The 44,468-nt window shown below is 39.1% G+C and carries 35 protein-coding genes; 23 read left to right on the top strand and 12 right to left on the bottom strand.

The window, feature by feature from the left end:
- On the bottom strand, nucleotides 1–600 hold a 600-nt coding region (locus tag V7D82_RS07910; RefSeq protein WP_333600437.1), incomplete at its 3' end, for an MATE family efflux transporter.
- Between the two features lie 105 nt (nucleotides 601–705).
- Here V7D82_RS07910 and V7D82_RS07905 point away from each other — a divergent pair.
- The 3 genes from V7D82_RS07905 to V7D82_RS07895 all read left to right on the top strand — a co-directional run bounded on the left by V7D82_RS07905 (nucleotide 706) and on the right by V7D82_RS07895 (nucleotide 3,062).
- On the top strand, nucleotides 706–1,527 hold the full coding sequence (locus V7D82_RS07905) for a DUF6929 family protein (protein WP_333600436.1): 822 nt from the start codon (nucleotides 706–708) through the stop codon (nucleotides 1,525–1,527).
- Between the two features lie 132 nt (nucleotides 1,528–1,659).
- Entirely contained in the window at nucleotides 1,660–2,160 is a 501-nt protein-coding gene (locus V7D82_RS07900) for an RNA polymerase sigma factor (RefSeq protein WP_333600438.1), read from the top strand.
- A 2-nt stretch (nucleotides 2,161–2,162) separates the two neighbouring features.
- A complete protein-coding gene (locus tag V7D82_RS07895; protein WP_333600435.1) occupies nucleotides 2,163–3,062 on the top strand; it encodes a hypothetical protein in 900 nt (299 codons plus the stop codon).
- A gap of 118 nt (nucleotides 3,063–3,180) precedes the next feature.
- Here the strand turns inward: V7D82_RS07895 and V7D82_RS07890 are convergent, their stop codons facing one another.
- Nucleotides 3,181–4,815, bottom strand: a complete 1,635-nt coding sequence (locus tag V7D82_RS07890) for an ABC-F family ATP-binding cassette domain-containing protein (protein ID WP_333600434.1) — start codon at nucleotides 4,813–4,815, stop codon at nucleotides 3,181–3,183.
- Between the two features lie 146 nt (nucleotides 4,816–4,961).
- Between V7D82_RS07890 and V7D82_RS07885 the strand changes: the two genes are divergently transcribed.
- Nucleotides 4,962–6,185 carry an MFS transporter gene (locus V7D82_RS07885; RefSeq protein WP_333600433.1) on the top strand — a complete coding sequence of 408 codons (1,224 nt, stop codon included), beginning with the start codon at nucleotides 4,962–4,964 and terminating at the stop codon, nucleotides 6,183–6,185.
- Here V7D82_RS07885 and V7D82_RS07880 read toward each other — a convergent pair whose 3' ends face one another.
- From V7D82_RS07880 to V7D82_RS07865, 4 genes are all read right to left on the bottom strand, one after another.
- A complete protein-coding gene (locus V7D82_RS07880) occupies nucleotides 6,186–6,401 on the bottom strand; it encodes a DUF2007 domain-containing protein (RefSeq protein WP_333600432.1) in 216 nt (71 codons plus the stop codon).
- A 67-nt stretch (nucleotides 6,402–6,468) separates the two neighbouring features.
- Nucleotides 6,469–7,089, bottom strand: a complete 621-nt coding sequence (locus V7D82_RS07875; RefSeq protein ID WP_333600431.1) for a DEAD/DEAH box helicase — start codon at nucleotides 7,087–7,089, stop codon at nucleotides 6,469–6,471.
- Entirely contained in the window at nucleotides 7,089–8,252 is a 1,164-nt protein-coding gene (locus V7D82_RS07870; protein ID WP_333600430.1) for a sigma-54-dependent transcriptional regulator, read from the bottom strand. The genes V7D82_RS07875 and V7D82_RS07870 overlap by 1 nt, the downstream gene beginning before the upstream one ends.
- Nucleotides 8,253–8,345: 93 nt before the next feature.
- Nucleotides 8,346–8,852 carry a hypothetical protein gene (locus tag V7D82_RS07865; protein ID WP_333600429.1) on the bottom strand — a complete coding sequence of 169 codons (507 nt, stop codon included), beginning with the start codon at nucleotides 8,850–8,852 and terminating at the stop codon, nucleotides 8,346–8,348.
- Nucleotides 8,853–8,979: 127 nt separating this feature from the next.
- On the opposite strand from V7D82_RS07865, the gene panB reads away from it, so the two are divergent.
- The 8 genes from panB to V7D82_RS07825 all read left to right on the top strand — a co-directional run bounded on the left by panB (nucleotide 8,980) and on the right by V7D82_RS07825 (nucleotide 20,153).
- Nucleotides 8,980–9,798: a 3-methyl-2-oxobutanoate hydroxymethyltransferase gene (gene panB / locus V7D82_RS07860; protein ID WP_333600428.1), complete on the top strand. Its 819-nt coding sequence runs from the start codon at nucleotides 8,980–8,982 to the stop codon at nucleotides 9,796–9,798.
- A 41-nt stretch (nucleotides 9,799–9,839) separates the two neighbouring features.
- Entirely contained in the window at nucleotides 9,840–10,193 is a 354-nt protein-coding gene (locus V7D82_RS07855) for a four helix bundle protein (RefSeq protein WP_333600427.1), read from the top strand.
- A gap of 25 nt (nucleotides 10,194–10,218) precedes the next feature.
- Complete coding sequence (locus tag V7D82_RS07850; protein ID WP_333600426.1) at nucleotides 10,219–10,908, top strand: RluA family pseudouridine synthase; 690 nt, start codon at nucleotides 10,219–10,221, stop codon at nucleotides 10,906–10,908.
- 60 nt (nucleotides 10,909–10,968) lie between these two features.
- The gene (locus V7D82_RS07845) at nucleotides 10,969–12,306 is read left to right on the top strand and encodes a hypothetical protein (protein WP_333600425.1); all 1,338 of its coding nucleotides are present in this window, start codon (nucleotides 10,969–10,971) and stop codon (nucleotides 12,304–12,306) included.
- Nucleotides 12,307–12,366: 60 nt separating this feature from the next.
- Complete coding sequence (locus tag V7D82_RS07840) at nucleotides 12,367–13,698, top strand: aldehyde dehydrogenase (RefSeq protein ID WP_333600424.1); 1,332 nt, start codon at nucleotides 12,367–12,369, stop codon at nucleotides 13,696–13,698.
- A gap of 215 nt (nucleotides 13,699–13,913) precedes the next feature.
- The gene (locus V7D82_RS07835; protein ID WP_333600423.1) at nucleotides 13,914–17,774 is read left to right on the top strand and encodes a PAS domain S-box protein; all 3,861 of its coding nucleotides are present in this window, start codon (nucleotides 13,914–13,916) and stop codon (nucleotides 17,772–17,774) included.
- Nucleotides 17,775–17,785: 11 nt separating this feature from the next.
- Nucleotides 17,786–18,643, top strand: a complete 858-nt coding sequence (ypfJ, locus tag V7D82_RS07830; RefSeq protein ID WP_333600422.1) for a KPN_02809 family neutral zinc metallopeptidase — start codon at nucleotides 17,786–17,788, stop codon at nucleotides 18,641–18,643.
- A gap of 160 nt (nucleotides 18,644–18,803) precedes the next feature.
- Nucleotides 18,804–20,153 carry a hydroxymethylglutaryl-CoA synthase family protein gene (locus tag V7D82_RS07825; RefSeq protein ID WP_333600421.1) on the top strand — a complete coding sequence of 450 codons (1,350 nt, stop codon included), beginning with the start codon at nucleotides 18,804–18,806 and terminating at the stop codon, nucleotides 20,151–20,153.
- On the opposite strand, the gene V7D82_RS07820 is transcribed toward V7D82_RS07825, so the two are convergent.
- Nucleotides 20,150–21,685, bottom strand: a complete 1,536-nt coding sequence (locus V7D82_RS07820) for a YifB family Mg chelatase-like AAA ATPase (protein ID WP_333600420.1) — start codon at nucleotides 21,683–21,685, stop codon at nucleotides 20,150–20,152. The genes V7D82_RS07825 and V7D82_RS07820 overlap by 4 nt on opposite strands.
- 131 nt (nucleotides 21,686–21,816) lie before the next feature.
- Between V7D82_RS07820 and V7D82_RS07815 the strand changes: the two genes are divergently transcribed.
- Nucleotides 21,817–23,013, top strand: coding sequence for a sensor histidine kinase (locus V7D82_RS07815; protein ID WP_333600419.1), 1,197 nt, complete (start codon nucleotides 21,817–21,819; stop codon nucleotides 23,011–23,013).
- A gap of 1 nt (nucleotide 23,014) precedes the next feature.
- On the opposite strand, the gene V7D82_RS07810 is transcribed toward V7D82_RS07815, so the two are convergent.
- Nucleotides 23,015–23,917 (bottom strand): patatin-like phospholipase family protein, encoded by a 903-nt coding sequence (locus V7D82_RS07810; RefSeq protein ID WP_333600418.1) that lies wholly within the window; start codon nucleotides 23,915–23,917, stop codon nucleotides 23,015–23,017.
- Nucleotides 23,914–26,001, bottom strand: coding sequence for a M1 family metallopeptidase (locus V7D82_RS07805; RefSeq protein ID WP_333600417.1), 2,088 nt, complete (start codon nucleotides 25,999–26,001; stop codon nucleotides 23,914–23,916). The genes V7D82_RS07810 and V7D82_RS07805 overlap by 4 nt, the downstream gene beginning before the upstream one ends.
- A 107-nt stretch (nucleotides 26,002–26,108) precedes the next feature.
- Between V7D82_RS07805 and recG the strand changes: the two genes are divergently transcribed.
- From recG to V7D82_RS07760, 9 genes are all read left to right on the top strand, one after another.
- The gene (gene recG, locus V7D82_RS07800) at nucleotides 26,109–28,217 is read left to right on the top strand and encodes an ATP-dependent DNA helicase RecG (protein ID WP_333600416.1); all 2,109 of its coding nucleotides are present in this window, start codon (nucleotides 26,109–26,111) and stop codon (nucleotides 28,215–28,217) included.
- A 231-nt stretch (nucleotides 28,218–28,448) separates the two neighbouring features.
- The gene (locus tag V7D82_RS07795) at nucleotides 28,449–29,507 is read left to right on the top strand and encodes an efflux RND transporter periplasmic adaptor subunit (RefSeq protein ID WP_333600415.1); all 1,059 of its coding nucleotides are present in this window, start codon (nucleotides 28,449–28,451) and stop codon (nucleotides 29,505–29,507) included.
- 18 nt (nucleotides 29,508–29,525) lie between these two features.
- The gene (locus V7D82_RS07790) at nucleotides 29,526–32,612 is read left to right on the top strand and encodes an efflux RND transporter permease subunit (RefSeq protein ID WP_333600414.1); all 3,087 of its coding nucleotides are present in this window, start codon (nucleotides 29,526–29,528) and stop codon (nucleotides 32,610–32,612) included.
- A 6-nt stretch (nucleotides 32,613–32,618) separates the two neighbouring features.
- Nucleotides 32,619–33,926 (top strand): TolC family protein, encoded by a 1,308-nt coding sequence (locus V7D82_RS07785; protein ID WP_333600413.1) that lies wholly within the window; start codon nucleotides 32,619–32,621, stop codon nucleotides 33,924–33,926.
- A gap of 505 nt (nucleotides 33,927–34,431) precedes the next feature.
- Nucleotides 34,432–34,950: a hypothetical protein gene (locus tag V7D82_RS07780; RefSeq protein WP_333600412.1), complete on the top strand. Its 519-nt coding sequence runs from the start codon at nucleotides 34,432–34,434 to the stop codon at nucleotides 34,948–34,950.
- A gap of 167 nt (nucleotides 34,951–35,117) precedes the next feature.
- Entirely contained in the window at nucleotides 35,118–35,597 is a 480-nt protein-coding gene (locus V7D82_RS07775) for a hypothetical protein (RefSeq protein WP_333600411.1), read from the top strand.
- A gap of 192 nt (nucleotides 35,598–35,789) precedes the next feature.
- Entirely contained in the window at nucleotides 35,790–36,272 is a 483-nt protein-coding gene (locus tag V7D82_RS07770; RefSeq protein ID WP_333600410.1) for a hypothetical protein, read from the top strand.
- 113 nt (nucleotides 36,273–36,385) lie between these two features.
- The gene (locus V7D82_RS07765; RefSeq protein WP_333600409.1) at nucleotides 36,386–36,973 is read left to right on the top strand and encodes a hypothetical protein; all 588 of its coding nucleotides are present in this window, start codon (nucleotides 36,386–36,388) and stop codon (nucleotides 36,971–36,973) included.
- A gap of 159 nt (nucleotides 36,974–37,132) precedes the next feature.
- Nucleotides 37,133–38,059: an AraC family transcriptional regulator gene (locus tag V7D82_RS07760; protein ID WP_333600408.1), complete on the top strand. Its 927-nt coding sequence runs from the start codon at nucleotides 37,133–37,135 to the stop codon at nucleotides 38,057–38,059.
- On the opposite strand, the gene V7D82_RS07755 is transcribed toward V7D82_RS07760, so the two are convergent.
- On the bottom strand, nucleotides 38,056–38,433 hold the full coding sequence (locus V7D82_RS07755; protein WP_333600407.1) for a DUF779 domain-containing protein: 378 nt from the start codon (nucleotides 38,431–38,433) through the stop codon (nucleotides 38,056–38,058). The genes V7D82_RS07760 and V7D82_RS07755 overlap by 4 nt on opposite strands.
- An 84-nt stretch (nucleotides 38,434–38,517) precedes the next feature.
- Nucleotides 38,518–40,023 (bottom strand): aldehyde dehydrogenase family protein, encoded by a 1,506-nt coding sequence (locus V7D82_RS07750; protein WP_333600406.1) that lies wholly within the window; start codon nucleotides 40,021–40,023, stop codon nucleotides 38,518–38,520.
- Nucleotides 40,024–40,275: 252 nt separating this feature from the next.
- On the opposite strand from V7D82_RS07750, the gene pheT reads away from it, so the two are divergent.
- Nucleotides 40,276–42,699, top strand: coding sequence for a phenylalanine--tRNA ligase subunit beta (gene pheT / locus V7D82_RS07745; protein ID WP_333600405.1), 2,424 nt, complete (start codon nucleotides 40,276–40,278; stop codon nucleotides 42,697–42,699).
- Nucleotides 42,700–42,732: 33 nt separating this feature from the next.
- Here pheT and V7D82_RS07740 read toward each other — a convergent pair whose 3' ends face one another.
- Nucleotides 42,733–44,259, bottom strand: a complete 1,527-nt coding sequence (locus V7D82_RS07740; protein WP_333600404.1) for a T9SS type A sorting domain-containing protein — start codon at nucleotides 44,257–44,259, stop codon at nucleotides 42,733–42,735.
- Between the last annotated feature and the right edge of the window lie 209 nt (nucleotides 44,260–44,468).

Genomic DNA, 44,468 nt, shown 5'->3' with positions numbered 1-44,468 from the left:
AATCACTGTTCCTAAGCCAGCGCCAAGGATTCCCATTTTTGGAAAAATCCACACACCGTAGATCAAACAGTAATTAATGATAACGTGCAAAATATTAGCCATCACTATAGCATACATTGAGATTTTGGTCATCGAAAGTCCGTCAGCAAATTGCTTGTAGCCTTGATAAATGATTAATGGAACCAATGAAAAAGCTACCCAATCCAAGTATGGTTTTGCTAATGTGATTACTTCCTCAGGCTGGTGCAACAATTCCATAATCGGCTTTGCCAAAACAACTAATCCGAAAAGCGCAAATCCTAAAATCACGCACAAAAACAAGCCATGATGAAAAGCAGAACGGATTTTCGAAGTGTTTTTTTCGGCATCGGCTTCAGCCACAATGGGCGTAATGGCTGTTGAAAATCCAATTCCCAATGACATCGCCACAAAAATCAGACTATTGCCCAAAGAAACTGCCGCGAGCTCAGTACTTCCCAGCTTTCCCACCATGATGTTATCGACAATCCCAATGAGCGTATGACCCAACATTCCCAGTATTACCGGGTAAGCCAGTTGCATGTTATATCGAAATTCTTTGGTGTATTGCGTTAAATTCACAGTGCTTTTTTTGAGTGGGCAAAGATAAGAGGTTTTATGGATTTCATTAGGTTTAAAAAACACAATCCGGATGATTTTGGCCGGATTACTATTTATATTTGTGTTATGGAAAAAATGCAACTTCATCCCTATTTTGAAATCAAAGGCATAGGAGCCGCTTCGGGATTGGTCTATAAAGACAATTCGTTATTCATTGTTTCGGACAACAGTACCTTTCTTTATGAATACAACTTAAACGAAAAAGTACTGCACAAAATAAAACTTTTTGAAGACAGTCAGGAAAATCTAGCCAAGAAAGACAAAGCCGATTTTGAGTCGATAACACTATTCGACAACAAATTGTATTTGTATGGTTCCGGCTCCACTAAAAAGCGGGATATCCGAGTTAAATTTGATTTGGAAACCAAAGAAATAAAACAGAAGGATTTATCGAAACTTCACAAAAAACTCCGCCAAACCATTGCGCTGAATGACGATGAGCTCAATATTGAAGGCATTATCATTGATTCCGAAAATTATTATTTGTTCCAAAGAGGCAATGGTGTTCAGGCTCAGAATGGGATTTTCACTTATAACAAAATAAGTAAAAATGTAGCATTCGTGCCGATTGTGCTTCCCAAAGTTAAAAACATCGAAGCCACGTTTACCGATGCCATTTTGGTGGAAACCAAAGTCTATTTCCTAGCGGCTTGCGAAGACACTACCTCAACTTATACTGACGGTGAAATTTATGGCAGCTTTTTAGGAAGCCTGGATTTGAAAACCAAGGAAGTGCATTTCGTACAGCAAATTTCGGACAGTCAAAAATTTGAGGGACTGACTTTGTTCAGCGAAACTGCCACTCAAATCGAGTTTTTGCTTTGTGAAGACAACGATAAAGAAGAATTGACTTCAACTATTTATAAATTAATTTTAGAAAAAACCTAGTAAAATCAGACATTCCGAAATAAAGCATATTTTTTTTTCATTGCCGTCCCAACCTTTTTATAAAAAAACGCCTCTTTAGTTATAAAGACATTCCTAGTGATCAACGAAACCTTAATAGTAGCCTGTAAAAAAATGCAACGCGATGCGCAGCGGCAAGTGTACGACCACTTGGCTCCTAAGTTGTATCGCACCTGCAAGCGGTATTTAAAGAAAGAGGAAGAAATTGAAGAAGTGCTGGCGGATACGTTCTATACCATTTTCACCAAATTGGATCAGTTGAAGGAAACCGGCGCTTTTGAAGCCTGGGCCCGGAAGATTGCCGTGAATCAGTGTTTGCTGCAATTGAAACGCAATGTGAATTTTAATTTGTATCTCGAAGAAAATACGATTAAAATACAACCGGAAAGTGCCGATGAAACGCCATTGGAAGAAGAAGATTTGCTCAACCTGCTCAATTTTATTCCCGAAGGCTGCCAGACCATTTTCAATCTTTTTGTCATTGAAGGCTATGGTCACAAAGAAATTGCCAAAATGCTGAACATCTCCGAAGGAACGTCGAAATCACAGTTGAATGTGGCTAAAACCAAATTGAAAGAGTTGGTCAACACCTTGTATTATCAAAAAGCAAAGTAACCATGGAACATCAAGATAATTTATTCAATCAAATTAAAGCGGCGGCCAACAATGCCGAAACGCCGAATTTTGCTTCTATGGACAAAGTCTGGAACCGTGTGGAAGAAAAGCTGGATAAAAAAGAGCTGAAATCCGCCAATCAGCTTTGGAAAAAATGGGCAATAGCCGCTTCCTTATTACTGGGAATATCGATTGGGTATCAGTTTTTAAAAAATGACAAAGTTGAAAACAGCAAAAACAAAATAGTCACAAAAATCGATACAATACAAAAAACCATTCCTGACAATACGGTTGTAGTAGTAACCAACAAAGCCAATCCGGCAATAAAAAAGGAGGCAGATGCTATTTTACAAAAACAAATTGTAGCGAAAACACAAGTAGCCTTAGAAGAAAAAATAAGTGATAAGGATAATACTGAAGTAAGCTCTGAAGACATTATTTCCTCACAAGCCGGTTATTACATGCATCCGATTACAGCCAATGCCAATACTATGTCAGGTAGTTATAGTACCGAATCCAAAAGCGCTCCATCAAAAGACGTAGAGTTGTTTGTGAAAAAAGAAAATCAGGTTTCCGATGCTCATAAAGAAAAACCTTTGATTGTGATTGATGACAAAATAGCCAAGAAACAAAACCTAAAAAACATCAATGCCGATAATTTAGAATCCATAGTAGAACTGAAAGAACCGCTCTACATCATTAACGGTGTTGAATACAGTGAGCAGGAAGTTTTTGGTCCCAACCCTACAAGTCCGTACACTCCTTTAGACCAACAGGAAATTGAAACCATCTCCATATTGCAGGATGGGAAAGCCGTCGAAGCTTATGGGGAAAAAGGCAAAAATGGTGTCGTGATTATCACTACTAAAAATGGGAAACCTCTTGTAAAAGAAAGTAAATAACTGATTTTTTATAGAAGACAACATTAAAAATAGTTAAGTTGGGTTGATTGATTAATGTTGAAAACCCTGTCTGATTGCACTCGGACAGGGTTTTTGTTATAGTAAAATCTCTCGGAATTTATTTTTCTATTTCTCTTAAGCTTTCCATCTTTTTGTGGGCCAGGAAGCCTTTGATGTCTTCGAAATGTTCTTTCACGCGCTTGTGCCCGAATTCGAAAACTTTAGTGGCCAAGCCGTCCAGGAAATCACGGTCGTGCGACACTAAGATCAACGTGCCATCAAAATCGCGCAATGCATCTTTTATGATGTCTTTGGTTTTCATGTCTAAGTGATTCGAAGGCTCATCGAGTATCAGCAGGTTTACTGGTTCCAACAATAATTTAATCATTGCCAGACGTGTTTTTTCACCACCGGAAAGCACTTTTACTTTTTTGGTAATATCATCGCCTTGGAACATAAAAGCTCCCAATATATCTTTGATTTTGGTACGCACATCGCCCACAGCAATGTCATCAATCGTAGAGAAAATTGTCCCGTTTTCGTCTAATAAAGACGCTTGATTTTGCGCAAAGTAACCTATTTGAGCATTGTGCCCAATTTCCACACTACCACCGTTGATATCAATCTCTTTCATGATAGCCTTAATCATGGTTGATTTTCCTTCTCCGTTTTTGCCGACGAAAGCTACTTTATCGCCGCGTTCAATTACTATATTGGCATCCTTAAAAATCAAATGATCGCCATACGATTTTTCCAAATCCTTTACAATAACAGGATAATTCCCGGAACGGACAGCTGGTGGAAATTTCAGTTTCAGGGCCGAGGTATCTACTTCATCCACTTCAACAATAACCAATTTTTCCAGCATTTTCACTCTCGATTGAACCGCATCCGTTTTAGAAAAAGTTCCTTTAAAACGATCAATAAATGCCTGGTTATCGGCTATCATTTTCTGTTGCTCGTCGTAGGCTTTTTGTTGGTGAATTCGGCGGTCTTTTCGCAACTCCAGGTAATGGGAATATTTCGCTTTGTAATCGTAAATTCTCCCCATCGTTACTTCAATAGTACGATTCGTAATATTATCTACAAAGGCTCTGTCGTGGGAAATTACCACTACCGCTTTTGCCGAATTGATTAAGAAATCTTCCAACCATTGAATACTCTCAATATCCATGTGGTTCGTAGGCTCATCCAGCAGAATCAAATCCGGTTTTTGCAACAGGATTTTGGCCAATTCGATACGCATTCTCCAGCCTCCGGAAAACTCCGAAGTTTGGCGCGTGAAGTCTTCTCTTTCAAATCCTAAACCGGTTAAAATCTTTTCTACTTCCGCTTCGTAGTTGATCTCTTCAATAGCATAAAACTTCTCGCTTAAGTCAGAAACCTGCTCAATCAGCTTCATGTATTCATCGCTTTCATAATCCGTACGGATGGTCAACTGCTCATTGATTTGGTCAATCTCGGCTTTCATTTTAAAGATTTGGCCAAAAGCTTTCGACGCTTCTTCCATAACCGTAGCACCATCTGTGGTTAACAAATGTTGCGGCAAATAAGCTATCACGGCATCCTTAGGAGCCGAAATACTTCCGGTGGAAGGCTTAGATTCGCCGGCAATTATCTTTAATAAAGTTGATTTTCCGGCGCCGTTTTTTCCCATAAGGGCAATTTTGTCATTTTCGTTAATGGCAAAAGAAACATCGCTGAATAAAGTGGTTCCGCCAAATTGCACGGAGATATCGTTGACTGTAATCATGGTAGATTATTAGACTGTTAGGTTTTTAGACTTCTTAGATTTTTGAAGCGGCAAAGATAGTTTAATTTGAGAATGAGGCAATTTGAAAATTTGAAAATGTGTGGATTGTTTTAATTACCTTTATTTTTATTTATTCAGAATCATTTATGCCGTTATTAGACTATAGTTTTCTCAGCAAAATTTTGCCCAAAGCCAAGATTAAAAAGAGCTTTAGAAAGGCCAAACAGTCCTATCTTAATCGGGTTCGGTTGGCGACTTCTTTATTTTTCTTTGGGATGGGATTTTGTTTTTCTACCTGGGCAAGCCGCATTCCGGATATTAAATCGATGTTGCATCTTAGCGAAGCGGCACTGGGCACTTTGCTTTTTGCGCTGCCTGCCGGGCAATTGGTCGCTATGCCCCTTTCAGGAAAAATAGTAACGAAATACGGAAGCCGAAACATCTCCATTTTGGGCTTGATTTTGTACGCAGCCTGCCTTATTCTGCCCGGATTGGCAACGGCTCGTAGGGAGTTGGCCGCGGCCTTATTTTTATTCGGATTCTTTGGCAACTTTTGCAACATTGCGGTCAATACCCATGGCGTTTATACGCAACAACTTTTTGACAAACCGATTATTGGCTCCTTTCACGGTTCGTGGAGCTTAGCGGGATTTTGCGGAGCTTTGGTAGGCTTGCTCATGCTGGCTTTTAAGATGAGTCCGCTGCAGCATTTTATCATGGCGTTTGCCTTTGTAATGCTACTACTTTTGACCAATTACAAATTCATTATCAAAGCCAAATCCAAACAGGAAGAAGAAAAATCGAGTTATTCCTTTTTTAAAAACCCTGACAAAACCTTGCTTTGGTTGGGCATCATTTGTTTTTGCGGCATGGCCAGCGAAGGAATCATGTTTGATTGGAGCGGTGTGTATTTTAAAGAAATCATAAAAGCACCGGGAGCTTTGGTTGTTTTGGGCTATACCTCGTTTATGATATGCATGGCTTCAGGGCGATTTTTGAGCGATATTTTGGTGGGAAAATATGGTGCTAAAAAAGTACTGATTATTAGTGGCCTGGTCATCTCATTCGGATTGTATATGGCGGTTTTGTTTCCTTATTTAATTCCGTGTACGATCGCCTTTATGTTGGTGGGATTTGGCGTTGCGAACGTAGTTCCGATTATTTTTAATGTAGCCGGAAATAACGAAAAAGTACCTACCGGTATTGCGCTGACGATAGTTTCCAGTATCAGTTTCTTGGGATTTTTGATTGGTCCGCCATTGATTGGTTTCATTGCCGAGTTGACTAGTTTGAAATATTCTTTCGCCATTATTGGCGTTTTTGGAATCTTTATTTCGATATTAGTTAGTCGACTGAAAATATTCCAATAACTAAATACTCAACCGAAACTCCTCAATCACCGGACTGGCTTTGCCAAAATCAATTTCCTGAATGAATAACTCCACAGGTTTTGTGGTAGCAATACTAGGCAACACATTTGCCTGATTGTTGTTGCGGATTACCACAGTGATAGCGGCTTCTTCCAGTTTTTCTTTTAAAGTAATGGCCAGAATTTCTTCGCCCGAAAATATTTTTATTAGTCCCATTATGTTAGGTATGAGGTAATGAATTATAAGTTATGAGTTGTGTGTTTACGGAATACTGCGACTGCAACTACTCTTCCTCTTCCATTTCAAAGAAGAGCGGCTCAATCATGACTTTGTCGGCCAGGACTTCTACCCTTTCGGTGATTTGGGAACAAAAGAATATGCGTTGGGTTTTTTCAATACTCATCATCAGACGCTGCACAATAGCATCATGGCGCAAACGGAAAAGCACGTCAGCATCATCTACCACAAACATTTTTACGGTATTGATGTTGAATCCTGCCGAAGCAAACATAGCGTTGATTTTGGTAGGCGTACCAATTAAAACATCCAATCCCATAGAAATGATGTTTTTATCATAATCGATATCTCCTTTATCGTGAACACCAAGAATACTTAAATCCTGATAAGTGCCATATTTTAAAAACAGCTCTTCCATTTCCAGCACGCGCTCTTTGGTCTCTACAATAATTAAAGCCCGGGTACTTTCCCCCATGGATTTTTCCATCCGTTGGAGCACATTCAGTACAATAGCAGTAGTTTTTCCGCTTCCACCCGGAGATTGAATCACAGCATCAGCACCGCTCTTAATCGTAGAAAAAGTGGCTTGTTGCATTTCATTGGCTTCGGTCAGACCGTTTTCGATGAGTGCTTTTTGGAGGTTGGGGTTTATTTTTTTTAGATTCATTATTTACTGGCAAAAAGTTTAACATCCATTTCCGAAATCTCGCTTCCGCCGAGGATTATCAAGCGTTCTACTACATTTCGCAATTCACGAATGTTTCCGGTCCAATCGTATTCCTGTAATAATTTGATAGCTTCTTTGGAGAATGCTTTGGTCGCGTTTCCTTGTTCTTCGGCAATTTTGACGGCAAAGTGTTCTATTAGAAGCGGAATATCATCGCGTCTGTCGTTTAATGACGGAACCTTAATTAAGATTACCGCCAAACGGTGGTATAAATCTTCCCGGAATCTTCCTTCCGCGATTTCTTTTTTCAAATCCTTGTTGGTAGCCGCAATCACACGCACGTTGATTTTAATGTCCTTATCGGCACCGACTCTTTGAATCAAACTTTCCTGTAAAGCCCGCAATACTTTGGCTTGAGCTGAAAGACTCATATCGCCAATTTCATCCAGGAAAATCGTTCCGCCATCGGCTGCTTCGAACTTTCCGGCTCTGTCTTTTACGGCAGAAGTGAAAGCTCCTTTGACGTGACCAAACAATTCGCTTTCAATCAGTTCTGAGGGAATAGCAGCACAATTGACTTCAATCATCGGAGCATGGGCTCGTTCGCTTTTTTCGTGAAGTTGGTGGGCTACCAGTTCTTTTCCGGTTCCGTTGGGTCCTGTGATTAAAACACGGGCATCGGTCAAAGCTACTTTATCAATCATTTGTTTGATTTGATTCACAGGTTCGCTTTCGCCAATGATTTCGTAGTTTTTGGAAACTTTTTTCTTTAGGATTTTGTTTTCCACCACCAATTGCTTTTTATCTAAAGCGTTGCGAACTGTATTTAATAATCGATTCAAATCGGGTGGTTTGGATATGTAATCAAATGCACCTAGACGCATGGTGTTGACTGCCGTTTCCAAATCGCCGTGGCCGGAAATCATGACCATTGGGATTTCGGGTTTTATTTTTTTGACAGCTTCGAGTAATTCTTCGCCGTTCATTTTGGGCATTTTGATGTCGCACAATACCAAATCGTAGTCTTCGTTTTTGATTTTTTCAAAACCAAGTTTCCCGTCTTCGGCTTCTTCTACGGTATACGTATCACTTTCTTCGGAAAGTATTTTGACCAATACTCTACGGATGGCGGCTTCGTCTTCGATGATTAATATTTTGGGCATTTCAATAATTTTATAAGAGCACAAAGTTAATCATCAAAAGCGTTTTATCATCATAGAAAAGTAAGAATCAAACAATTTAAAATAAAAACAGCTTTACGGCTGCAAGAGTAAAGTTTGGAAAACTAAATCTTCCCCGAAATTTTCATGCGCCACGGTTCGGAATAAAAACCACAATAGAAAATCGAGTAAATAATCATTGTTTTCTTCAACTGATTTGATTTGCGTAACTATTTTCCCTTCAAATATTTTCAAACCATAACTTAGTAGCTCCGTCTCATTTTTGATCAGTAGTACTTCTGCCAATGGATTATTTCTAACTTTTAATTGTAAGTATTCATTTTGATACACAACGACAGCTGTGGAGGAGAACCAATTTTTCGGCACCATTTTTAGAATCAAATTTCCTTTATAATCAACTAGCTGTAATTTATTTTTCCAAAAACCAGATTGCTCTATGGTGAATAATTGTCCATCCACATCCAATAAAGCACTGGGATTCCATTTGCTATTACTGATTTCTAGTGTTCCAATTCTTTTGGCTCCTACAGAAAAAATGTATTTTTTTTCCGTTACTTTTTGCCATACTTTAGTTGTTTCCATAATTTCTTTTTTGGGAATAAGTATCCTTTAAAATCAATTGGTTACAGTCCTTCAGAGTATTAGAGACAGATTTAACATTAATATTACAATTCCTTTTTATTACCTTTACTTCATCAAAAACAAAGCAATGTCTACAGCAAAAAAAGATTACAAAAGAATTACGACCAAGTCCTTATTTGACATGAAAGCCAATGGCGAAAAAATATCGATGCTAACGGCCTATGATTTTACCATGGCCAAAATTGTAGATACCGCGGGAGTTGATGTGATTTTAGTGGGCGACTCAGCCAGTAATGTTATGGCCGGTCACGAAACGACTTTGCCGATAACGTTGGACCAAATGATTTATCACGCTTCGTCAGTAGTGAGAGCTGTTGAGAGAGCTTTGGTAGTGGTGGATTTGCCATTTGGAAGTTACCAATCGGATCCGAAAGAAGCATTGCGTTCTTCTATCCGAATTATGAAAGAAAGCGGCGGACATGCTGTAAAACTGGAAGGCGGAGGCGAAATTAAAGAAAGTATCAAACGCATCCTGAACGCCGGAATTCCGGTGATGGGACACTTAGGATTGACACCACAATCGATATACAAATTTGGGACATACACAGTACGTGCCAAAGAAGAAGCCGAAGCAGAACAACTAATTGAAGATGCTAAGTTATTAGAAAAACTAGGTTGCTTTGCTTTGGTTTTAGAAAAAATTCCGGCCAGTTTAGCCGAAAAAGTAGCCAAAACAATTTCCATTCCTGTGATTGGTATTGGTGCCGGTGGCGGCGTTGACGGACAAGTGTTGGTAATTCACGACATGCTGGGGATGAACAACGAATTCAGTCCGAGATTTTTGAGACGCTACTTAAACTTATACGAGCAAATGACTGCAGCAATCGGAAACTATGTGACGGATGTAAAATCGAAAGATTTTCCGAACTCAAGCGAGCAATATTAATCTAGATTTTTAGATTGTTGGATTTTTAGATTATTAGAAATATGCACAGATTTAAAGATTTGGAAATTTGGAAATTAAGCAGACAATTTTGTTCAAGTATTTATGCTACAACATCAAATTTTCCAGATAACGAAAAATTTGGATTGACAAATCAATTAAGAAGAGCTTCCGTTTCAGTTCCTTCAAATATAGCTGAAGGTTGTTCAAGAAGCAGTAATAAAGATTTTTCAAGGTTCTTAGAAATTGCAATTGGTTCAATTTACGAAATAGAAACACAATTGTTAATAGCTTTTGATTTAGGATATATAAATCAATTAAAATTAGACGAATTAATCTATAATTTAGATACAATTATAAAGATGATATCTAAATTTCGCTCAACATTACAGGTCTAATAATCCAACAATCTAATAATCTGTAATGAAAGAAGTCTCGAATAAAAACAACCTCCAAATTCTTCACGAAGACAATCACATTATAGTGGTGAATAAGCGCGTGGGCGACATTGTGCAAGGCGATAAAACAGGAGACAAACCTTTATCTGAAGTGGTCAAAGAATACATCAAAGACAAATACCAAAAACCCGGAGAAGTCTTTCTAGGCGTAGTTCATCGCTTGGATAGGCCTACTACCGGAATTGTAGTTTTTGCCAGAACCAGTAAAGCTTTGACGCGTTTGAATGAAATGTTCAGCCAACGGGAAACACAAAAAACATATTGGGCTGTGGTTAAAAACAAACCACCAAAAACAACCGACAACTTAGTTCATTTTTTGAAAAGAAATGAAAAAAACAATACTTCCAAAGCCCACACCAAAGAAGTTCCTGAGAGCAAAAAAGCCAGTTTGGATTACACCATCATCAAAGAACTGGATAATTATTTTGTTTTAGAAATCAACCTCCACACCGGAAGACATCACCAAATCAGAGCGCAATTAGCCGCCATTGGTTGTCCTATAAAAGGCGATTTGAAATACGGTTTTGACCGCAGCAATCCGGATGGTGGCATTCATTTGCATGCCCGAAAATTGGTTTTCATTCATCCGGTTACCAAGGAAAGTCTTGAAATCATTGCTCCCACACCAAAAGATGCTATTTGGAATTCGATTTAAACTAAAAGTTGTATTTTTACGTTTATTAATATAGTAGTAACCCAAATAAATCTACCTTTTATGAAAAAAATCATTGTAACCTTAAGTCTCTTTTGGACGATTAGTTCTTTTGCACAAGACCAATTCTCGGGCATCAGCACCTCGAATCGCGTTGGTATTTTAAACGGTGATTTGAACCCGGCAGAGTTTGCCAATCTTTCCAACAGGTTTGAAGTCAACATTTACGGACTTAGCTTTAATGTGGCTAATAACAAAATTGGATTTAGCGATTTGAACTCCGGCACTAATTTGGAAAATCTGATTTTCACAGGAACTGAGCCGGTAAATGCTCGATTTGATGCTGAAATTATGGGACCCGGTTTTGCCATGAAATGGATGAAATGGGGATTTGGTATCACTACCAAAGCCCATGCAAAGTTTAATATTATTGATGTTGACCCAGCTATTGGGGATGCTATTACTAATAATAATTTGATTTTGAATACCACTATTTTGAATAGCAGTAACAACCAACGTTTAAACGGAACTGCTTATGGTGAGATTGGCTTTTCTGCTGGGCGTAATTTGATAGAAACTGACCAATACAGTTTCAATGCCGGAATTACTTTAAGAGTTTTATTTCCCGGTTCGTATTCCAATTTTGGTTTGAATAACCTGAACGGGCAAATTACGGAGAATCTTAGCGGGGCTTATCTTACTACCAATTCGCCTGCGACTCTAAACATAGCCTATTCCGGAAATTTGGCGGACAGTTTTACCAATTTCAGCGATTACAGTAAATCTATTTTTGGCGGATTAAATGGCCTGGCTACGGATATAGGTGTTAATTACCAATGGAAAGACGGCAGTAAAGCCTATAAAATAAATGCCGGTCTTGCCTTTAAAAATTTAGGAAGCATGACTTTTAAAGACAGCAACAACCAGTCAAGCAATTATTCCTTAAACATTCCAAGCAGCAATCCTTTGGATTTGAGTCAATTTGACAATGTCACTAATTTAAGGGACGTAGAAACTATTTTATTGAATGATGGTTATTTGACCAAAACTTCGGGTCAAAAGGATTTTAAAGTGAAACTACCTGCTTTAATCAGTATGTATGGCGATTTCAAAATCATTCCGAAAATATATGTTACCGGTTATTTTCAACGAAAATTGCATGATGACAACGGTAATGACCAAGTGACTGCCCTCAATATATTCTCGGTAACCCCGAGAGTAACCTTGGGCTTTTTCGAAGCCTATTTACCTGTCTCCAACAATGATGTTTCCGGAACTAGCGTTGGTGTTGGTTTTCGATTCAGAGGGTTTTACCTTGGTTCGAGTTCCATCGTAACGGCGTTGATTAACGACAGTAAACAAGCAGATTTACACATGGGATTCCGTTGGGCCTTTTTATAAGCAATTATATTGATTGTAATGGTTAAAAAAGCTATCTTAGCTTAGCTAACTTAACCAGACATGATTTTCAAATCAGATATCAATTATAGAAAACAAGCTTTAGTAAAGCTGTTGATTTCCATTCAATCGCAGGAAGAAGCCATACTGAAAGCACTTTATGACGATTTCAAAAAACCGGCCTTTGAGTCTGTTTTTAGTGAAACCAGCTATATTCTTGCCGAACTCAACCATACAATCAACAACATTCATAAATGGGCAAAACCAACATTGGTTTTGCCTTCTCTTTTAAATTTTCCATCGACAGATTTTATTTATAAAGAACCTTACGGCAAAGTGCTTATCATTGCGCCTTGGAATTATCCTTTTCAATTGGTCTTATCTCCTATGATTGCTGCCATTGCTGCAGGAAATCAAGTAGTGGTAAAACCCTCTGAACTGACTCCAAATACATCCCGGATTGTTGCTAAAATCATCAGCGAAACTTTTGACAAGAATCATGTGGAATGTATCGAAGGCGGCGTTGAAGTTACCCAACACTTATTGGCACAGCGCTGGGATTATATCTTTTTCACTGGTAGTGTTGTTGTTGGCAAAATTGTAGCCAAAGCAGCAGCCGAAAACCTAACTCCGGTAACGCTCGAACTCGGCGGGAAAAATCCGTGTATCGTTGATGCAAAAGCGAATCTGAAATTGGCAGCCAAAAGAATCGTTTGGGGAAAATTCCTCAATGCCGGTCAGACTTGCATAGCTTCCGATTATATTTTGGTACACCAAAAAGCAAAAGCAAAGTTTATTGATTATCTAAAAGAAGAAATCACCATTGCCTATACAGAAAACCCCGAGACTTCCCCCGATTTTCCTCGAATTATTAACGAGAAAAACTGGAAGCGATTGGTAGCTTTGTTGGAAAATGAAACGATACTTTTTGGTGGAAAAATAAACGCTCAGGATTGTTACATCGCTCCTACATTGCTGGATGAATCCGGCCAGGAGAGGTTGGTAATGCAGGAGGAAATTTTTGGCCCTCTCCTTCCTGTTTTAAGTTTTGAAACCGAAGAAGATTTGCAGCGCATTGTTTCGAAATACGAAAAGCCACTTTCGTTATATGTCTTTTCGGAAAATAATGCTTTTGCTAAAAAAATCATTCAGCAATACTCCTTTGGCGGCGGATGTATTAACGATACCGTAGTCCATTTTGCCAATAAACGATTGCCGTTTGGCGGTGTTGGTCACAGCGGTATCGGAGCGTATCACGGTCGATTTGCTTTTGATACTTTTTCGCATCACAAATCCATCGTTAAAAAAGCAAATTGGCTTGATTTACCCTTTAGGTATGCCCCTTACAAAGGAAAAATCAATTTAATAAAATACATCCTGAAGTGGTTTTCATAAAAACATCTCAAATAAGATTTTCAAATGGCAAAGGGTAATTTTATTTTTATTATATTGTTGCAGAAAATTACAAATCCCAAAATCTAAATTGTTTAATTGTATAAATCTACTATCCATTGAATAAGCTTGTTTCATTTGCAAACATCAATAGTTATATAATAATCAGTTTGCTATTAATTGTTTTACTGCTGTTTTATATAGCAGTTAGCAAAACATTGCAGAAAAAATTAAACCTCAGCAATAAATATTCTGAATTCGAACCCAAAGAAGAACAATTCCGAATCTATTTTCTTTTCTTCGGCATTACCATTCCACTGATAGAAACTATGGTGGATGTTTTCCAGTTAAGAGCCAGTAGTCATTTGGTCATCAATTTTTCGGTCGGTGCTCTCTTGCTATCGCTTTATTTCTTAAGCAGTACTAATAAAGCTTTTTATAAATACATAAACCTCATCTTCACTGTATTTTATTTCAGTTACTTATGTTACATTGCTTATAACGCCTTCTTCCAACCTTTTGAATTAATATCCTATATCGGTTTAATCGTAGGCTTTTTTCTTTCTTATTTTGTCATTAAAAATATCATCCAATACTGGTTTTTTGCCATTTTCTCATTGCTTTTATTAATTATTGCTTATCGCTATGAAATTATGGAAAGCAAACATGTCATGCTGCTGATTTGTGCTTTTATCTCTATAATTGCCATTCACATTTCAAGACATTTAGCGCTTTTGGAAACCCGAAATAAATTCCTGTTTTCGGATATTATTGTCAACAATGGAAATTCGCTGATTATTACGACCAATAAAAGAGGGGAAGTGTCATTTTGTAGTGAATCGGTAAAAACTATTTTGGGCTATGACGTTGAGGATGTTTTAGGGATGGATTTCTGGAATCTGACCGAAGACTCCGAATTTATTGGAGAATCCTACCATGACAGTTTTGTGGACAATCGATTATATACCCGAAAATTAAAGACGAAAAGTGGTGACTACAAATACATCCAATGGAAAGACAAAAGATATTCCGATAATATTGTCATTGGTATCGGACAGGATGTAACCGAACAAGTAAACATTAAGGACCAGTACCGAAGTTTAATTGAATCAGCAGCCGATTTGATTTATGAAATTGATTTAAATGCCAACGTTACTTATGTCAACCAATTCACTGTAAAAACGCTTGGTTATGACATTGATGCGATTTTAAACAAACATTTTACCAACTTCATCCGAAAAGATTACACCGAATATGTGGTTGATTTTTACAAAGAAATTCCAAAAGAAAGCCACGAATATAATGACCTAGTTTTCCCGTTGCTCAAAAATGACGGTGAGACCATTTGGGTTTCCCAAAAAGTAACATTGAAAAGAAATGAAAATGGAGAAGTTGTAGGTTTTTCAGCCATTGCGAGAGATATCACTTTGGTGAAAAACCTCGAAATCGAACATTACAACCGCAGCAAAAAAGTTAGAATTCACAATGAAACGCTCAAAAAACTAACCTCACAAAGCTACTCCAACAAAGATACTTTCTATGGCATTTTGAAGAACATCATCAAAGTGGCCAGTACCAACTGTACCATTGACCGGGTGAGTTATTGGTCGAGCATTGCTGGCGGATTGCGTTGTGAGAGCATGTATTTTTTCCACAATGATCGTTTTGAAAAGAATTTTTTCCTAGAGCGCGAGCGGTATCCTATTTACTTCAACAATATTGAAAACGGAAACCAAATTGTAGCTTCCAATGTTTACAACAACTATATGACACAAGAGTTGTGCTATGATTATTTTCCAAAAAACAATATCAAATCGTTACTGGACACCCCAATATTCATCAACGGAAAAATCGTCGGGATTCTATGTTTCGAAAAACTGGAAGTCACCATCGAATGGGACAATGAAGACATCAATTTTGCGCGTTCCATTGCAGATTTGATTGCCATTGCCATCGAAACCCAAATGCGCATAGAAGCCGAAAAGAAACTTACATACAAAAGCGACATCTTAGTCGAAATCATCAAAAACACCGAGAAATTTTTACTGTCAAAAAATACCAGCGAACTCTTTGAAGGCATACTCGAAACCATTGGAAATGTTACCCATGTGGACAAACTTTCGTTCTTTGAAAACAATCCGGAAAACAATACCTACACTCAAAAATACCGCTGGACTGCGGAAGCCAAATCATTGACCCCTCCCAATCCGAATCTGCAAAACCTTCCTCATAGTGTAGTACCGGAAATCTCGGCAAATTTGACACAAAATAAGATTTATTATTCCATTCTTCGAAAGATGAAAGATAATGTATCCCGGGAGTTTTTGCAAAAACTGAACACTAAGTCGGTTCTTTTTATTCCCATTTTTGTAAAATCATCGTTTTATGGGTTTATTGTTTTTGATGATTCTACCAAGGAAAGAGAATGGTCATCGGATGAAATTAGCGCTATGCAAACCCTGACCAACAATATTTCTTATGCTATTGAAAGAAATATCAATGAAGCCAAAATACAGGAAAGTGAAGAACGATTCCGGCTATTGGCCAATAATATTCCGGGAGCAGTTCACCTTTCAAGATATGATGACAAATGGTCAAAAATTTATTTGAATGACGAAATTGAAACGCTAACCGGTTATAAGAAATCAGATTTCCTGCAGAACAAGATTTTCTATATGGATTTGGTACATCCTGATGATTTAAAAATTGTAGAAGGCAAAGCCAAAGAATTATTCAAAAGCAAACAAAAGGTTCATTTAATTTACCGCATTATCAACAAGGCCGGGCATTATATATGGGTGGAAGAATTTGGAGAACCTATTTTTAAAGGCGGTGAAATTGAATATATTGTAGGGATCTTCATTGACATTACTAAAAGAATGGAAGCTGAAGAAGCCATTAAAGCCAAAAATTATGCCGAAGCTGCTAACCGCGCAAAATCGGAATTTCTGGCTAATATGAGTCACGAAATCCGAACGCCTCTGAACGGAATCATTGGTTTTACAGAGTTGTTGATGAACTCGGATTTGGAAGACATTCAGAAAAAATACATGAATACCATCAACCAATCGGCCAACGCCCTGATGGAAGTTATCAATAGCATTTTGGATTTTTCTAAAATTGAATCGGGAAAATTAGAATTGGACATAGAAAAATCGGGAGTGGATGATTTGGCCAATCAAGTAATGGAACTCATAAAATACGAGGCTAATCTCAAAGGCTTGGCTCTGAACTTAAACATCGAAAAAAATGTACCTAAATACATTTGGGTAGATTACATTCGACTGAAACAAGTCCTGATAAACCTGTTAAGCAACGCCGTGAAATTCACAGAAAAAGGGGCAATTGATTTTTCAATTACGGTGCACAAACTAGTGGATGACAGTACCATTCAATTAAAATTCTCCGTAAAAGACACCGGAATCGGAATTAAAAAGAAAAACCAATTGAAGATATTCGAAGCCTTTTCACAAGAAGACAATTCAACCTCTAAAAAATTTGGTGGCACTGGCTTAGGGCTTTCTATTTCCAATCAATTATTGAGTTTAATGAACAGCCAATTAGAACTTAAAAGTGAATCCGAGAAAGGTAGTGAGTTCAGTTTCATACTCGATGTAAACTATTCCAATCAAACATCAGGTGTAGATAAATTAAATGATTCTCATAATAAAACCGTAACAAAAACCAATATTGTAACCCATGACGATAAAATAGTCTTTATTGTAGAAGACAATAAAATAAACATGCTATTGGCGAAAACATTGGTCAAACAAATTTTACCCAATGCCGAAATTCATGAGTTAGAAAACGGAAAAGAAGCTTTAGAAAAAACTCAAACCCTCTTGCCTGATTTAATTTTGATGGACATACAAATGCCCGTTATGAACGGCTATGAATCTTCGACCGCCATCAGAAAATTACCTAACACAGCAAAAATTCCAATCATTGCACTAACCGCCGGAACGATAGTAGGTGAAAAAGAAAAATGTATCGAACACGGAATGAACGACTATATTCCGAAACCAATTGACAAAGTATTTTTAGAAAATATTATTAGAGAACACATAACTAGTAACTAAAACTTAAAATTATGAAATGGGATAAACAAGAAAGCGGCAATTTTGAAGACAGAAGAGGGATTTCGGGTCGCAGCAAAGCCCTCATTGGTGGTGGAGCAATCGGTATTATTATACTATTGCTGAATATGTTTGGAGGCGAAACAGGCCAATCCATTGGCAACATTCTACAACAAACACAAGGAACAACAACCCAAACCGATAGCACAAAAACCAGAGAACTATCGGCAGAAGAAAAACAATTAGGCGATTTCTCGGAATCTTGTTTTGTTTATAACAACAAAACCTGGACGAAACTATTTGAAGAAAACAATCAGCCATACCAAGAACCCGGAATGGTACTTTTTGACGATGATGTAACCACGGCTTGTGGGGATGCGACCTCTGCATCCGGCCCATTTTACTGTCCGAGCGATAGTAAAGTTTACATGGATTTGCATTTTTTTGAAGAACTAAAAACCCGTTTTGGTGCCGAAGGTGGCGATTTTGCCATTGCCTATGTTATTGCTCATGAGATGGGACATCACATCCAAAATCTAATGGGGACTTCTACCAAAATGCGGCAATTGCAAGAAGGGAAAAGTGAAGCCGAAGCCAATAAACTTTCAGTTTGCTTAGAGTTGCAAGCCGATTTCTATGCCGGAGTTTGGGCGCATTACAATAAAAACCTACTCGAAGAAGGTGATATAGAAGAAGCCTTGAGTGCTGCCAATGCCGTTGGGGATGATGCCATTCAAAGTAAAATGCAAGGCCAGGTCGTTCCCGATAGTTTTACCCATGGTACTTCTGAACAGCGCATGTACTGGTTTACCAAAGGTTTCAAAACCGGTGACATTTCACAAGGCGATACGTTTAAAGAACTTTTAGATTAAAAAATCTCAGTTATGACAGTGAAAAATCACAATTCAAAAATTTAAAATCTCTTTTTTTGAATTTATCATAAATCGTATCCAATCAACCTATTTTAAAGGCAATTTCAATTAAAACTGAAGCTGCCTTTTTTAATTTTGTAAATCAAAAATTGGAACACTAATGAAAGTAGGCATCGACAGTATCGCATTTGATATTCCCAAACTATATCTTCCCATCACCACCTTAGCTGAAAACCGAAACATAGAAGCCGACAAGCTCATCAAAGGCCTGGGTTTGCACAAAATGAGTTTCCTCGATGTGCATCAGGATGTGGTGACTTTGGCCGCCAATGCCGCACTGCAACTTATCCAACAGGAAAACATCAATCCAAAAGAAATCAACAGAATCTATGTGGGAACTGAGAGCGGTATTGACAGCTCTAAACCTGTAGGTTCTTATGTTTTGTCGCTTTTGGAAAGCCAATTCGGTGAGGCCAGTTTCCGAAATTGTGATGTCGTCGATTTGACTTTTGCCTGCATTGGTGCGATTGATGCGTTGCAAAATTGCTTAGATTTTATCCGATTGCATCCCACTAAGAAAGCCATGGTCATTGCTTCGGATAACGCCAAATACGATTTGAATTCCACCGGAGAATATACGCAAGGTGCCGGTGCCATTGCGATGCTGATTACAGCCAATCCGAGAGTCCTGAGTTTTTCACAGGAAGTGGGTGTAGCCACGGAAGGCGTTTTCGATTTCTTTAAACCGCGCCGCTATGTTGCCAAAGAAACATTAGGATTAGAAGACAATCCCGAATGGCATGGCATTTTGGAAAATGAAATCGCCATTTACAAAGAGCAGCCCGTTTTTGACGGTCAGTATTCCAATCAATGCTATATCAACCGAATTACCGAAGCATATGACCATTACAAAACGGAAAGCAACCAAAGCGAAAAACTCTATGAAAACTGGTCTAACATCCTGATGCATCTTCCCTATTGCTTTCAGGGACGACGCACTTTCATCGAAATTTTTGCCAAAGAAAACCCGGAATTACTTGAAACGCAACTTGGAGACACTGCCAAAGACAAAATCAAAACCTTGGCCAAAAGCCCGGAATATTTGAACCTGGTCACTCAAAAAATACTGCCTTCCGAGATGGCTTCAGGACAAGTAGGAAATTGCTATACCGGCTCAATTTTCTTGGGATTGGTATCAACACTTTGCTATCATTTCCAACAAAAAACGGAATTGGCAAATCAAAAAATGGGATTCATTGCTTACGGCAGCGGTTCTAAGTCTAAAGTTTTTGAAGCAGAAGTGGCAACAGAATGGCAATCAGTAATCGGAAAAGTAAAACTGTTCGAAACCTTGGAACAAGCTACAGCGATTGATTTTACCATATATGAAAAACTCCATAAAAAGGAATTGAAACAATCGGTTATCGCGCCGAAAAAAGAATTTTATTTAGACCATATTGAAACAGAAGATCCCGTTTTAATTGGGGCGAGGTATTATAAATTCGGCTAACCCAACCATCCTTCTCTATCCAGACTTCTGTATTGAATGGCTTCCGCAATGTGATTGGAATTGACTGTTTCTGATTGCTCTAAATCAGCTATAGTTCGGGATACTTTTAAGATACGATCATAAGCTCTGGCTGAGAGATTTAAGCGCTCCATCGCGGTTTTCAACAGTTGCAATGAAGCAGCATCTAAAGCACAAAATTCCCTGATTTGTTTGGTACTCATCTGTGCATTGTAATGAATGGTATTTAGTTCCTCAAAGCGTTGTGATTGAATTTCACGAGCTCTCGTAACACGCTCTCGAATCAACACACTGCTTTCAGCCGGGCGGGTTTCCGTCAGTTTTTCAAAAGGTACGGGGGTGACTTCAATATGAATATCAATTCTATCTAATAAAGGTCCCGAAATTTTACTCAAATACCGTTGCATCTCGGCAGGTGACGAACTTACCGGCGCATCGGGATCGTTAAAATAACCACTTGGACTCGGGTTCATACTCGCCACCAACATAAAGGAGGACGGATAGGTAATCGTAAATTTAGCTCTGGAAATGGTTACTTCTCTATCTTCCAATGGTTGCCGCATTACTTCCAGCACTTCTCTTTTAAACTCGGGCAATTCATCCAAAAATAAAACTCCGTTATGAGCTAATGAAATCTCACCCGGTTGCGGATAACTGCCGCCACCAACAAGCGAAACAGAGGAAGCTGTGTGATGCGGACTTCGAAATGGGCGCTGGTTCATTAACCCAGCTTCTTTTATCTTGCCCGCAACACTGTGAATTTTGGTGGTTTCTAATGCTTCCATTAAAGTCATTGGTGGTAAAATGCTTGGCAGTCGCTTAGCCAGCATCGTTTTTCCGGAACCCGGCGGGCCAATCAGAATAATATTATGTCCGCCCGCCGCCGCAATTTCCATGCAGCGCTTAATGCTTTCCTGTCCTTTGACATCGGCGAAATCAAACTCAGGGAAATCTAAGGTTTTATAAAATTCATCCTGTGTATTGATGACAGTTGGTTCGAGCGTTCCTTTATCTTCAAAAAAATCAATGACCTGCAGTACATTTTCTATTCCGTATACCTCCAAGCCACTAACAATAGCCGCTTCCTTTACATTTTGCATCGGCAGAAAAAAACCTTTAAATCCTTCTTCTTTGGCTTTGATTGCAATGGATAAGGCACCTTTTATCGGTTGCAAACTACCATCGAGAGAAAGTTCTCCCATGATGATATATTTATCCACTTCCTCAGATTTTATTTGTCCCGATGCCGCCAAAATTCCGACAGCCAAAGTCAAATCATAGGCAGAACCTTCTTTGCGTAAATCGGCAGGCGCCATATTAATTGTGATTTTCTTTACCGGAAGTTGGTATTCGTTATTTTTCAAAGCCGCTGCAATGCGATAGCTACTTTCTTTAATAGCATTATCGGGCAAACCCACCAGATGATAGCCAACTCCTTTGTCGATGTTGACCTCAACAGTTATAGTGGTGGCTTCTACTCCAAAAACGGCACTTCCGAAAACTTTTACTAACATAAAACACTTACATATCATAACAAATATAAGTATTGTTCTACAAATAAAACTTTAATTTAAACAAATTTTAAGAATTGTTCAACGACGTTATCCCTGACTATTAATAACTTTGTAATAACAAATACCACATAATGATAGAAGCACGATTGCCCGATAATGAAGCCAAGCGCTTAAGAGTATTAGAAGAATATCAAATATTAGACACCAAAAATGAAAAGGATTTCGATGAAATTACAAAATTGGCCTCTGAAATATGTGAAAGCCCAATATCTTTAATTTCATTAGTAGATGCTGATAGACAATGGTTTAAATCTGCGCATGGTTTGTCTTCAAAAGAAACCCCTAGAGCCTTATCGTTTTGTGCCCATGCTATACATGATGAAGCTATTTTTGTGGTAGAAGATGCCCGCAAAGATATTCGTTTTCATGATTCGCCTTTAGTCACCAGCAATCCAAATATTGTTTTTTATGCCGGTATTCCTTTAATTGATAAAGATGGTTTTGCCTTGGGTTCCTTATGTGTCATTGACAATAAAACTAAGAAACTTAATGATTTTCAGCAAAAAGCGCTGAAAACGCTGAGCCGCCAAGTTTTAAAATTGATGGAAATAAAAAAGTTAAATTATAAATTAAACGCCAAAAACAATTTGTTAAAGGAAAACTATAATGAGTTAGAACGCTTTTCCCATGTAGTTTCCCATGACATTAAATCTCCTTTAAACAATATTTTAGGGCTTACCGAATTATTAAAAGAAGAACACTGCCAGGTAACCAATCCGGAAGCTAATTTATATATTGATTTGATTAAAGAATCTTCAGATAAATTAAAAGCCTACATTGATGCCACTTTAAAAGCTTATAAAGAAGGAACGTTAGTGGCTGATGAAAAAGAATTTTTCTATTTAAACAGTGTGTTAAAGGAAAATCTTAAATTATTAAATCCGAGAAACGAGTTTGAGATAAACCTACCCGAAAACATTGAAATCTTTAATTACAAAGCCCTTTTTGAGCAAATATTTTTAAATCTGATCAGCAACGCCATTAAATACAATGATAAACCCAAAGTCATTGTAGATATAAATGTTAAAATCTCTGAAGATTTTTACAGCATCATCGTTAAAGATAATGGTATGGGCATCGAAAATGACAAATTTGATCTAATCTTCGATATGTTCTATACGCTGGAAAAAGTAGACCGTTTCAACAATACCGGAACAGGAATAGGACTTTCAACGGTTAAAACTTTAGTTCGTAGAGCCGGTGGTGAAATTACTGTAAAATCAAGACTTGGTATAGGAACAGAGTTTGTCTTAAGATTCAAAGCCTAAATTACTGTAAATTATCACTCATTAGTTCGCTTTTGTTTTTAGCGTAATCATAGCCTTGTTGCCACCAAAGCTTCATTTTGTCTTTGTTAAAAATCAGGGCGTTATTAGTCAATTGTGTTGGTGTATAATACAAATTGAGTTTTACATTCTTGTTATTTGCCGCCAATTTGCCAATGGTTATATCGTGCTTCTCCACCTGATTCAACAGCGTTTGAAACAAATCAATCAGTAACGAAAAAGGGTTTTTACCAATGCGTTTGGGAGCAATTTGCATTTCGGTTTCCAAAATAACCACATCCACTTCGGTAGCACCGCGGTTAATGGCTTCCCGGATAGGAACCAGACTCGAAAAACCACCGTCGCCATACTCACAGTTGTCTTTGGTTACCAAACTCATAAACGGAATGTAATTGCAGGAAATCCAAATCCAGTCGCAAAATTCATCGTACTCAAAATCTTTAATCGATTTGTATTCGACTTCATTTTTGGAAAGATTGGTCACCGTAACCACTATATTGCAAAAGGATTCCTTGAGTTGCTTGAACTCGGCCAAAGTAAAATTTTCCCTGATATAACTCCGCAATTTGTGGCTTTCGCCAAAAGTTCGCTTTCCCCTGAAAAATTGTAACAACACATTAAAGTGATTGATGGTAACGATATCGCCATCCTCCCTTTTTTTGACCACAAACGGGTTGATATCAAAAATTTTGCCCATCGTCACACTGGTATAAATGCCGTAAATTTTATCGACATTGCCCAACGCCAGATGCGGAATCAACAAACTACCGGTAGAACTTCCGATGAGTAAGTCGTATTGATGTAACTTTTCCTGAAGTAAATACTGCGCCACACCACCCCCAAAAGCGCCTTTACTTCCACCGCCCGAAATTACTAATGCTCTCATAGTTTTTCGCTTAAGAGTTTTTGCAATTGCATTTTTTCGGTTTCCGAAAGGGTTGGCAACAGCGATTCGAATGAACTTCTAAAACCATCCAATTGTAATAATTCTCTAATTTTATCGCGACCAAACTTGCTGAATTGCCATTTGTAATGGGTTGTAGCATTGACCAGGTTTTTCAAAACTGTCGCATCTTTATCAGTAATCGTCATCGCATTAATAATGGCATTTTGACGCACCGAGCTTTCGTATTTTGAAGATGTATAATCAACCAGTTCCGCATAGTAATTGGTTTTGGCACTGCTTTCCACATCCGTAGAAAGTACTGCAAACGTCAAAAACAAAATGCGCAAACTTTTGTCATTACCCCCTACCCAATTTTGGGTTTTCGCCAAATAAATGCTGCGACTGTCCGGAAAATTTTTCCACAAATTCATAAAGGCAATTTCTTTAGTGTCATACGAAGCATCGTCCAATAAAGTCTCATATTGTGCTTTAAATTCAACCGGAATATCATCGGTAAATTCGGCCACTGATTGGCGCACTTTGATATCGTTGGTTTGCAATGCCAAAGTCAGTAATTCCTTTTTATCGTTAAACGGAATATCTTTCATTTGGTATAAAATCTCCGTTTTCACTGGATAAAACACTTTGGATTGCAGCAATGTTTTAAACTTTTCCTTATTCTCAGCCAATGCTTTTTTGCGCAATTGCTGTGTCTCAAAAAGCGTTTGTATGAACTGATTTTTCTTCAACAATGCATTGGCTTCTTCGGTTGGAAAATGATAGTCTTCCAACCAGGTTTTTCGGAATTTTTCGGTATCAAAAGTGGGAGCTGCTTTTTTAATTTCTGCCAAAAAATCATCGGTTTCCACATTTTTATATTGGTACTTTTTCAGATACGATTTGACCGCTTTCTGAAAGACTTTAGCGCCAATAGTTTCCCGAATGGTATGCAATGCCCAAGCGCCTTTTTGGTAAAACGATAACGAACTCGCCTTATCATTCAGCACCGGAATCGTATCGCTTTTGGCAGCATTGCGCAATTGCAACGAACTGCGATACAATTGGTGGTAAAAATAATCATCGCCAAAAACCTGTCTTTCGGCCAACAACGCATAATAAGTAGCAAAACCTTCCTGCAACCAATGCTGCTTTCCGGATTTTGCCGTAACCAAATCGCCAAACCATTGGTGTGCCAACTCGTGCGCATTGACATTCACATAATTCCGGTCGTTGAAACCTATCCCATCAATGACATAATCCTGCGCAAAAATGGTGGTGGTGGTGTTCTCCATTCCGGCATACAGGAAGTCTTCCACCGGAATTTGTTTGTAGATTTTCCAAGGATATTTTACGCCGATTTCTTTCTCCAAATAGTCAAAAATCTCTTTGGAATAGCGGTAGGTGGCTTCAAACTTAGCCGTGTCCTTCGGTTGGATAAACAATTGCAACGGAATCCCCGATTTGGAACCAATCGCTTTATTGCTGAAATCACCAATCGCCAACGCCAGCAAATAAGAACTCATTGGCTTTTGCATTTCGTATTTCCAAATTTTCAGGTCTTTATTCGGGAAAACATCCTTCAAAACCCCATTGGCTATGACATTGTACTTTTTATCAAACGAAATAATCATATTGAAAATCACTTTCTCATTCACATCGTCAAAACTAGGAAACCAATGACTCGTATATTTCCCCTGTCCTTGCGTCCAAATTTGTTGATTGCTTATAGTGGCATTACTAAAATCGCCATTAAAATACATCGTTTGCTTTGGAGTAGCTTCATAAGTGAATGTGACAGTATTTTTTCCTTTACTAAAGCCTTCAAACAAATTGAGTGTTTTTCCTGAATTACTAAATTTAACCGGTTGGTTATTGATTTTCACTTCGGAAAAAGTCATCTGCTTCGCATCAATTTTGATGGTGTCTATGGCTTCTTTTACTTCAAAAACATACCGAACTGTACCGGAAACTTTCTTCGCTATCGGATTAATGGTAAGGTTACCGTAAGCCGTTTTGAAATCCACTTTAGCAGTTTGCTGGGCAAAAGTAAAAACAGTAAATAAAAGGAAAAACAGTAGGCGCATTTGGCAATAGATTTGTTGATACGAATATAATCATTTTCAAATTCACTCATTTTCAAATTTTCAAATTAAAAAACTATCTTCGCTATGATTATTGCTAATGCTCTAAGATGTCTAACAATCTCCTGCAAACTCCTATCGAATACCTAAAAGGCGTTGGCCCTCAACGCGGGGAATTGTTGCGCAAGGAAGTTGGGATTCATCGGTATGAAGATTTGCTGAACTTTTATCCGAATCGGTACATTGACCGGACACGGTATTACAAAATCAACGAATTGAATAATAATGTAGCCGAAGTGCAAATCATCGGCAAAATCATCAACATCAAAACGGTCGAATTCGGTAAAGCTAAAAAACGTTTAGTAGCCAGTTTCGCTGATGAAACCGGGCAAATGGAACTCACATGGTTTCAAGGGCACAAATGGATACGCGACACCTTGAAACTCAATACGCTTTATGTGATTTTTGGAAAAGTAACCAACTTCAACGGGCAATACAACATGGCGCATCCCGAAATGGAGCTGCAAAACGAACACGAAAAAAGCCTGCGTTCTGCCATGCAACCGGTATATCCTTCGACGGAAACGCTGACCAATCGTGGAATTTCCAACAGAGTCATTACTAAAATGATGCAGCAAATCTTTTTGGAAACCCAAGCCAAATTCGCCGAAACCTTGCCGCTATATTTAGTGGATGAATTGAAATTGATTCCGAAAAACGCCGCTTTGTTTAACATTCATTTTCCGAAAAGTCAAGAACTGTTGGCAAAAGCGCAATTCCGATTGAAGTTTGAAGAACTGTTCTTCATTCAATTGCAGTTGATTACGAAAAACCTGGTGCGCAAACACAAAATCAAAGGGCATCCGTTTACAGTAGTGGGCGAAAATTTTAATAATTTCTATCAAAATCATTTGCCGTTTGAACTGACCAATGCGCAGAAAAAAGTACTGAAAGAAATCCGAAACGATATGGGCACCAACGCCCAAATGAATCGTTTATTGCAAGGCGACGTAGGTTCTGGAAAAACAATAGTGGCTTTGATGGCCATGCTGATTGCTTTAGACAACGGTTTCCAAAGTTGCCTGATGGCGCCAACAGAAATTTTGGCCAACCAACATTTCAATGGGTTAACCGAATTGGCCAAAGATTTAAACATCAACATCAAAATACTAACCGGTTCTACCAAAACAGCCGAGCGGAAAATCATTCACGAAGCACTGGAAGACGGCAGTTTGCACATACTCATCGGCACTCATGCCTTGTTGGAAGACAAAGTACAATTTAACAATTTAGGGTTGGCCATTATTGACGAGCAACATCGTTTTGGTGTAGAGCAGCGCTCCAAACTTTGGCAAAAAAACAACATTCCACCACACATCTTAGTCATGACCGCCACTCCTATTCCGCGTACCTTGGCAATGAGTTTGTATGGAGATTTAGACATTTCGGTGATAGACGAATTGCCTCCGGGCAGAAAACCGATTCAAACCGTGCATCGTTACGACAGCAACCGCTTGAAAGTTTGGAGATTCATCAAAGACGAAATTGCCAAAGGCCGCCAAATCTACATTGTTTATCCATTAATTAAGGAAAGTGAAACGATGGATTACAAGGATTTGATGGACGGTTACGAAAGCATTTCCCGGGATTTTCCGTTGCCGGACTACAGCATTTCCATAGTGCATGGCAAAATGAAACCTGCCGATAAAGACGCCGAAATGAAACGCTTCTCCGAAGGCAAAACCAACATTATGGTCGCCACTACAGTAATTGAAGTCGGTGTGAATATTCCCAATGCCAGTGTGATGATTATTGAAAGTGCCGAGCGTTTTGGCTTGTCGCAACTCCATCAGTTGCGTGGTCGCGTAGGACGTGGCGCCGAACAGAGTTATTGTATTTTGATGACTTCTTTCAAATTATCCAACGATAGTAAAATCCGTTTGGAAACGATGGTCAAAACCAACGACGGTTTCGAAATTGCCGAAGTGGATTTGAAATTGCGCGGTCCGGGCGACATCATGGGCAAACAACAAAGCGGCGTACTCAATCTTCAGATAGCCGATTTGGTCAGAGACAAAGACATCCTATTATTGGCCAGACAAAAAGCCCTGGAATTGTTGAAAAAAGATGCTTCGATGACTTTACCTGAACATCAGGCTTTGCGGGCTGTTTTTATCGAACTCACCAAAAAGAAAAACATTTGGAACTACATCAGTTAAAATGGTTTCGTCAGTTCGAGTGGTTTTTACGGAGTAAAAATTGTATCGAGAACCTATAGAAAGACAATGCTTCCCGATACGGTTTTGTTTCACAAAATCACTCGAAGTGATGTATCGTAGCTAAAATTTGTATCTACAACTGTTAAATAAAAATTAAGGGTAACGCCACTCTCACTAGTAAGATTTAGTTTTGTAGTTCCAAACTTCAACTTACTAAAGCAACTCACTAGGATGAAAGTAAAATACCTTGTCATAACCCTTTTAATCATTGCTCTTGGCGTGATGATTGGGTATAGAATCACCAAAAACAAAGCCGAAAACGAAAAAGGAAACGACAAAAACGGTAAAAAACCACCCATTGGCGTTAGTGCCATAGTGGTACAACCTCAGGATTTTTCCAATGCCATTTCCCTTTCCGGATCTATTGAAGCCAATGAACAAATCGAAATTCACAGCGAAGTGTCCGGAATTGTAGAAAGTATTTCTTTCTCCGAAGGCAGTCAGGTGAGCAAAGGACAGGTATTATTGAAAGTCAATGATATAGAACTTAGAGCACAATTGGCACAAGCCAAAACCAAAGAAAGCTTAGCTTCTGAAAACGAAAGAAGAGCCCGATTGCTGTTGCAAAAAGAAGCCATCAGCCAGGAAGAATACGACATTGCCAGTGCCGATTACCGAACCGCCAAATCCCAAACCCAATTGATTCAGGCGCAAATTGGCAAAACGTCCATCAGAGCGCCGTTCTCAGGAAAAGTGGGTTTGCGCAATATTTCGCCCGGAACTTATGTAACGCCAACAACTTTGATTGCTAATTTGGTGAACACCAATCCGCTGAAAATCACTTTTTCCATTCCTGAAAAGTATGCTTCCGAAATTGTAAAAGGCTCCCAAATCACATTTACGGTTCCAAACATGACGGAGAAATTCAGTGCCAAAATTTATGCTCTCGAACCCGGCATTGAATTGGCCACCAGAACCTTAAAAATAAGAGCATTAACCGAAAACTCCAACGGAAAATTATTGCCGGGCACCTTTGCCAATATCGAATTACCGCTCCGAAATATAAAAGACGCTATCATCATTCCCACCGAAGCTATCGTTCCGGTGCAAGATGGAAAAACTGTTTTCATTGCCAATAACGGCAAAGCGAAAGTGGTCAAAGTGGAAACCTTAACCCGCACCGACAAAGATGTGGTCATTACTTCCGGACTGAAAGTGGGCGACACCGTCCTGACTTCGGGCGTGATGTCATTGAAAGACGAAGCCGACATCAAAGTGAAAATCAAATAAACTTCAGCCACCCAAATTATGAGTTTATCCACCTTAAGCATCAAACGACCGGTTTTTACGATTGTCATCAATCTGACCATTATTCTTTTTGGAATCATTGGGTACAGTTATTTGGGCGTTCGTGAATTTCCTTCGATTGATCCGGCGCAGATTTCGGTGCGTACCAATTATACCGGTGCCAATGCTGATATCATTGAGTCACAAATTACCGAGCCTTTAGAAAAAGCCATCAACTCCATAGACGGTATTCGAAATATTACTTCTTCGAGTAACCAGGGTTCCAGCAACATTACTATCGAATTCAAACTCGAAAAAAACTTAGAAGAAGCCGCCAATGACGTTAGAGATAAAGTGTCGCAGGCCGTTAGGAGTTTGCCACAGGATATTGATGCGCCGCCGGTAGTGTCTAAAGCGGATGCCGATTCGGATCCGATTATCACGATGACGGTACAAAGCGATACCAAGGATGCTTTGGCTTTGAGTGATTATGCCGAAAATGTGATTGCCGAGCGTTTGCAAACCATACCCGGTGTGAGTAGCGTTCAGATTTGGGGGCAAAAACGCTATTCGATGCGTATTTGGATTGACCCGGTGAAACTGTCTTCTTATGGCGTAACGGTTTCGGATGTCAGAACGGCTTTAGAAAAACAAAATGTCGAATTGCCTTCCGGGAAATTAACCGGTGCCAATACGGAACTGACCGTTAAAACAATGGGAAATCTTTCCAAACCGGAAGAATTCAACAACATCATCATCATTGCTAACGGAGATAAAGTGGTTCGCTTGAGCGATATCGGTCACGCCGAATTAGGGGCCGAAAATCTGGAAACCCAATTGAAAGGCAACGACCAACCCATGGTAGGCTTAGCGATTATTCCGCAACCGGGGACTAACTATTTGGACATTGCCACTGCCTTCTACAAACAATACAATACGTTTAAAAAGGATTTGCCTAAAGACATTAAACTCAATGTAGCGCTAGACACTACCCTTTTCATCAAAAAATCAGTAGTCGAAGTGGCGGAAACCCTGTTGATTTCCATCATTTTGGTAATCCTGATTATTTTCTTGTTTTTCCGGGACTGGGCCATAGCCTTCCGTCCGTTGATTGATATTCCGGTGTCGTTGATTGCAACGTTTTTCATCATGTATTTGTGTGGCTTTTCGGTAAATGTGTTGACACTGCTCGCCATTGTTCTTGCCACAGGATTGGTGGTAGATGACGGAATTGTAGTGACCGAAAACATCTTCAAAAAAGTCGAGCAAGGCATGTCACCTATAGAAGCGGCTATCAAAGGCTCTAACGAGATTTTCTTTGCCGTTATTTCCATTTCCATCACATTGGCCGCAGTATTTTTACCGATTATCTTTTTGGAAGGTTTTGTGGGAAGACTTTTCCGGGAATTTGGCGTCGTCATTGGCGCGGCAGTATTAATATCGGCCTTTGTTTCTTTAACGCTTACCCCCATGTTGAACGCCTATCTGATGAAAGGCGGCGAACAGAAGAAAACCAAATTCTACACTTTTACCGAACCGTATTTTGAAGCCTTGAACAAAGGATACGCCAACGCTTTGGAACGTTTTATGCAAAAGAAATGGCTGAGCTTTCCTATCGTGATTGTTTGTCTTGGTTTGATCGTATTGTTTTTCAAAATCATTCCCAAAGAAACGGCACCTTATGATGACAGAAGTCTGGTAATCGTTGGGGTAACTACTCCGGAGGGCGCTACTTATGACTACACCGACCGCTTCATGCAGGATTTGTCTAAACTAATAGACGATTCCATACCCGAGAAAAAAATTGCTTTGGTCATCACCGCTCCCGGATTTGGTTCTTCTACGGTCAACAGCGGAAGGGTGCGTTTGGCACTGAAAGATCCCGAAGAACGAGGTCGCTCGCAAAAGGAAATTGCCGATGCCTTCACCAAATGGACTAAAAAATATTCGCAAGCCAAAGTCACCGTTTCCGAACAACCAACTATAGCCGTAAACAAACGGGGCGGCTTACCAATTCAGTATATCATTCAGGCGCCTAATTTTGAAAAGCTGCGCGAAAAGATTCCACAGTTCATGGAGTTGGCCAATCAGAATGAAACCTTCTCCAATGTAGATGTGAATCTGAAATTCAACAAGCCCGAAATCAACGTGACTATCAATCGGGAAAAAGCCGAAAGTTTAGGTATTTCGGTTTTAGATGTGGCGCAAACGCTGCAGTTATCCTTGAGCGGCCAACGCTTTGGTTACTTCATGCGCAACGGAAAACAATACCAGGTCATTGGGCAATTTGATGAAAAAGACAGGGACAAACCATTAGATTTAACCTCTATGTTTGTCAAAAACAACAAAGGCGACTTGATTCAGCTAGACAATATTGTTACCGTTGACGAACAGAGCAACCCGCCGCAATTGTACCACAACAACCGCTACATGTCGGCCACCATTTCTGCCGGTTTAGCACCCGGAAAAAGCATCAGCGACGGTATTGACGCCATGGATGAAATCAAAGCCAAAGTGTTAGACAACACTTTTACTACCGATTTGGGTGGCGAATCCAGAGACTTTGTGGAAAGCAGTTCCAATACAATGTTTGCTTTTGGCTTGGCATTGCTGTTGATTTATTTGATTTTATCCGCTCAGTTTGAAAGTTTTATCGATCCGTTTATTATCATCTTAACCGTGCCGATGGCGGTGGCCGGAGCCTTATTTTCGCTCTGGTTATTTGGCCAAACCTGGAATATTTTCAGTCAAATTGGCACCGTGATGCTGATAGGTTTGGTAACCAAGAACGGAATCCTAATCGTTGAATTTGCCAACCAATTGCGCGAACAGGGCGTACCCAAATACGAGGCCATTGTGCAAGCTTCGGAAGCCAGGCTTCGCCCCATCTTAATGACTAGTTTAGCCATTGCCTTAGGAGCCTTGCCAATTGCCTTATCGCTTGGCGCAGCTTCTACCAGCCGAATCGGAATGGGGGTTGTGATTGTGGGCGGAACCATTTTCTCGTTGATACTGACCTTGTTTGTGATTCCGTCCTTCTATTTAATGTGGGCAAAACAAAAGAAACACCGTCCGGAATTTGACAATCTTGAGCGTTTAGAAAAATAATTGATTATGAAAAGGAAAGCAATATACATCATCCTGCTGTTTTTGGGGTTTTTACCCAAAAGCCAGGCACAGGAACTATTGAAACTGGAAGATGCCGTTACAATTGCCCTGGAAAACAATTTTGATATTCGGATAGCCTCCAATAATTTAAAAATGGATGAAGCCAATGCCACCGCGGGCAATGCCGGTATGCTGCCGAAGGTAACCGCCAACATTGCGGACAACAACAGCATTCAATACAGCAAGCAAACCCGACAGGACGGCACCACTACCGAATTGAACAATGCCAAAAACAACAGCCTTACCTATGGCGTTGGATTGGATTGGACGGTATTTGACGGCTTTAAAATGTTTGCCAAAAAAAGTCAGCTGGAGGAATTACAAAAACTGGGTGACTCCAAATTAAAACTCACTATCCTTACCAAAATCAGCGATGTGCAGGCGGCTTATTTTGATTTGGTACAGCAACAGCAACAGTTGGCGGCTTTAGACAGTTCGATAGTCATTTCCAACCAACGATTGACGGTGGCGCAAAACCGATTCAGTATTGGCAAGGCTTCTAAACTAGAAGTGCTGAACGCCCAAGTGGATTTGAATACCGACCAAACCGCGCTGTTAAAACAAAAAGAATCGTTGGCTAATGCCAAAATTTTGTTGAATCAAATCTTAGCCCGCGAGGTAAAAACCGATTTCAAAGTGGTAGAGGCCATTCAGGTGGATAAAAGTTTACTGTTGCCCACCCTTACCGATTTAGCCACCAAACAAAACCCCGAACTGGAAGCTCAAATCATCAACAAAAAAGTGGCCGAACTACAGTTAAAACAAGTAAAAGCCAACCGCTATCCTACGGTGAAAGTCAACACCGGATATAATTTTGCCGAAAGCCAATCAAGTTTGGGCTTTACTTCCTCTTCCTATTCCCGCGGGCTGAATTATGGTTTTAGTGCCAGCCTGAATCTTTTTGACGGTTTTGCCCAAAAGCGAACCGAGAAAATTGCCCAATTGGAAATCGAGAATTCTAAAATTGCCATTGCCCAACAAACCTCAACCTTGAATGCCCAACTGGAAAGTGGGTATCAAACCTATCTGACCTATTTGGATTGGATGCAATTAGAAGAAAAAAACGAAGCCATTGCCAAGCAAAACTTAGACATTACTTTAGAGAAATTCCGAATTGGCACCATCACTCCTATTGAGTTTAGAACGGCGCAACTGAATTACATCAATGCCAAAGTACGCAACACCAATGCGCAGTTGCAGGCCAAGCTCTCCGAAATCAGCCTGAAAGAATTGGCAGGTAATTTGAATTTATAAGCCTTCTTACCGGCTTCCGTTACCTTCTTGAGGCGTTCCGGCGCCTTCCTGATGGTTGCCGCTACCTTCTTACTGGTTTCCGCCACCTTCTTAATGCGTTCCGCCACCTTCTTACTGGTTTCCGCCACATTCTTGGTGCGTTCCGCCACCTTCTTAGTGCATTCCGTCACATTCTTAGTGCGTTCCGCCACCTTCTTAATGAGTTCCGCCACCTTTTTGGTGCGTTCCGCCGGCGGAAAGCAGCTTAGAAGACGCGGAAAGGAGTAAGAAGGTGGCGGAAGACCTCATAGGGAACGCGGAAAGCACCAAAGGAACAGCGGAAGACTTCTTAGGGAGCGCGGAAACCGATAAAAAGACAAAAAATAACGCCCAAAAGAGAAATTTGTGAGGAAATAAGGATTATTACAGGAGGTTGGGTATATTTGGATAGCAAATTAGCTTACTAAAGACACCGGAAGTTGGGTGTATTTAGTAGTTGGCAGTAATTTTTTAACCCCTACAATTAATGACATCATCTGATAATTTAGCCATATTCGCAAGCGTAATTTCTATAATTGCTCTTCTAATTCCTTTTCTTAGTTTCAGAAGAGAACGTAATAAATCTAACCAAGATTTTATTTTTCAAGAAAAAGTTCTTGCCTATAAAGACTTGATTTTTCAAGCAAGCCAAACCTACGAACAGTTATTTTTTCTTGTTGAGGAATTGCAAGAATTCGAAGGGACAAAAGAAGAATGGGAAGTAGCTCATGGAGAGGAATGTGGAAGATACTATAGTCTAGGTTATGACTTTCAAAAAGTAATTTTTAGAAACATTCCAATATTGCCCAACAATATTTATAAAGAAATGGATTCATTTTCTCATGAAGCAATTCATTTTGTTACATCAGCGTTTAATTGCAACTCAAATTTAACAACAACGGCATATGATAACTTAGAGATTTCACTCGAGAAAATAATAGAACTCGTCAGAATAGATTTGAAAGTTGAAAAGTTGAATCTGAATTTGGCTAAAAGATTAGATTAAAAAAAAACTACTGCCAACAGCGGTTTGGCGTAATAGCTCGTTTATCTTTCTTGGAAAATACTCTGAACTTCAGCATTTCTTATCGCATTTTTCTTTAACTTGCCTCTACTAACGCCAAGCCGCGACACGTTAGTAGCAATGTCACAGCATAATTCTAAAAATAAAATATGAATACAATTATTTACCTGAAAGATGTTCCGTTGTTTAAGAAAATACTCGGATTTGTTATATTAGTATTTGGCTTATACACTTTCATATTTGCCAACATCATATTTGGAGCAATATTTCTTGTAATCGGTTTGAACTTGTTATCGACAGAAGGTTCCGAAATTCATTTAGAAAACAATTCATTTAGAAATATAAAATCAATATTTGGATACAATTTTGGAAAATGGAAACAATGTCCAGAATTTGAATATGTTTCTGTTTTTAAAACAAAAGAGAACCAAACAATTCGAGTTGTAACTGCTGAAGCAACTTTACAAAGCGATGTAATTTTATTAAATTTATTTTATAAAGGAAATAAACATATTACATTTTATAAAACTCAAGACAAGAATGATGCTTTTAATGTAGCAGAAAAGTTTAAATCCATTTTTAAAATTGACATTCTTGACGCAACAGAAAGTGAAAAAAAATGGTTATAGATTAACACTGCCACTAACAGCCATTTGGCGCAATAGCTCCGTGGCTTGTGCTTCTCGATACCTTTTGAGCCTTGCTCAAAACACTCGAAGTGACGGAACACTATAGTAAATCATCACAGTTGCTGCACATGAACGAAGCGACTGCCTAAGGAAACCGCGAAACGTTGTAGACAAGCTTTAAAAAAATTAGATATGCGAGGACGTTTTTTTAATATTAGTTTGGTTTTAACAGTTCTGACTATTATGCTATGCGTAGTAGTTTTCTATACTATTCCAAAATTTAAATTTTGTAAAGAATGTTCTGTTGCTATGGCAATCTATACGGAAAAGTTAGGGAAGCATTACAAGTTTACGCTAAATGATCTTTTAAAAGATAAAAAAATCCACACTTATGAACTGACAGGAAATGATAATACTGATAAAGATATTTTTAAAGAGTATCGAAATGCAGTTCATTCGCTGGCAAAATCAAATGATACAATAAAAGCAATACATTTTAAGTTTAACGCTTTTACAAAGTATCAGGAATTTGTAGATGCTTTTGACATTTGTTTCATTGAAAATGTAATGTATGTATATGAGAAAAATGATTTGTGGATAATGAATAAGTCAATAAAGAACTCCAAGAATAAGCATTTATTTTATAGTTCATCTTATTATAACTATTCAAAATAAACCACCGCACAACTGCGGCTTGTAGCAACTGCATGACTAGAAACTTACACTGAATTTTAAACCCGGAATCATTACTAATTAATCGTCGCTAGGGCGAAACGTTATATGCCATTATGAAAAAACTTCTGCTTACCACCATAATACTATTTTTTCTCCTGATGTCCATATCCTGTGGAAAAGGAATTTCTAAAAATTATCTTCAAGTTGACAATTTCAAAACTCCATTAAATCATAAGATAAAATTCAAAAAGATTGGAGATAAAGCCTATTTACAGTGGTATTGTGATGGCGAATTGCGAACCTACGACGAACCATTCGACCTGAAAGGGGCAGACGCTTGGCTACCAAAATTTATGGCGGAGAATAATGACTACATTTTACTAAAAGCCGGATGTGGAAGTCCGTGTTGGAACGGCTTCTTTTTACCCCTTAAAAAATCTTTAAAACTTAAGGTCATCGGCGAATACCTGGCGTTCGATCTTCATCAAAACTATGTGGCCAAAGTGAATTATGACACGGATCAAATTGAAGTTGAAAATATTATTACTTCCAAAACGCAATCTGTAGCAACTGAAGTATGTGAGGCGGTTACCAAAGCGGTTTGCATTGATACAATTTATTTTGAACCAAAGAAAATTGTAACAAAATGGTTCCGGGAAAATGATAAACCCAATATAATTTCAGAGCAATTAAAAATATAACTCCACACAACAGCGGTTTGGTGCCATAGCTGGTTTTATTTTTTACTACTAACTATAAAATGGCGACTAACATCAAGAAGCACGGGGAGGAAATTTTATGATTCCATTTTGGAATTATACCAATTAAAACAGTACTTTAGTATTGCTTATATTTTCTTTATGTCGATTAAATCCTTACTGCACAAACCGGCACTTACACACGAAAAGTCGTTAAAGACTTTGGTGGAAAACCGCACCATATTTTCGTTGGATCATTGCGAACTGAACATTTTTGAAACGTATCAGAAATCAGAATTGGTGCCACTCAAGTTCAATGACTTGGTGGTAACGAGCATGTTGCGCGGAAAAAAAATCATGCATCTTTTTGAAGAACCGCAGTTTGAATATTTACCGGGAGAGACCGTAATCGTGCCGTCGAATGTGGAAATGAAAATTGATTTTCCGGAAGCTTCCAAAGAAAATCCAACCCAGTGTATTGCCTTGGCGATTGACCATCAAATCATCACCGATACGTTGGATTTCTTAAATGAAAAGTACCCCAAAGAAGGCAAAAACAATCTCTGGAAATTAGACCACGAAAATTATTTCTTCTACAACAATGTGGAATTGGCCGGCACCATCAATAAGCTGATTAAGGAATGTATGGGCGATGCTATCACCAAAGACGCCATAGCCGATTTGACCTTACAGGAGTTAATCATCCGAATTATTCAAACGCAAACTTCCAAACGCTTTGATAGCGAAAAGTATTTAGACAACAACAGTCCGATTTCCCCATCGATTGAATTCATCAAAAAGAATATTCGGGAAACCATTAGTTTAAAAGAGCTGAGCGATAAAGCCTGCATGAGTACGACTTCGTTTTACCGCTATTTTAAAAGAGAATTGGGCATGAGCCCAATAGAATACATCTTAAACGAAAAGATAAAATACGCCAAAAAACTCCTCAGCAACCCGAACATTCACATCAACGAAGTGTCGTATGCTACCGGTTTTGAAGATTGCAATTACTTTATTCGACTGTTCAAAAAATACGAAGGCGTAACGCCAAAGCAGTATCAGTTAATGAATTTCACCTCGCACTAATCATACGTATTGTATTTTACCGGTTCCAACTGCATTAATTCTTCTTCGGTAAACAGTCGGTAATGGATGATAAAGGTTTTGCCATAAGGGGTTTCCAAAGAAAAGCCGCCCGCTCCTATGCCGTCCATGACATCTAAGGTGAAATGTGCATTTTTCCAATATTCGTATAAATCTTTATCGAGCCAAAAATCAAAGCCGTCAACCTGACCGATACACACATCGTCTGTCCTTAAGTAAAAACCACCTTTTTCAAAACACTGAGGCTGCGTGCCTTCACAACAACCACCCGCCTGATAGAACATTAAATCGCCAAACTTTTCCCGGAGCATGGCTATCAATGTTGAAGCGGCTTCGGTTACTGCTAATCGTTTCATACTTGTTATTTTAAGAATAAACAAACCGCAAATCAACTCAGGAAAGCCGACCTGCGGTGTATTTAACCAACCATTATACTGTTATTAAAAGAATCCTAATTTGCTTTTGTTATACGAAATCAACATGTTTTTGGTTTGACGGTAATGCGCCAACATCATTTTGTGATTTTCCCTACCAATACCGGATTGTTTGTATCCTCCAAACGGAGCTCCTGCAGGATAAGCGTGGTAACTGTTTACCCAAACCCTACCTGCATGGATGGCTCTTGGCACTTGGTATAATTCGTGTGCATCGCGAGTCCAAACACCGGCTCCTAAACCATAAAGCGTATCATTGGCAATGGCAATAGCTTCCTCCGTAGTTTTGAAAGTAGTCACGGCTAATACCGGTCCGAATATTTCTTCCTGGAAGATTCTCATTTTGTTCGTTCCTTTGAAAACGGTTGGTTTGATGTAATAACCGTTATCCAAATCGCCGCCCAGTTTGTTCTCCTCGCCACCAATTAAGAGCTCTGCTCCTTCTTCTTTTCCTAAATTGATGTAAGTCATGATTTTATCTTTCTGCACTTTCGAGGCTTGCGCTCCCATCATGACCGTTGGGTCTAACGGATTTCCGGTTTTTACCGCAGCCACTCTTTCCAAAACTCTTTCAATAAACTGGTCATAAATAGATTCATGCACTAGCAAACGCGAGGGACAAGTACACACTTCGCCTTGATTTAAGCAATATAAAACAGCTCCTTCTATAGCTTTATCTAAAAACTCATCATCAGCATCCATTACTGAGGGGAAGAAAATGTTGGGTGATTTTCCGCCTAATTCTAAAGTCACCGGTACTATGTTTTCGGTAGCATATTGCATGACCATTCTTCCGGTGGCAGTAGAACCGGTGAAAGCGGCTTTGGCTACTTTCGGATTGGTGACCAAAGCTCTTCCTAATTCGGAACCGAAACCGTTGACTACGTTAAGTACGCCTGCCGGTACTAAATCGCCTATCAATTCCATTAAAACCATAATGGAAATAGGTGTGTTTTCTGCCGGTTTTAACACCACACAGTTGCCTGCGGCTAGAGCCGGAGCCAATTTCCAAACGGCCATTAATAAGGGGAAATTCCACGGAATAATTTGGGCGATTACACCAATAGGCTCATGTACAATTAGGGAAACAGTAGTCTCATCCAATTCACTTACCGAGCCTTCTTCCGCGCGGATAACTCCGGCAAAATAGCGGAAGTGGTCAATGGCTAAGGGCAAATCAGCAGCCAAAGTTTCCCTAACGGCTTTTCCGTTATCAATAGTTTCTACGGCAGCCAAATACGCCAAGTTATCTTCCATAACCTGGGCTATTTTAATCAACAAATTGCTTCGGTCTGTAACCGAAACTTTGCTCCAGGTTTTGAACGCCTCGTGTGCCGCATCCACCGCTAAAGTCAAATCTTCCTTGTTGGAATGAGCCGCTTTGGTAAACACTTTTCCGTCAACCGGAGACACCACGTCAAAATACTGTCCGGAGGCTGGCGGTACAAATTTTCCGCCTATGTAATTATCATACTTATCTTTGAAAGTAGGTCTTTGAATTAAATTACTCATAATTATTTTTTTTTGATTTAATCAAATGTAATTTCAATCTCCAACCCGGAATAGCACAATTCACCCAATTTATAGCACAATTTTATTGATAGGATAATTTTAACAGTTGTTAATTGCCATTTCTTAAAAAATACCGATAAAAAATCAGGAATCTGACAATCGGAACCGTTCCCAACAATACCGTTTTTGGAGCAAAATATATTTTAATCTAAAAACTGTAATCCTTATATTTGCTGCCTTAAAGTACGCTACATGAGAATTTCATACAATTGGTTAAAACAATTCATTAAAATAGATTTAAAATCAGAGGAGACCTCAGCCATACTGACCGATTTAGGGTTGGAAGTGGAAGTGGTGGAAAAATACCAATCCGTTCGTGGCGGACTCGAAGGTGTGGTGGTAGGTCATGTATTGACTTGCGAAAAACACCCGGATGCCGACCGTTTGAAAGTAACTACCGTTGATTTAGGTGATGGAACTCCGGTGCAAATCGTTTGTGGTGCTGCCAATGTAGCCGCCGGACAAAAAGTGCCTGTGGCCACTATCGGAACCAAATTGTTTGACAAAGACGGTGTGGAATTTGAAATCAAAAAAGGAAAAATCCGCGGACAGGAAAGTCACGGAATGATTTGTGCCGAAGACGAATTAGGTCTGGGAACAAGCCATGACGGGATTATGGTTTTAGACGAGAAACTAAAACCGGGAACGCCTTGTGCCAAAGTATTCAACATAGAAAATGATGAAGTTTTCGAAATTGGTTTAACACCTAACCGCGCCGACGCTATGTCACACTACGGTGTAGCCCGTGATTTGCGTGCCAGTTTATTGCAAAAAAATAGCAACATCGAGTTGATTACGCCATCAGTTAGTACTTTCAGAATTGACAAAAGAATTCTTAAGATTGACGTGGATGTCAAAGACAGCAAATTAGCGCCAAGATACTGTGGAGTGACTTTGTCGGGACTTACCGTGAAGCCTTCGCCGGAATGGTTGCAAAACCGTTTGAAAGCCATTGGATTGACACCCAAAAACAATATTGTTGACGTTACCAATTATATCCTGCACGATTTAGGACAACCGCTTCATGCGTTTGACGCCGCCAAAATCAATGGGAAAATCATAGTAAAAACCGTAGCTGCCGGAACTAAATTCACCACGCTTGATGAAGTAGAAAGAACCCTGCACGAAGAAGATTTGATGATATGTGACGAAAAAGGACCGCTTTGTTTAGCCGGTGTTTTTGGCGGAAAAGGTTCGGGTGTTACCGAAACTACGAATTCCATTTTCCTGGAAAGTGCTTATTTTAATCCGGTTTCTATTCGAAAATCGGCTAAGCGTCATGCTTTGAATACCGATGCTTCGTTCCGTTTTGAAAGAGGTATTGACCCTACTATTACCGAATTTGCTTTGAAACGCGCGGCCCTTTTGATTAAAGAAGTAGCCGGTGGCGAAATCACTTCGGACATCATTGATATTTATCCAAAGGCGATTGAAGATTTCCGTGTGTTTCTTCATTTTGATAAAACCACCAAATTGATCGGACAGGAATTATCCAAAGAAACCATCAAGAAAATATTGGCTTCGTTGGACATTAAAGTGACTACCGTTTCCGATGCCGGTTTGGGATTGATTATTCCTTCCTACCGTGTAGATGTGCAACGCGAGGTAGATGTGATTGAGGAAATCCTTCGCGTGTATGGCTATAACAACATCAATTTTACTAAAAAACTGAATGCCACAGTTTCCAATTCGGCCAGAACCGAAGATTATAAAGTACAAAATATCATCGCCACACAATTGAATGCCAATGGTTTTCATGAAATGATGGCCAACTCCCTGACTACCCCTGACTATGTGAAATTATCAGAGCAGTTAAAGGAAGAATACAATGTGATGATGCTCAATCCGTTGAGCAATGACTTATCGGCTATGCGTCAGTCATTGCTGTTCTCTGGTTTGGAAGCCGTTTCGTATAATATCAATCGTAGAAATGGCGATTTGAAATTATTCGAATTCGGGAAAACTTATCACAAATTGCCTTCGGGTTATGATGAACCAAAGCATTTGACTTTATTTGTTTCCGGTGACAGAAGTGCCGAGAGCTGGACGAATGCCCAAAAACCAACAGATTTCTTTTTGTTCAAAGGCTATGTAACCAGTATTTTGGAGCGATTGGGCGTGTGCAAAACCCAAAACAAACCGGTAGTTTCGGATGTGTTTGCCGAAGGCCTGGCGATTGCTTGTGGTAACGATACTTTGGTAGAATTCGGAACCGTGAAGAAATCAATACTAAAGCATTTTGACATCAAACAGGAAGTATTTTATGCCGATTTCAATTGGAATCTGATTCTAAAATTAATTGGTACCAAAATCAAATTCACCGATATTCCTAAATATCCTGAAGTACGTAGAGATTTGGCCTTATTGGTTGACGAAGCCGTAGCTTTTGATGCCATTTATACCATTGCCCGTCAAACCGAAAAATCGTTGTTGAAAGAGGTAAATCTATTTGACGTGTACCAAGGTAAAAATCTGCCGGAAGGCAAGAAATCCTATGCCGTGAGTTTCACCTTGCAGGACAGTACGAAAACGCTGACCGATGAGCAAATTGACAAAATCATGAGCAAACTACAGAAAAACATCGAAACCGAACTGGGTGCGAGTTTAAGACAATAACAAAAAATCCCGATGGTATCATCGGGATTTTTTTTATTCTTTAATAAATTTAGCAGTAAAGACTCCTTTATCACTTTCAGCTTTCAGTAAATAACTCCCGGATTTAAGTTGGGAAACATTAATTGTTGACATTATATTTTCATTGGTTTGCACTAATTGTCCAAGCAGGGTATAAATGTGAACCGATTTAATGAGAACACTTGGATCAACACTGAAAGTAAAAGTCTCTTTTACAGGATTAGGGTATACTTTTATAGCTGCAGTATCAAAAGTATTTGTTGACAGCTGCCCTGAATTAAGTTTAACAACCCAACAGTTCGTTGTTGAAGAATTTCCATAAGGTGGAAATTTAGCTCCAGCCATTATAAATCCACCATCTGTCGTTTGTTTTAAATGTTCAATGTCTTCACCATCTGTTGAGCCGTATGTTTTTTGCCATAGTATCACTCCATCAGTATCAACCGCAACAACCCAAGCATCTTGATTACCATGATAATCGGTAACATCGCCATCATAGGAATGTGTTAATCCTGATACGATAATTTTGTTGTCAGCTGTTTTTTCAATATTCTCAATTTCATCATAATCAGAGCCTCCTAGGGTTTTTTGCCATTGCAGTACACCGAAAGGGTCTAATTTCGCAATCAAACCATCCTGCACACCATGATTCATTATGCCATTGTCTGTGGAGGTTGTATATCCACCAACCATATAACTTCCATCGTTAAGCTGTATGGCATTAAAACCATATTCATTGCCTGAACCACCAATAACATTTTGCCATTCCATAGTTCCTAACGCAGTAACTTTAACTACATAAAAATCGTTGGTGCCCTGACCGCCTTCAGCCCCAATATTTGAAAAGGTATAGCCTCCAATAACATAGCCTCCATCAGAAGTTTGACTAACTCTCATTCCAACATCATCCCCTTCTCCTCCGTATGATTTTTGCCATTCGATATTTCCGTTTCCATCCAATTTAACAAGCCAAACATCACTTCCTCCAATGGGATTTGTAACATCACTATTGAATGAACTGCTATAGGAATTACCGACTACAACATATCCTCCGTCTGCAGTTTGTTTGATATCATAGGCATCATCGACACCTATTCCGCCATAAGTTTTTTGCCAATCCATATTTCCTGCGGCAGTAAGCTTAAGAACCCAATAGTCCGTCTGACCATGATTAAAAGTAAGGTCTCCATCATTTGATAGTGTAGTCGCCACTACAACATATCCCCCATCAAAAGTTTGTTGAATCCCACGGACATATTCTCCATCACTACCTCCAAATGTCTTTTGCCATTGAATATTGCCCAAGTCATCGAGTTTTACAACCCATAAATCGGTATTTCCATGGTTTTGTGTTACATCGCCGTCGACTGACTTAGTAAAAGCAACAAATACATACCCACCATCGGTTGTTTGCTGAATAGCTGTCGCTATGTCCAGAGCTGTTCCGCCCAATACTTTTTCCCAAACAACGCTTGGTGCCTGAGCATGTAAACGACCAACACTAAATAATAAAAACAGGGAAAGCAAGTATAATTTATTCATATCCAGACTTTTTAATCAAATATAGAGAAATATGTTTATACATAACTAATTTTATCATTAAGGGTAAATCAATTCCATAATCCCGGCAGACGGGCGGATTGACAAAATCAGGAGCTAGTTTCAGAAGAATTTAAAACCAGAAGTTGGCGCGATTTAAGAGAATAAGTTATTTTTCTATAAAATAAAAAAGCCTCCCAACAAAACTGGGA

This window comes from Flavobacterium sp., from assembly GCF_036741995.1.
Classification (GTDB): Bacteria; Bacteroidota; Bacteroidia; order Flavobacteriales; family Flavobacteriaceae; genus Flavobacterium.
The sequence above is the reverse complement of the archived record's forward strand: the minus strand, read 5'-3'. Positions and strand labels throughout refer to the sequence as shown.

Excerpts from the sequence above, each read along its gene's own strand:
- V7D82_RS07760 (WP_333600408.1), top strand. The coding sequence starts at position 37,133 with ATGTCGATTAAATCCTTACTGCACAAACCGGCACTTACACACGAAAAG.
- V7D82_RS07880 (WP_333600432.1), bottom strand. The coding sequence starts at position 6,401 with ATGGGACTAATAAAAATATTTTCGGGCGAAGAAATTCTGGCCATTACT.
- V7D82_RS07750 (WP_333600406.1), bottom strand. The coding sequence starts at position 40,023 with ATGAGTAATTTAATTCAAAGACCTACTTTCAAAGATAAGTATGATAAT.
- V7D82_RS07845 (WP_333600425.1), top strand. The coding sequence starts at position 10,969 with ATGAAAAAAATCATTGTAACCTTAAGTCTCTTTTGGACGATTAGTTCT.
- V7D82_RS07740 (WP_333600404.1), bottom strand. The coding sequence starts at position 44,259 with ATGAATAAATTATACTTGCTTTCCCTGTTTTTATTATTTAGTGTTGGT.
- V7D82_RS07850 (WP_333600426.1), top strand. The coding sequence starts at position 10,219 with ATGAAAGAAGTCTCGAATAAAAACAACCTCCAAATTCTTCACGAAGAC.
- V7D82_RS07790 (WP_333600414.1), top strand. The coding sequence starts at position 29,526 with ATGAGTTTATCCACCTTAAGCATCAAACGACCGGTTTTTACGATTGTC.
- V7D82_RS07820 (WP_333600420.1), bottom strand. The coding sequence starts at position 21,685 with ATGTTAGTAAAAGTTTTCGGAAGTGCCGTTTTTGGAGTAGAAGCCACC.
- V7D82_RS07780 (WP_333600412.1), top strand. The coding sequence starts at position 34,432 with ATGACATCATCTGATAATTTAGCCATATTCGCAAGCGTAATTTCTATA.
- V7D82_RS07755 (WP_333600407.1), bottom strand. The coding sequence starts at position 38,433 with ATGAAACGATTAGCAGTAACCGAAGCCGCTTCAACATTGATAGCCATG.
- V7D82_RS07905 (WP_333600436.1), top strand. The coding sequence starts at position 706 with ATGGAAAAAATGCAACTTCATCCCTATTTTGAAATCAAAGGCATAGGA.
- V7D82_RS07900 (WP_333600438.1), top strand. The coding sequence starts at position 1,660 with ATGCAACGCGATGCGCAGCGGCAAGTGTACGACCACTTGGCTCCTAAG.
- pheT (WP_333600405.1), top strand. The coding sequence starts at position 40,276 with ATGAGAATTTCATACAATTGGTTAAAACAATTCATTAAAATAGATTTA.
- panB (WP_333600428.1), top strand. The coding sequence starts at position 8,980 with ATGTCTACAGCAAAAAAAGATTACAAAAGAATTACGACCAAGTCCTTA.
- V7D82_RS07785 (WP_333600413.1), top strand. The coding sequence starts at position 32,619 with ATGAAAAGGAAAGCAATATACATCATCCTGCTGTTTTTGGGGTTTTTA.
- V7D82_RS07765 (WP_333600409.1), top strand. The coding sequence starts at position 36,386 with ATGAAAAAACTTCTGCTTACCACCATAATACTATTTTTTCTCCTGATG.
- V7D82_RS07795 (WP_333600415.1), top strand. The coding sequence starts at position 28,449 with ATGAAAGTAAAATACCTTGTCATAACCCTTTTAATCATTGCTCTTGGC.
- recG (WP_333600416.1), top strand. The coding sequence starts at position 26,109 with ATGTCTAACAATCTCCTGCAAACTCCTATCGAATACCTAAAAGGCGTT.
- V7D82_RS07840 (WP_333600424.1), top strand. The coding sequence starts at position 12,367 with ATGATTTTCAAATCAGATATCAATTATAGAAAACAAGCTTTAGTAAAG.
- V7D82_RS07805 (WP_333600417.1), bottom strand. The coding sequence starts at position 26,001 with ATGCGCCTACTGTTTTTCCTTTTATTTACTGTTTTTACTTTTGCCCAG.
- V7D82_RS07875 (WP_333600431.1), bottom strand. The coding sequence starts at position 7,089 with ATGAATCTAAAAAAAATAAACCCCAACCTCCAAAAAGCACTCATCGAA.
- V7D82_RS07825 (WP_333600421.1), top strand. The coding sequence starts at position 18,804 with ATGAAAGTAGGCATCGACAGTATCGCATTTGATATTCCCAAACTATAT.
- ypfJ (WP_333600422.1), top strand. The coding sequence starts at position 17,786 with ATGAAATGGGATAAACAAGAAAGCGGCAATTTTGAAGACAGAAGAGGG.
- V7D82_RS07855 (WP_333600427.1), top strand. The coding sequence starts at position 9,840 with ATGCACAGATTTAAAGATTTGGAAATTTGGAAATTAAGCAGACAATTT.
- V7D82_RS07810 (WP_333600418.1), bottom strand. The coding sequence starts at position 23,917 with ATGAGAGCATTAGTAATTTCGGGCGGTGGAAGTAAAGGCGCTTTTGGG.
- V7D82_RS07865 (WP_333600429.1), bottom strand. The coding sequence starts at position 8,852 with ATGGAAACAACTAAAGTATGGCAAAAAGTAACGGAAAAAAAATACATT.
- V7D82_RS07775 (WP_333600411.1), top strand. The coding sequence starts at position 35,118 with ATGAATACAATTATTTACCTGAAAGATGTTCCGTTGTTTAAGAAAATA.
- V7D82_RS07890 (WP_333600434.1), bottom strand. The coding sequence starts at position 4,815 with ATGATTACAGTCAACGATATCTCCGTGCAATTTGGCGGAACCACTTTA.
- V7D82_RS07885 (WP_333600433.1), top strand. The coding sequence starts at position 4,962 with ATGCCGTTATTAGACTATAGTTTTCTCAGCAAAATTTTGCCCAAAGCC.
- V7D82_RS07770 (WP_333600410.1), top strand. The coding sequence starts at position 35,790 with ATGCGAGGACGTTTTTTTAATATTAGTTTGGTTTTAACAGTTCTGACT.
- V7D82_RS07815 (WP_333600419.1), top strand. The coding sequence starts at position 21,817 with ATGATAGAAGCACGATTGCCCGATAATGAAGCCAAGCGCTTAAGAGTA.
- V7D82_RS07895 (WP_333600435.1), top strand. The coding sequence starts at position 2,163 with ATGGAACATCAAGATAATTTATTCAATCAAATTAAAGCGGCGGCCAAC.
- V7D82_RS07870 (WP_333600430.1), bottom strand. The coding sequence starts at position 8,252 with ATGCCCAAAATATTAATCATCGAAGACGAAGCCGCCATCCGTAGAGTA.